Here is a 57,671-nt window from a genome sequence, read left to right as displayed (position 1 = left end):
TATTTTGACTAAAATCAAAGAACGACGTACAGAAATTATAATGGAATTAACAGGACAAAGTGTAGTTGATCGGCTAAATAGTGGAATTAATGAATTTTCATTAGAAGCTGGCATCATTGCAGAAGCTTTCCAAAATGAAACTAATCGTACTACTGAATGTGAACAAAAAATTGATGAAAAGCAAAAAAAAGTTCAACTAATTACCAAGTTTAGCTAAACTTTTAAGTCTATCTATTTAATTTTTTGGTCTTTTTGCAATATGATTATTAAATGGAGGTGCAAAAATGTTAAAAGAATTTAAAAAATTTATTGAACGAGGAAATGTAATTGATCTCGCAGTTGGTGTAATCATTGGTGGAGCATTCACTAATATTGTTAACTCCTTAGTAACCAATCTAATTAATCCATTAATTGGCCTATTTATTGGTAAAATTGACTTATCCAATTTAGTTCTTAAAGTTAGCGGAGCAACATTTAGATATGGTGAATTTATTAATACAGTAATTAATTTCCTAATCATTGCATTTATTGTTTTTTTACTTGTTAAAGCCGTTAATAAAGTTACTAAACATGATGAACAGCAGCAACAACCAGCTGGCCCATCTACAGAAGATTACCTCAAACAAATTCGTGATCTATTAAAAGAAAAAAGCAATTAAAATCCTACTTAGTAAAAGTTTTTAAAGCCAATTATAATAACCCTAAAATCATAATAATTTTAGGGTTATTTATTAGCTCTTAATCTGTATACTGATTTAAAATTTGATTGAGTTTAGCCTTAGGCGTATAACCCGTTAATCTGTCAACAATCGCACCATTTTTCTTAATAACAAGCGTCGGGATAGCCATAATACCTAATGAACTAGGCGTCGCTTTATTTTGGTCGACATCCATTTTGGTAAATTTTACATCTTGCCGCTCTTCAGCTAGTTCTTCAATTACTGGTGACTGCATCTTGCATGGTCCACACCAAGTTGCCCAAAAATCAACCAGTACAACACCATCTTTAGTTTCTGTTTCATAATTTTGATCTGTTAGTTCATCTACCATAGTCATACCTCACCAATAATACATTAAATCTTTCTTTGATAATGTAATTATAGCATTATGCTTACTTTTTACAAGTGAAATGTTTTTACTTTAAATGCACAATTGTAGCACCATTTCCCCCCTCATTTGCTGGGGCATAATTATAGCTCTTAACATGCCTACTTGATTGTAAATATTGCCAAACGCCCTTTCTAATTGCACCTGTACCAATACCATGAATAATTGTAACTACATCGAGTCCTGCTAAAAGGACAGAATCAAGATAAAGATCAAGATTATTCATAGCTTCTTCATAACGCTGGCCACGTAAATCTAATTCACTTTTAGCGTTACTGCGACGCTTCGCACTGACTGCATACACCTTTGCCTTAGCCTTAGAATTATGAGAAGATTCAGTCTTTTCGATATCTTGATCACTGACTTTAACTTTAATAATTCCGAGTCGCACCTCATACTGATGCTCACTTAATTTTTTGGCTATTGTGCCAACTTGACCATATGATAAAACCTTAACTTGATCACCTACTTTAACCTGGTGCCGTCGTTTTTCTCGCTGTAATACCCGGTTATGAATCAAATTATCATTTTGTTGTTTTAATTGGTTCAATTCACCTTTAGCAGCAATTAATTGATTTTGCTTAATATTACCCTGTTGCTGCTCTAACTGTGCAATAATATGGTCAGCTTTTTTACGGCTCTTAGCTATGACCTCATCAGCTCTTTCTTGAGCAAACTCAAGTTGCTTTTGCACGCGCTGATTATACCAATCTAAAGCATGCTCAAGTTTTATTTCTAATTTTTTAGACCGATCAAGAGAAGACTCCAGATGGTTACGCGCTACCGTAGCCGCATTAGTTTGCTTAGTCAATTGCTCGATCATCTGATTGATATCAGCATTATCTTCATCTAATAAGCTTTCAGCATTTTTGACAACATCTTCACGCATCCCTAATCTGCGTGCAATAGCAAAAGCATTACTATGACCAGGAATTCCAATTTGTAAATGATAAGTTGGCGCTAAAGTCTTTAAATCAAATTCCATTGAAGCATTGCTTGTTCTAGGTCGGTTATAGCCATAAAGTTTTAATTCAGGATAATGCGTAGTAACCATAATTTTAGCCTTTTTATGACGGAAAAAATCTAAAATACTTATAGCAAGACTAGCGCCCTCTTCTGGATCAGTTCCTGCACCAATTTCATCAATTAAGACTAAGGATTCATCGTTAACTTTTTTCATCATTTTAATGATTCCGTTAATATGAGACGAAAAAGTACTTAATGATTGTTCGATTGATTGTTCATCGCCAACATCGACACAAATATCTCTAAAAATTCCTACCTTGCTATTTTCTGCTGCCGGAATAAATAGCCCAGCCTGAGCCATCAGTTGGAGTAGCCCCACAGTTTTTAAGGTAATTGTCTTACCCCCAGTGTTGGGACCCGTAATTAGAACCGTATCAAAATCTTTTCCTAAATAAATATCGTTTGCGACTACTATTGCAGAATTAATCAGTGGATGGCGTGCTTTTAAAAGACTCAATGAATGATCAGTTGTCAATTTTGGTTCGGTTGCCTTCATCTCATAAGCTAATTTCGCTTTAGCCTGCAAAAAGTCCAGTTCTACCAGGGAGGCAGCAATCTGATCAATCAAATCAACTTCTTGGCGTGCTAAATCAGATAAATTACGTAAAATACGTCGTTCTTCCTGCTTTGCTTGCGCAAGCATATTCTGTTGATGATTATTTAAATTCAAGACCGCACTTGGTTCTATGAATAAAGTCTGCCCACTGGAACTTTGATCATGAACAACACCACCAAATTTATTTCGATATTCCTGCTTAACTGGAATAACATAGCGGTCATCACGAATAGTAACTATTTGTTCAGATAAATATTTACTCGTATTACCTTTAAGATAACCATCCAGCTTTTTTTTGATTTCTTGGTCATTACTTTTTAGTTCGTAACGTAAATGAGCTAGTTTGGTTGAAGCAGTATCAAGTATAGTTCCATCGAACTCAATTGCTTTTTTAAGTTCACTAAACAAATACTCCGGTATTTCTAAATTATCCAGAATACTTGCAATAGCTGTTAAATCTAGATCTTCTTCATCAATTTCCACTAAAAAATCATTTACATCACTGGCTAATGTTAGTACCAGCAGCAAATTGCCTAATTCTTGAGCATTTAAATTTGCTTTAATCCTTAAGCGCTTAGTACTTGGTGTTACATCAGCAAAATCGGTTAAAGGTAGTTGCCCTTTAATACGTAATAAATTTGCACCCACTAATGTTTGCTGAAGAGCGAGTTTAACTTGATTAAAATCTATACTTGGCGTTAAAGTAGCTGCTCTTTTTCTAGCTGGTTCAGTAATTGCCTGTAGTTGCAATTTTTCTGTTATTTTAGCAAATTCTAAAGTCTTTAATGTCTTATTATCCATGCCTAAAATTCTCTATCAATAAAAAAAACTGGCCAGGCCAGTTTTTAATTTATTCACCACTTAAACGGTCATCGTCCAAAAATGTGTTAAGCACTCCTTGAACCATATCCCATTCATCATCTGCCTCAATTTCATGCAAATCACTACTAGTTACATCTCCTGCTTCATCAGCATCGTAACTAAATGCTAATACTTCAACTTCATCACTTTCGCTAGAAGTAGCTGGATAAAGTAAAATATAAGACTTGTCATAGTCATCTGAATGAAAGGTAAATAAAATTTCGTATAATTCTTCATTCCCCTTATCATCAACTAAGGTAATTTGACGGTCTTCACCGTGAACTTCTTGTGTCATATTAATCCTTTCGATTTAGATCTAAATAATTTTGTAAAATCAAAACTGCCGCCATCTGATCAATTATTGCTTTTTGCTTATGACGATTATGTACCCCAGCTTCTTCAACTAAAACTCTTTGTGATTGAGCTGTGGTCAATCTCTCATCAGAAAAGTAAACTGGTAAGTTAAACTTTGCTTTTAGTCTTTCGGCATATGCCTTACTACGCGCAACTGATGCACCTGCAGAGCCATCCATATTTTTGGGTAATCCTAATACAAAACCATTTGCCTCATATTTACGGACAATTTTTTTTAATGGGCGCATACCAAAATTATAACGATTCTCATCAATCATAATAGTTTCAACCATTTGCGCAGTAATACCCAATGCGTCACTTACTGCTACCCCAACAGTCTTTGATCCCACATCTAAACCTATTAAACGCATTATTTATTTTTGCCAAGATAACTTTTTACAAGTTCTTCAATAATCTCATCACGCTCATGTTTCAAAATCAAATTACGCGCATCATTGTGCCGTGGAATATAAGCTGGATCACCAGACAATAAGTAGCCAACAATCTGATTAATTGGATTATAACCCTTTTCTTCCAAGGCATTATAAACATCTTGTAGGGTATCATAAATATTCTTGCCTTTATTCTCATTAAAGTCAAAATGCATTGTCTTATCTAGCGAACTCATAGTTATTCCTCCTAACACAATTTTACTTGAAAAAAAGTGTAAACTCAATTAATTAATTTTGAGAAATCGCCTCAATCACCGCTTGAATTGCATCTTCCAGACCGGCTGGATTTTTACCACCTGCTTGAGCCATATTAGGGCGACCACCACCGCCACCACCAAAGATAGGGGCAGCTTGCTTAATTAAATCACCCGCTTTGAGCCCTTTATCTAATGCTTTTTGGTTCAAGCTAATAATCATATTAGCCTTACCAGAATTAGCGGCAGCCAAAACCAAGATATCTGACTTAGCATTATTTTTCCAAGTATCTGCAAGCTCACGCAAATCGTTCATTCCATTGGCATCAATTTTTTGAGCAATAATAGTTAAATCCCCAATTTGTTTAATATCATTGAAAATTTCTTCCGCCTTAGTTTGATTAATTTGCATATTTAAATCTTCCACTTGCTTTTGCGTATGGTGTAAATCATGCTCAAGACTCGTAATTTTGTCAATAATATTTTCCGATTTGGTTGATTTTACAGTAGATTGAATCTGATCAAGCAATTCCGATCTTTGTGCTAAATACTCATAAGCCTTTTTAGAGACCACAGCTTCAATCCTTCTATGACCTGCACCAATGGCTGATTCAGAAGTAATCTTGAAAATTCCAATTTGATTTGTATTGGCGCAGTGAGTACCACCACAAAATTCAATTGAAAAATCACTCATTCTAACTACCCGCACCTGATCGCCATATTTGCCATCAAATAAGGCTAAGGCACCCATTTCTTTACCTTGATCTGGATCAGTTATTTTAGTTTCAACCTCAATTGCTGACCAAATTTTTTGATTGACTAAGGTCTCAACAGATTTAATTTCTTGGGCAGTCATTGGTTCAATCGCCGTAAAATCAAAGCGTAAATAATCCGGTTCTACCAAGCTACCAGCTTGATGAGTATGTTCACCTAATATACTTCTTAAAGCAGCGTGCAATAGGTGCGTAGCTGTATGTGAATGACGCAATCCTTCTCGCCGTGCACGATCAATCTTTAGAGTGTACTCTTGACCCTTTTCCAAGGGTAAAATAATATCTACGAAATGCATATTTTGATCATTAGGGGCATGCTGAACATCTGTTACTTGAGCTACCAGATTACCATCTTGATCATAAATATTTCCATGGTCAGCAACTTGTCCCCCACGTTCAGCATAAAACGGAGTTTTATCAAAAATTAAGGTTGCCTGATCACCTTCTGCTCGATCAACTAATTGATTAGCAACAATGATATCAATTAATTTGGCATGATGCTCCTCATAAACGCCATACTCAAACTCAGATTTATCCTTTAAATTCATTAGAGTTTCATTCTGCTCGCCCATTGATTGTAAATTACCACGCGCTTCACGAGCACGAGCTTTTTGCACTTTCATTTCGGCATCAAAACCTGCTTTATCTACTTCTAAGCCAGCATCTTGAGCAGTTTCAAAGGTTAGTTCATATGGAAAACCATAAGTATCAAATAGTTTAAAAGCATCTTGGCCCTTAATAACCTTACTGTTATTTTCTTTTGCTTCGGAAATCAAATTATCAAGTAAAGTCAGCCCAGATTCTAGTGTTAATTGAAAACGTTCTTCTTCATTCTTGATGACCTTAGCGATAAAGTCTTTTTGTTCAGTCACTTGTGGATAATGACTCTCCATTATCTTACCGACAACTGAAACTAACTTATAAAGAAAAGCTCCTTTAATACCTAGGCGTTGGCCATTTAAATCAGCACGGCGAATTAAGCGTCTTAATACATAACCACGTCCTGTGTTAGAGGGCAAAGCCCCATCAGCAATAGCAAAACTGACGGTTCTAACATGATCAGCAATTATTTTAAATGAAGTTGTATCAGCTGCTACTTTACCATATTCTTTACCTGGAGTCATTTTTTCAGTTGCGTGAATGATTGGTAAAAATAGGTCGGTTTCAAAATTTGTCGGTGCATCTTGCAAAATTGATAAAACCCGTTCTAGGCCCATACCCGTATCAATATTTTTATGTGGTTGATCAACATATTGACCATCGGCTAAATGATTAAATTGTGAAAAAACAATATTCCAAATTTCTAAATAACGAGCATTTTCTCCACCAGGGAAATTTTCTGGATCATCTTCTGAAACATCATTATTTTCTTGACCGCGATCATAAAAAATTTCAGAGTCAGGACCACATGGTCCTTCACCAATATCCCAAAAATTTTCTTCTAATTTTACAATATGATCTTCTGGCATACCAACTTCAAGCCAAACTTGGTATGCTTCTGTATCTTTGGGATAAACGGTACAATATAGTCTTTCTTTGTCTAAATCAAGCCAGTTTGGACTGGTTAAAAATTCCCAAGCCCAACTTATTGCCTCTTTTTTAAAGTAATCACCAACTGAAAAATTACCTAGCATTTCAAAGAAAGTTTGGTGTCGAGCAGTTTTACCAACATTTTCGATGTCATTAGTTCTAATTGATTTTTGTGAACTAGTAATTCGGTGATTTTTAGGTACAACTGAACCATCAAAGTATTTTTTCATGGTTGCCACACCTGAATTAATCCAAAGTAGCGTTGGATCATCTTGTGGAATTAGTGATTGACTGGGCAAAACCATGTGACCGTGCTCTTTGAAAAAGTCCAGGAACATTTGCCTAAATTCTGAACTTGTCAATTTCTTCATCAAATTTTCTCCCTTATAACAAAATAAAAACACTGTTGCCAAACTTAAGGACGCTCAAAACGCGGTACCACCTCAATTGCAACAGTGCTTGTTACCTCTTCATTTAATCTTAATAAAAAACATAAGGAGCATTTCTTAAGTAGCAATAAATCATTCTCAGCTTTCGATCCTCTCTGTGAATTGCTAATTTAAAAAACATATCTTAAGTTAAAAATAATTGTACTACTTGCACAATCTTTGTCAATGTTAAGTAGCTAAATTAAAACCACTTAAATTAACTTTTTACCAAATCTCTTCTGCTTTTTATTAGTAATATACCCTAATTTTTCATAAAACTGATGCGCCTTAATTCGCTGTTCACCAGAATTCAGTCTTATTTCATTAATACCATGACTAATTGCCTTTTTCTCAAGCTCACCCATCAGTTTAGTCCCGATGCCCTGCTGTTGATAGGAGTGGCTAACCGCTAGTGCTAGAATGTTATACATTGGATCAAAATAAATTTCTTCATATAGTTCAGCATGCAGGTAAGCAACAACTTTTTTAGTAGCATTGTCTTCAAAAACCAATAATAAGTGATGCTTAGAGTCCGACAGCAGTTTCTTTAGATTAGCCGCTGTTTTCTCTATAGCATAATCATACCCTAACTCGGCTTGATTTAATTTTTGAATAGCATCTGCATCAGACACTTTAGCATTTCTTATCATTATTAATAAAGCTTCCCTTCAATTCAAACTACTCTTTAAAAAAGTTATCAAATATTGTAACTGGTAAATGCCTTTTATGCTCACTTTTACGCCACAATGCTTCGATTTTTTCTGCCACTTCAGTAGAAACTTCGCGTCCTTCTAAATAATCATCTATTTCCTCATAAGTCACACCTAAAGCTATTTCATCAGGTAAACTAGGTCTATTTTCCTCTAAATCAGCAGTTGGTGCTTTTAAATATAAATGCTTCGGACATCCAAGTTCTTTTAATAATTGTTTACCTTGCCGCTTATCTAAGCGAAATAACGGTGTTATATCTGCAGCACCGTCACCATATTTAGTATAAAAACCACTAAAGTTTTCAGCAGCATGATCTGTCCCCACTACAGCACCATGATTGGCCCCGGCAATAGCATATTGAATAGCCATTCGCTGACGTGCTTTAATATTGCCTTTGTTAAAATCAGTAATTTTTTGACCAGTAGCAACTAAACTAGCGACCATTGCATCAACGGCTGGTTTAATATTAACAATTAAATCTTGATCTGGATTTTGAAAAGCAACCGCATCAGCTGCATCTTGAGCATCAGCCTGCACGCCGTAAGGCAGACGTACAGCAATAAACTGATAGGATTTATCCCCTGTTTCCTGCCGCATTTCGGTAATTGCTATTTGACATAATTTACCAGTTAAAGTTGAATCTTGGCCTCCAGAAATTCCTAATACATAAGCTTTTAAAAAAGGATTAGCTTTTAGATATTCTTTTAAAAAATCAACTGATTGCCGTATTTCCCTTTCCGGTTCAATCTTTGGTAAAACATGCTCATAGTCAACTATCTCTTTTTGTAAGGGTCTCATTTATTTGCATCTCCTTTAGCAATTTGATGGCGAATATCTTGAATTAAATTCATTTTACTATCGTAAAGTTCTTGCGACAAATCAACGGGATATTCTTGCGGATTCAAGCTACGTTTGTATTCATCCCATAAGCCATCCAAATTTGCTGCACAGAACGCCTTAATTTCATTTAATTGTGGTTGTTGATAAATTAGTTGGCCATCAATATAAATCTCTTTTAAAAGTGGCTCAGCTGTATAATCTGTTACCACTTTATTAATATAAGTATATTCTGGATGAAACATAAATAATGAATCAAATTGGCGAGGATCAACCCCGGTACGACAAACCCAGTCACCTTCATTCTTTTTCTGAGTATTAGCCGAAATACGCCATACTTGTTTTTTACCTGGAGTTGACACTTTAATTGCATTAGATGAAATTTTTATGGTATCACGCATTTGCTGATTTTCATCTTCAATTGATACTAGTTTATAAACCGCTCCTAAAGCTGGTTGATCATAAGCGGTAATATACTTCGTACCAATTCCCCAAACGTCAATCTTTGCCCCCTGCATCTTTAAACTAGTAATCGTATTTTCATCAAGGTCATTTGAAGCATATATTTTTGCATCTTTATAGCCAGCATTATCTAATTCTCGTCGCACTTGCTTAGAAATATATGCCATATCACCTGAATCAATGCGAACCCCTTGAAAATTAATTTTGCTACCCATTTCATCAGCTACACGAATCGCCGTAGGAACTCCACTTCTTACAGTATCATAGGTATCAACTAGGAATACACAATCGGTATGCGTTTCAGCGTAAGCTTTAAACGCTTCATATTCATTACCAAAAGCTTCCACCAATGAATGTGCGTGGGTACCAGAAATCGGAATACCAAATAATTTACCAGCTCGCACGTTACTGGTTGAATCGAAGCCGCCAATATATGCAGCACGTGTTCCCCAGAGAGCGGCATCTGTTTCTTGGGCCCGTCTTGTCCCAAATTCCATTACCCCATCACCTTGGACAGCTAATTTAACTCGCGCTGCTTTAGTGGCTAACAAAGTTTGATAATTTATAATATTTAATATGGCCGTTTCAACTAATTGACATTGTGCTAAAGGACCTTCAATTTGCATAAGAGGTTCATTAGCAAATACGATTTCACCTTCACGCATTGAACGTAAGGTTAATTTCATTTCGAAGCGACGTAAATAATCAATAAAATCATCATCATAGCCAACTTCTTCTTTTAAATATTGTAAATCGCTTGCTTTAAATTTTAAATTTTGCAAGTATAAAATCACGTGTTCTAAACCAGCAAAGACACAATAGCCGTTACCAAAAGGCTCTTGCCGATAATAAACCTCGAAAACGGCTTTTCGCTGTGCAATTCCTTTTTTAAAATACGTATACATCATATTTAATTCATACAAATCTGTATGCAGGGTCAAAGAATCGTCTTGCCCTAGTTCTTGATAAAACATTATTTCCTCTAATTCCAACTAATTTTTGCTTTATTATAAACATTTCTAACTTTTTAAACAATTAGTTATTCTGCCAAAAGTACTTCATAAGCCTTTAAAATACTTTCAAGTTGTTTTTTTAATGAAAATCTACTGGCTACATATTCTTTTTCGCTTAGCGCCATTTGCGATAACTGTTCTTTTGATAATTCAATTGACTTTTTTAAATTAGCAGCAATTGAATTAATATTACCCACAGTAGCAATAAAACCATGTTGCTTATCTGGAATCATCATTTTAATATCACCAACAGCCGTCGAAAGTAGTGGTAAAAGGTTATCACTAGCTTCCAGTAAAACCAAAGGGAAGCTCTCAGAATATGAAGTTAAAACAGCTAAGTCCATTTTGCGATATAAATTTTCCAACTGTTTTTGTGATATAAATCCCAAAAAAGTAACTTGCTTTGTCAACTCTAACTTTTGCGCCAATTTTTTCAAACTTGCAAGTTGGGTACCATTACCAGCAATATATAAATGAACATTGGGATTATTAATTATTTTTAGTGCTTCTAATAATAAATCTTGCCCCTTTACTTTTTCTGTGCGGGCAACATTTACAAGATTAAAGCACTGATGTTCTTCTTTAACAGGAATTGCACTATTAGCATGAAATTTTGTTCCGTTATATATAGCGTGTACTTTATTCGCGTCTAAGTTGGCTCTTGTTACTAAAAGTTGGGCAAATTTTTGGGTCACTGCAAAAACACATTCTGCTTGTCTAAGGGCGTATAAGTTGGCTGTTGTAAATACATGACCTAATATACCGTGATCTGCAAAATCGAGATATGGATCTGAATGGACTGTTACACACCACTTGGCCTTAATTTTATGCTTAATCAAGGCAACAAATAAATTAGCGCGCGCACCATGGGTATGCACAATGTCAAATTCTCCTTGATTAATAAAGGTACGCAAGCGCTTAAGTCCAGTTAAATCATAACGATTATTCACCCCTAAAACATGCACATTTAGTTGGGCATTTGCTGCAGCACTAGCTACAGGTCCTGGAGCCAAACATAATAAGGTGAAATCTTGCCCCGCCGCTTTAGCCTGCCTAAGTAGATTAACAATATGGGTTAGCCCACCGCCATTTTCAAGACCTGCATTTACATGCAAAATTTTCATAACACTTTCTGTTCCTTTTTAGATTGGTATATTTTTTGGACAAATTTAGGTAAAACTAGCATCCGTTTAAAGCGGCTAGGATTTTTTAACAAACGATATAACCATTCTAGGTGTAACTTTTGCCAGGATTGCGGTGCTCTTTTGACTTTGCCTGAAAAGACATCAAAGCTTCCTCCCACCCCCATCATCAAAGATGGTAACAAATTTTTGCGCAAAAGGGCTAAAAGCTGTTCCTGTTTAGGTGAGCCTAAAGCTGCAAAAACAAGGTCTGGCTCTGTTCGTTCAATTTGATAAGCAACTAACTCTAAGTCTTCTTTAAAATAGCCATCCCTTGCACCAACTAACTGAATATCAGAGTATTCTTGAATAATTTTTGCTTTAGTTGCTTCAATCACACTAGGCTCAGCCCCAATTAGGTAAACTCGTAAGTTGCGTTCATTGGCAAATGACATTAACCAAGTAAATAAGTCATAGCCAGTAACTCGTTCAATAATTGGGTTACCTAAATACTTTGCTGCCTTAACAATTCCAATCCCATCAGCCGTAATGTAATCTGCATCGTATTTTAAAATTTTCATAAATTCTGGATTTTCATTAGTAGCCATAACAATTTCCGGATTAGCAGTCACAACCAAAGTCGATTGATGAGCATTAATTTTGCCAATAAATTCATTTTGGAATTGTTGAAAAGATTTATTATCAAAGTCAACACCTAGAACATTCACTTTATCCATGACAAATTCCTCCATGTTCCATTTATTATATTTTAGCAAACTATCAAACTTTACGTGACATGTTTTACCTTTTCTATAAATATGATAATATTAATTCGTCAATTAATAGGAGCACTAATATGAAAAAAGTTATCACCTATGGAACATTTGATTTATTGCATTATGGTCATATTCGCCTACTTCAACGAGCCAAAGAAATGGGCGATTACCTTATCGTTGGCCTTTCAACAGATAAATTTAACGAACTACAAAAGCATAAAGAATCATACAATAATTTTGCTGAACGAAAATATATTTTAGAAGCAATTCGCTACGTTGATGAAGTCATTCCCGAACAAGATTGGAATCAAAAAATTGCTGATATTCAAAAATACGATATTAGCTTATTTGTTATGGGAAGTGACTGGCAGGGTAAATTTGATTTTTTAAAGCCATACTGTCAAGTAACTTATCTATCGCGAACACCGGGTATTTCAACGACTAAAATCAAAAATGACTTAAAATAAAAAATGACTTAAAATAAAAAGCTTTAATTACCTACGGGTTAATTAAAGCTTTTTTATTTAGAAAATGTAAATTCAAAACGATCGGCTACATAACTTGCTCTTGTATATTCAAATGGCTCTCCAGATGAAAGTTCTGTTACTTGTAAACGGGTAATTAAAGCTTCACCTTTTTTAGCATTAAGTAAGCGCGCCGCATTTTCATTCGCAATTGCGGCAGAAATATGTTCGGTTACGCGACCAATTTCATAGCCATTTTGCTCTAACGTACGATATAAATGCGTTGATATATTTTCTTTAGACATGCCTAAAATCAATTTATGGGGAATTGTAACAACTTCATAGCAAATTGGCACATTATCGGCATAACGAATTCGTTCCATGCGTAAAATTGTTTGATCTTTAGCCAAATGCAATCGTTCCATTTCCGATAAAGAAGGCTTACCAACACGATATGAAATTAACTTACTAGAAGGAATTTGACCGTTGGCATGAGTAATATCAGTAAACGACATAATACCCGACATTTTTTCTTGTACTTTTTGATTTGCGACATAGGTGCCACTACCCAGTCTTTGTTCTAAAATTCCTTCATCTTCTAAAGTTTTTATTGCTTGGCGCAAAGTCATCCGAGAAACACCAAATTTAAGAGCAAGTTGCCGTTCAGATGGTATCCTGCTGCCAACCTTATAAATATGACTTTCAATTTCACGCTTAATTTGATTATGAATTTTAATATACATTGGCTCTTCCATTTTGCACCCCCAACTATACCAGTATTATAGGCTAAATTAAAAATAATAATTATATTATTTTTAATTATTTTCTTTAGTAATCCACTTCATTCCCAAAAGCTTGAATTTAGCTTCATAGCTACGCTCTACTGTAATTTCTTCATCACTAGTTGCAATGACACTAGCACTTAATTTGGCAGAATCTTTTACCGCTAAATGAGCTCCATTAGAATTAAAAATCAAATCTCGCCCCTCAAACTCTGCATCATCGCCCAATGCTAAAAAATACTGATATTCAAGTCCACCATTAAAAGTCGTTTGGCGTGCACTACATTTTGCTTTATCTTGAAAATCAGTATGACTAAGTATAAGTGAATTAATAATCGTTAGTTGGGCCTCGTTAACACCAATTAAACGATCTATTTGACTATTTTGAATAATCACGTGTGGTTTAGAATCTAGATAAACGCAGCCCTTAAAATTGCAACCAACAATGTTAACCCAAGTTCTATCTGTAATATACAGGCAAGTATCATCTTGAAAAGAAAGTTCGCTATTTAGCATATTTAACCAAACTTCGCCTTGAACTAATAATGTATTTGCCTGTGAATTATTAAAATTAATTTCTATATTGGAATTATCATATGTTTCAATACTACCATTTATCTGTGAATTATTGATAATTGCTGTACCACGACCTTCAAGAGCCAAAGCCGCAACGTCTTTTACAACATTTTCAATTGTAGAATCATTCATTTCTAAACGAAAATCGGCATCAGCAAATAGAGAAACTGATCCATTTAAAATAATTGTTGAGTATAACTCTAACGTTACTTTGCCGTTGCAAGCTATTACCGCTGTATCATCCCCATATCCTTTGATTATGCAATTACGTAAAGTCAAATATGTATTAGCTTTAGGAGGAATATACAAACTATTTGCTTCATCATTAGTATTGAGACAAAGATTTTCTAAATTGACAAATCGACTGTCATTGGCCACATTGATGCAGCCTAAAATAGTTGTATCTTCAGGCAAGGTTCCCGTACCTTTAATTGTAATATCAGAAAAAAGTATCCCCTGTGGTAAATCATAAAATCCAGGTTCCAAAAGGAGAACATCATCTGTTCTGAGATCCTTTAAAGCCTCATGCCAATTAGTTTCTTCAATACTAGCACCAACTTTAACTAGTCTAGCCATAAAAATTCTCCTTTTAATGAAAAAATCAACGTCCACTTCCTGCTATTTGTGCTTACTTTATTAAATTATAGTAAGTACAAGTAGTCCTTAAACCATTGCCGCATATTTTTGCATAAAAGCAAGTAAAAAGGCAACTATCACAGCTGCCTTAAATCAATTATCTTATTGGGTTAGCTGGATTCGAACCAGCGCATACTAGTACCAAAAACTAGTGCCTTACCACTTGGCTATAACCCAGTGACAATGGAGGAGGGTGGATTCGAACCGCCGAACTCAGAGAGAGCGGTTTTACAGACCGCCGCGTTTAGCCACTTCGCTACTCCTCCGTTACGCACGTAAATTATATTACCGAAAAACGTGCATAATTGCAAGCAATTTTTTGCTTAATTTTTATTTTTATTTATATATTTTTCAAGACGCTTTAGTCCTTCATCAATTTGTGCCATCGAAACCGCATAAGAGAATCTAATATAACCCGCTCCTGCTTGGGCAAAACAGGAACCGCTAGTAACTGCAACATGAGCCTTATCAACTAAATCATAGATAAATTTATTGTCATCTTGCTCAAACCCAGCAGGAATTTTAGCAAAAATATAAAAGGCTCCTTGAGGTTTAACACAAGCAAAACCTAACTTAGTCAACCCGTTATATAAAACATCGCGTCGTTTTTTAAACTCTGCCTTCATTAATTGTGCATCATTCATCCCATTTTTAAAAACCTCTTCAGCTGCATCCTGCATTGGTGTAGGCTCAGTAGTGGCTATAAATTGATGAACTTTTGCAATTTGTGCCACAATATTTTTTGGTGCGCAAATAATACCAATGCGATAACCTGTCATTGCCCAAGATTTAGAAACACCATTTAGTAAAATAACTTGATCGTGTAGAGTTTTTTCCATTGATGCATGATCTTGATCATAACAAAGTTCACTATAAATTTCATCACATAATGCAAAGATTGGCTTATCACGAATCACATCGGCTAAAGAATCTAGTTCCGCTTGACTATAAGTCACACCAGTTGGATTATTTGGATAATTCATTATTAATAAGCGCACGCGATCCCCATATTGATCAAGTACCGCTTGTAATTTATTAGGCGTCAATTTAAAGTTATCCGCTGAAGTATCGATTTCAACAACTTTAATTTGCTGACTAATCATTCTGGCATCACTCATATATAATGGAAATATCGGAGTAGGCACAACCATAATATCGCCTGGATTTAGAGTTGCAATTACTGTATCAAAGATTGCCTCAGTTACCCCATTAGTAACCAAAATTTCAGTTTCAGGATCATATTTTTGCCCATACTTTTGAGCTAAAAATGTCCCCACTGCTTGTCGTAAACCTATTGTCCCGTTTGATGGCGCATAATGTGAGTGATTTTGTACAATTGCTTTTTGAGCAGCTTCTTTAATATGCTCAGGAGTGTCAAAGTCAGGTTCACCAATAGTAAACTTAACTACATCAGGAATTTTACTGGCATAATCTGAAAATTTTAAAATTAAATTTTGGGGAATATCAGTTAAACCAGACTTCATGTATTTTATCAAATCAACCATTTTTTCACCTATCCTCTTTATATTTTCATCAATTATACATTTAATTGCAATTATTTTCTACCTATTTTTTCATAATAATACCAATTATTTAAAAGCAAAAAAAATAGACAGCTAGCTGTCTATTTTCGGGTTGGGTGTTCGTATGAACAATTGGGTTAGCTGGATTCGAACCAGCGCATACTAGTACCAAAAACTAGTGCCTTACCACTTGGCTATAACCCAATTCATTTGAGCTTTTACTTGTCACTCAACGATAAATAGTATATGAAATTATTGCTTCTAAGTCAAGCAAAAAATAATTTTTTTATAGGTTAAGTTCATAAGCATAGCGCAGACCATTTTTTGTTTGGTCAATTTGAACAGTTCCACGATATTTAAAACCTGTTTTTTTAATTAACTTTTGCATTCTTAAGTTAACAGGATGGGTATCAATTCTAAAATTGTTAATCCCCTTTAATTTTCCTTGTGAAATCAAGTTCGACATAAAAAATTGGCCTAAATGCTGTCCACGAAAATCAGCTGAAATAGCTATTCGGTGAATTGTTGCATATTGCAGGTGCTCTTGATTCCATGCTCCATCAATCTTGGCATAAGTAGTTTCTGGAGTCGTTTGTAAAATTGCAATACCAGCAATTTGTTGATCGACCATTAGACAATAAGCTTGTTTTTTTACAATATCCATTGTAATTATTTCTTGATTTGGCCGTCCATTCTGCCATTGAGGGTTACCATCTTCTTTTAATAACTGCTTAGCTTGATTAATAATTTGCATAATTTTTGTGATATCTTTATTTGTTGCTTGTTGAAGATAAATTGCCATATTTTTTCCTTTACACCTTAATTCTCACTATAAAAATTTAATACAGTAAAGACTAATTTTATCTTAGGGTTTAAAAGCAAAATTATATTTTTTATTTTTAACAACATTGGTTGGTATGCTGATAAAGTGCATTGAACAAATATTATTTGTAACAGAAATACTAAAGCCAAAATAATTATAATCGCCATCATATAGAGAGCCTTGCGTGTTAAATAAATCTCCAGCATGTTCCCATTCTTTATAGTTACTGCGGTCAAAACGTCCAGCTTCACCACTACCTACATAACCAAAAATCATTTGCTTTAAGCCAAAATAGACGCATTGTTTTAATTCCGTCATGGTCATTATTTGATTATGATTATAAAAGCCCGCCATATCTTCAATATAATTATTGTCAAAGTTCAATCCATTTTTATGACAAGCTCGCACAATTCCCTCTATATAATGACTTTCTCTAATAGTTCTATTATTGACAAAGTACTCTCTGGCTATATCGTCAGCCAGTTTACTTGCACCATAACTTTCTCGCCATGGCTTTAACTTTAAATCCCTTCTAGCTTCATTAATTAACCGTAAGGAAAAAGAACTAAGTGTAGCCAATTGATCAGCGCTGAGATTAGCTACATCTACTTTTGTATTTTTATCTTTGGCATTTTCCCCAAGTTTTAACCGACTAAAATCGTTTGCTTTCATACCATACATTGATGCATTAATAAAAGCTTGACTAGCTTTTCCCTGATAGGCCTTTAACAATTCTTTTTTAGTATAACCTTGCGGTAATTTTATTGTTGCTCGCACATATTTTTTAATATTAGGCTTAACTCGTGCTTTTACTTTACTCTGTTTGACCAGCTGAGCATCCTTTGCCAGAAGCCACTGAGAATTATTTCCTATTTTATAGGCCAAAAGTTTCTTTCGTCCTAATTTCTTTTTTTCACTATACTGATATCTTATTTTAGGCATAGCATATAGATGCGATAATTTACCTGAACTGTTATAAAGTCTGGCCTTTTCGTTTGCTTTAGTTTTTACATATCTATTAACTGTAGTCGCGATTATTTCCTGTGGCTTATTTACAAATTTGACTGAAATAATTACTGAAAAAATGATATTAACTATTACAATAGTAGCTTGGCTCTTTTTCATTAAATTTTCCTCAAAAGTATCTTTTAAATAATTTGTTCATCATTATTAAATAATTTTAAAACTAATTAATAACTATTGCCAATGTATTATTAATTTTTATAACTATTATTTAAGTTATTTTATAATTTATAGCAAAAACAGGAGCTAATAAGGTTAACTAGCTCCTGTTTTGTATATTGAATTTATTTAAAACAATTAATACCAACCATTTGCTTGCCAAAATTGTTTAGCCGCTGCCCATGAGCCATAACGACTAGCAACATATTGATTGGCAACACGTTCTTGATTAGCAGCGGAATAATCGCCATTTAGATACGCAGCTGCTAATTGGTACTTGCCAATATATTGACCATTTTGTGCACTATATGAGCTACCTGATTCACGATTAGCAATCCAGGCCTTGGCACTAGATTCTGCATCATTTCCAACCATTGTCTCATTCTGTGCATTGGTAGGATTATTATTTGCAGCAACAGTAGAACTATCAGACTCTACTGTTACTTGAGATTGAGTTTCAGTTTCATTTATATTTACTGGATAATAGCCTGAATTTACGTATTCTGCTTTTACCCATTGATTTTTGCCTAAATCATACCATTTTTCTCCATTATGATCATAGGCAGTTTTTATGACTTTCCAAGATGAATTACTTGGTAAAATTTGTCCAGTAGCTTCAGGCTGCTCGTAACTATTCCAAACGTGAATACCATTTCCTTCAACATAGTTCACAGTTACAACTGCTGCATCATTTTCAACGGTAGCTGCATGAACAGTATTAGTTTTGGTACTGTTCATCAGCGCAACGCCTGAAACAGATAATGCTGCTACTGCTGCTGATTTAACTAAGATTGATTTTACCTTCAAAAAAATTCTCTCCTTATCAAATTTCATATCATTTCCTCATCAAATTGACAAACATGCATTAATCAATTCGATTGCCTACATACTACAGTGTTTAAATTGCAGAACTATAACAGGAATATCACTCAGGCTTTAAAAAAATATTACTTCTGTTAAAGATAATGTCATACTTGTAACATTTGCTTCACATTCATGCCAAACTAAAAATTAAGTCCCAGTAAAGATTGCAAATATACTTGTCATATACAAGAACAAAGGTTTTCTATCGGTATATTCTAACTAAACCTCTAATTTTGCAACATAAATGAAAAATATTATTTTTGCTTTTCTTCTTTAATCATGAAAAGTGCTATTATAAAAGTTGAGATTTCAAAGAAAGGGTGAATGAATTGAGTAAGTATATCGTTAAATTAAGCGAACAAGACTGGCAAATGATTAAAGATTGTCATTCTAAAAATGATTCAATCATGCAGGCCTTGGCTGAAGCCAAAAAAGTCGAAGATTAAAAATTAAAGTTGTTAACTTTTGCTTTCTCTTTGAGAAAGCTTTTTATTTACAAAAAAGTTAATATCGTTATCTCAAAAGGAAATATATGGTACAAATTATATTTATAAAAAATAATAGAGGAAAAACACTTTGATTTTTCCTCTATTAATCCATATTTTAAATTTTAGTATTTTTAAACAAGTTAAAAATATCTTGAGCCGTATTAGCAATCTTTAGCTTAGCAATAAAATCTTCATGAGTTAGCAACTTGGCTGTATTCGACAAATATTTTAGGTGCTCATTACTATCAACTTGTGGAATCAAAAATGAAATTACTATATCAATTTTCTGCCCATCTAGTGATTGCCAGTCTATTGGATGCTTTAATTTAAGAATTAGCATTGCTGATTTTTCAATTGCAGCTGATTGAGCATGTGGTATTGCAAAACCATCTGTCATACCTGTCGAACCTTCTTGTTCACGGTTAGCATAACTGGCATAAACCTTTTTACTATCATTAGCTAAATTATTGTTAACTGCAAAATCAGCTAAATATTTTAAAGCCTCATCACGATTTGGTATATCAACATCTGTTTTAATATTTCTTATTTCTAAGATATCACTTGGATCAAATGTTTCCTCATTTATTGCTGAGGTTCCATTTTTTATTTTAGAAGAAGTAGTTATCACACTATTTTCAGCGGATACTGTATCTTTTTTTGCGAATCGTCCAGCAATTAGTGCCAATAAAACACCAGAGATAATTGAACCTATTATAATCCATAAAACCCATAAAAGGGGCTTGTTAACTAATGGTAAAACAATAAAACCGCCGTGAGGTGCAGGAACACTAATTTTAGTAATATATGTCAATACTGCTGCTATTGCTGATCCCACCATAAAAGCTGGAATATTCCATAAAGGATGTTTTGCAGCAAATGGAATAGCACCTTCAGTAATATGAGTTGATCCTAGCAAAAAGTTAACATAACCTGCTGTTTTTTCGCTCTTAGAATATGCTTTAGGATTCATTAAAACAGCGAATCCTGTAGCTAATGGTGGAGCAATACATGCGGCAGAAACACCAGCCATAAAGAAATAATTACCTTGAGCAAGTAAAACTGTTCCTGTAACATAGGCAGCCTTATTTATTGGGCCACCAAAATCAGATGCACACATTATTCCGACAATGATTCCCAGTAAAATTGGATTAGTGTTTTCAAAACCTTTGAGCCATGTCATCATACCTACATTAATCGCTTTAATCGGTGTATTTAATAAATACATGATGGAACCAGTGATTAAAACTCCTAGAACTGGAAATAGGAAAATTGATTTTAAGCCGCGAAATTTATCATCTGGTAATGGTTTAAATAATTTTTGTAATCCCCAAACCACAATTGTTGCTAAATAACCACCAACAATAGCTCCTAAGAATCCACCACCACCATTAAATGTAATAAAACCAGCAGCTAATCCAACAACAAAACCTGTTCTTTGAGCTAATGCTTCTGCTATATATGCTCCTAAGACTGGAGCCATCAAATTCATGGTCGTACTACCGACTGTGTTTAACATAGCTGCAAATTGATTGTATTCACTACTCTTAGGATCAGCCGAATTAATTCCCCAGAAGAAGGAAATTGCAATCAAAACACCACCTGCAACAACAAATGGTAACATATGCGATACACCATTCATTAGTGATGTATACAATTTGTTTCCTACACTTTGGTTATTTTCACTAATCATATCAGAATTACCCGAATTTTGACCTTCTTTATAAATAGGTGCATTCAATGCACGATTAATCAACTCTTCAGGTTCCTTTAATCCATGAGCCACAGGAACTACAACTAACTTTTTACCTGCAAAACGATCAGTATCAACATCTATATCAGATGCAATAATTACAGCTTTAGCTTCTCTTATTTCTTCAGCTGTCAAATGGTTTTCAACCCCAGTTTGTCCGTGAGTTTCAATTTTGATCGTATAGCCCAGCTTTTTCGCGGCCTTTTCCAAGGCCTCTTCGGCCATAAAAGTATGCGCAACACCAGTAGCACAACCTGTTGCACCAACCAAATCATATTTTGCCATATTAATATACCCCTTCTTTTACTGAAATCTGTGGTAATAATTCATCTAAAGCAAACTCAGTTAAGCCAATTCTGCTTGCAGTGTCGCTACCTGCCGCCACCGCCATCTTTAAAGCTTCTTCAACTGATTTATTTTTTTCTAATAGAGCAATAAAAGTTCCCAGCATTGTATCGCCTGCACAAGCTGAATTGACTACTTTGATTTTGGGCGCATTGGCAAATAAAATGCGATTATCATTAATTAATGCTGCTCCTTGTGCCCCTAAAGAAACCAAAACATTTTTACAACCACCTGCCACTAATTTTTGTGACAATTCTACGATTTTCTTTTTAGTTAATTTTTCCTTGCAGTTAAAAAGTTTTGCCAATTCTGCATCATTCGGTTTTAGCAAAAATGGTTGAAATGGCAAAGTATCAAGAATTGCCGCATAACTACTATCGATAACTAACTTAGCTTTCTTATTATTAGCAATTTTAGCAATTTCAACCAAAATATTGGGTTTAATTCCCTTGGAAAAACTTCCAGAAATCATTACAATATCATTAGTTACCAAATTAGTGGTTAGATACTGCAAAAATTTATCCTGAACGGTTTGATTAATTATAGGTCCCGGATTTACCTCTTTATATTCAGTATTTTCGTCAATGACATTTGTAAAAACATTAACTCTAGTTGGTTCCTTAACTTTAAAAAAATTAGTTTGTATACCTTTTTCCTTTAATCCAGAAACGATATAATCCAATGTAAAACCACCACCAATACCAGTAGCAACACTATCTATACCTAATTTTTTCAAAATAAATGATACGTTAACGCCTTTACCATTTGGTTGTAACTCAAATTTTTCAGTTCTATTAACTACCTTAGGTTCCAACTTTTTTGTCACAATCACTAAATCAATTGCCGGATTTAGAGTTATTGTATAAATCAAAATTTTCACTCCTTTTTATTGACTTTTACTTTATTATATAGATAATTTGTTGTAACATTTTTCTTAATGATAGCGTTTACTTTTATAATATAGAAAAAGTTTTACAAATGAGGTAAATCAATGCCAACTAAAGAACTCAGTTCTGCTGAACTCCACTTATGGAACATTGTCGAAAATAATCCTGAACAAATTGCAAAAATGTCAATAGTTAAATTAAGTCAATTCGCAAATGTATCTACTGCGACAATCGTACGCACAATGCAAAAAATGGGCTATAGCGGTTATACTTCTTACCGTGAATCTTTAAAATTAAAGAGTAAATCAAACTCTGCCTTTAGCGTCTTAAATGACGCTGACGATAAAATCCGTCATGTCATTACTAAAAACGAGATTGAAATGAATAATACCCTCCATAATCTTAGCTACAGCACGATTGAAGATAGTATTTCATTAACTAGACAAGCAAAAATTATTTATATTTTTGCCAGAGGTTTATCAGAATCAATTGCCAATGAATTAATGGTTAAGTTGCAGTTAACTGGGAAATATTGTGAATTTCATTCTGATCCAAATATTATTAAAACTATGGCTAGTAAAATTAAACCTAATGCACTTGCAATTTTTATTACTCTAAATGGCGAAACCGAAGAACTAGTTGCAGCAGCAGCCATTTTGAATAAAAATGAAATACCAACTCTAACTTTTACTACCAATCCAGCCGGAAGTATCATGCCTTATTCCACCATGTCATTTATCGGATATATGTCAAAAACAAATTATTTTCCTGAATATGAGGTGCGTTCACGCTTACCTTTACAAATTATGACACGTATTTTTAGTGATGCTTATTCTGTTAGAACTGGTTTTTATGAAAGCAAATAAAAAGGCCATCTATATATAGATGGCTTTTCCTATACTGTTTAATTATTCTATTTTTAATTTTTCACGCCAGGATTTTGCACCGCTGAGCACTTTATTTAAATTTTCAATATTTTCCTTACCTTTAGTTGCAAGCCATTTACGGCCAGCTTCTTCACTTTCACCAGCAAACGGTTTAATCGCTGGTTTCCAGGTAGCTCGCCCGCAAAGAACGCCATTAAATTTTGCTCCCACATCCTCAGCCATTTTAATCTCAGCAATAAATTCCTCGCTTGTTACACCAGCTGATAAGAAGATATAGGGTAGATCGGTTGCTTCGGATTGCTTTTTCAATAATTTTTTAGCTTCAGCTTGAGTATAAATAACGTTGTTATCGCCATTAAAGCCTTCAACATACTTAAGATTAAAGGGAATTTCCACCTTTAAAACCGTCACATTATATTGAGGTTTTGAGAACTCTTGCATGGTTGCAATAACTTTATTAGCCTTAACTTTAGCAAAATCTTCGCCTTTAGTATCATTAATTTTAGCATCGTAAGTCAATATTTCTAAGAAAAATGGCAATTCATTAGCTTTTGACTCAGCACCTACTCTTTCAACAAAAGCTTTCTTTTTATCATTGATTTCTTCTCCCTCGTCTGGATCATAATAAACTAAAAATTTGATTGCATCACCACCCTCATTCTTAATTCGTAACCCAGATTGATTCTCAATTAAATCAGGCATTCTACCAGGTACAGTTGTATCATAACCAGTTTTTTCATAAGAAAGCAGTAAACCACAATTCTTATCTCTAACTTTAGTAGCAGGAAGACCGTATTCTGGATCAGTCAATATTGATGAAGCATACGGTGTTAGTTCACTTGAAACGGCCTTTTTAAAATCAACAATTGTTGTTTCATCTGCTGGTTTATTTGCTGCATCGGCCAGCATTGTTTTAAGCGATCCACGTTGATCGATTGCTAATGCACTAATGATACCATCTTCAGTTGATAAATTTTCCATATGTTTAGCAACGGTAGAAGTAATTGTTCTCATTATATATCTCCTTTGATAAATTTATTAATCGCACACAATTATTATATACTCAAATTAACAGCTTTAAAAGCGGTTCCAATCTTTGTGTAAAGCTTTACAGATAATTTGTTATTTTAGAAAAACTTTACTCAAAACTGTATCTAATCTATTTGAATTTCAACATTTTTATTCCTAAAATTACAAGACTTAAATATTTAGTTTGTGTTAGAATTTAACTGACAAAAAGGTAACAGAAACAATATTGAGGTGTTTCTTATGACATTCACTTATACGCTGAGATACATGTTGGATCCACGCACAAATACGTCAGAAAAAAAACAAAAACTACTAAATTTTGTTAAAAATGCAAAAATTGATGATGTTGCATTTTTTATTAATGGAGAAGAATTGAACCATAGCCACCTAACTAAAAAAGAGACTCAAATATGGCTTAATGCAATTAAGCCTGTGCAAAAAGAATTAGCTAAATTAGGCATTACAACTAGCTTAAATCCTTGGACTACAATTATGCATTCAGATAGAGGTTATCAAATTAATCCAACAATTGGTTTCAAAACCTTTGTTGATCTTAATGGCAATAAAGCAAAAGATATGGCTTGTCCTGCTGATCCTCATTGGCGCAAATATATTTGTGAAATTTACGCTCAATATGCCAGTATACATCCCCGGCGTCTTTGGCTTGAAGACGATTTTCGCCATTACAATCACTCACCACTTGGGTTAATGTGCTTTTGTCCATACCATATGAAGTTATATCAGCAAAGATTAGGTTTTGCAGAATCACGCACAGATTTTGTTAATAAACTTCTTCAAACAGGAAAAGTTTCCCAAGAGCGACAAGTTTATCTTGACCAAGCTCGCCAAGAAATGATTGAAAATGAACATTTAATTGAACAGGCAGTGCATAGAGTTAGTCCAGAAACCGATTTGGCTCAAATGACTTCCTATCCTGACTGGCATGCACTTGAAGGACGTGATTGGCAAAAACTAATTATTACACAAGCTGGCTCAGGACATACTCCAATTGCTCGTCCTCATCTGCCAGCTTATAACGAAGTAGCACCATTAAAATATGGTCGTGATTTTGAAGCATATACTAGAATTACTGCGGCTTTTTTAGGAGAAGAAACTGACCTTTATCCTGAACTAGAAAACTATATGTACTCACCACTAGTCAAATCGTTATCTTTTACAAAGTTTCAGATTATCACAGCTGTTCTTGTAGGTAGCAAAGGTATTTTGCTCAACCTATTTGACATGATGGGCAATGGTATTAACGACTCTTGGCACTATGCTGAAATGCTATCTGAAATCAAGCCGTTTCTAACTGAACTTTCAAATAATCGCTTGTTAATAAACCATTTACGTGGCATTAAGGTATTAGTCAATCAAGATTCTAGTTACAGTCTTCAAACCCCAACAGGTAAGGACATCACTGAGCTTCTGCCCCATGAAAAAAACTGGGCCAGTTTGCTTGGATCTTTTGGTTTTGCCATAACAATCACTGCTGTTAATTCAGAAGGTCAACTAAACAACGAAACTATTGCTATATCTGGACAACTGTTGCGTAACTTTTCTAATGAAAAAATTACTGATTTATTAAGCAATAACTTTGTTTTACTTGATGGGGAAAGCGTGCAAGTGCTTTTAGATCGTGGCTTAAATAGTTTATTACATATTAAAAAAGCAAAATGGCACAAATGTAGAACAGCTTATCAAACATACGAACAAGCAGATGGTTATCGAATTAATAATATTGTTAATCCACGAATCACGATGCTTCAACATACTGGTAATTACTTAAAACTTGACTATGAAAAAAATTCTCCTGTTGAAATTTACTCTAATGCATATAATTCAGTAGGAGAAAAATTGGGCAACTTTATGGCCATCGTTAACAAGCGAACAATTATTTTACCAATGGATCAAGATCCTAAATACGGTTGGGAATCTCAATATACTAGTTATAAACAAGGACTTTTACAACAAATGATTAATCAGATTCATTCCGTTGATTATTTAGTTGATATGCCCAATGTTAAATTAAATATTCAAAATGATGGTAAAATTGCGTGGTTAACTAACTTTACTTTAGACAGTTACAAGGAAATTCGATGGCACTTGTCTCAACCGTTATCTAAAGATAATGTAACTGTTATTAAGCAAAAAGGAAAATCTTTTATTCGTGAGATATTATCAATTAAAGTTAAAAATAATATTGCCACTATTTCTACCAAACTTAATCCACTCGAAACAATTCAACTATTGTTCTAATTCATGTAAAAAATAAAACCTGATTTTCTTTTCAAATCAGGTTTTATTTTATTTAACTTTTTATTTTTTCATTTTTGCTAGCATTTTTGAAACATCAACCATCCCAGCTTTTCCAGCCGTAATATAATCAGAATCTATACCGTTCATTTGACTATTCAGCCATTCAATAACTAGGGGTAAATTCATTCCTGCAATCAAATGGAGCTGTTCACCTGCCATAATCAGCTGGCTAACCACATTAGCTGGTGTACCACCCATTAAATCAGCAAAAACCGTAATATTTTCTGGATTGACACCAGCAATTTCCTTTTCAAATTTTTGCTTAAAATCAGCTGGACTTTCTGATGGAAGTAAACATACAGCATGAACATGCTCTTGTTCTCCCATAATTAATTCAGCACTAGCCTTTACTCCCTCAGCCATGCTTCCATGACTAATTAAAATCAATTCATTTTTTGCCATTTATATTCTTTTTCCTTAATAATTAAATTTTGGCAATAACACCAATACCGCCTAAAATGACACAAAGTACTAATACAATTAAAATTGCCTTAGTTGAAGTCATCCCTTTCTTTCCAAGCAGCCAATATACAAAGGCTACTACTGCCGCTGGCAAAAGTTTCGGAATAATCATGTCAAGATTATTTTGAACATTCATAGTAACCTTACCTATTTGTGGCACCCAGGCAAACTTGATATTAACCATTGTAGCCACTAGCGCACCGACCATAAATACTCCCAATACGGTAGCAGAATCGGTTAAAGCATTTAAACTATCCCGCATATCAGTAACAAGAGATACTCCCTTATCATAAGCAAAATGTAGCTGTTTCCAACGGAAAATACAAATTAACAAACTGGCAACTACCCAGATAATAATACCGATAGGGTTGCCTTGTGCAGCCATTGAAGCTGCCAAAGCACCAAAGATGGTTGGAACAAGGGAAGCAAAGATCGAGTCTCCAATCGCGGCAAATGGACCCATCAAGCCAACTTTTAAACTTGTAACTGTATCCTTACCCTCTATTCCTTCATTCTCTTCTACGGCCAAGTCAATACCAGTGACAATTGTATTAAAGAAGTTAGAAGTATTGAAAAACTGCATATGCGTTTTCAACATCTCTTTCAATTCTGGACTATCATCACCATAGATTTTTCTTAGCTGCGGTAAAATTGTGTACAAATAACCACTATTTTGCATCCTTTCATAATTCCATCCCAGCTGAAAGCCGAATAATGATCGACGATTAATTTGTTTAAAATCTTTATCTGTTAATTGATACTTTGGTTTAGAGTTCATCATCAGTGATCTCTCCTTTATTATCATTAATCTTTGAATCTACATTTCCACTTGGGGCTACGACATTTTTAGCAGCTACTTTATTAATTGGAATACTCTTGTAATGAAGAATTGCTAAAGCTAATCCTATCATAGCAATTGCTAACATTGGAAGTCCATTGAAAGTCGCTGTGAATGATTTATTTGCTGCAGCGATTCCAGCACCCAAAGCTTGGATGTTAGAAAAAATAACAGAGAATAAAGTTGTGACAGTAAAACCTAGTATTAAATACGCAATATGCTTTTTAACTGGAAGATAGCGTAATAAAATTGCAAATCCAACTGCTGGAAGTGTAGCACCTGCAACAGTTAACCCAGTACCTAACCACATTAAATCACCGTTTAATGCTTTAGCAATTGTTTGAACCAAACCACGTCCAAACGCCAAAGCAATAAATACTGGTACTGCCCGAGATAAGGCCCATGGAATTGCACCGTATAAAATATTTCTTTCAACCGCACTATAATTTATTTTATCCTGGTCAATCAAATGGTCAATTCTATGCGCAAAATATGTATTAGCAAATCTTGCTAAAACATCCAACTCAACCATAATTGCTGCAACTGGTACCGCAATTGATGAAATAGCTGTTTGTGGGCTCATACCCTTAACGCTAGTTGAAAATGCAGTTGCTAAAACTGTTCCAGTTGTTGCATCTATCTTTGAAGCACCACCAAAAGTACCTACTCCTAAAACCATTAGCTGCATTGAAGCTCCAATGATTAACCCAGTTTGTAAATCGCCCATAATTATTCCTGCAATCATACCGGCACCAACAGGAGTGTTCAATGATGAATAAATTTGTAACTCATCAAGAATCTCTAAACCTGCGTATACTGTAAGCAGTAGTATTTGCCACCAAGCCATTTTCTTCCCCTCTACTTCATTTTTTCATCAATCAGTTTCATTAAGTCACGTGCATCAACGCTTGGATTAACTTGAGCTATTAAATTCACACCTTTAGCAGCAATTTGTTTAAAAATCTCAGCATCTTCTGAACTAATATTAACCTGTTTGGTTAATTCAGTAGTATCCTCTTTTTTAGACATATTCCCAACATTAATCATTTCAAGACTAACGCCCAAGTTAAGAAGATTGAGAAATTTTTGTGGCTTTTTTGCAACAATGAAAATTCGCTGATTACCATAACGATCCTTATTTAAATGATCCGCCGCAACTTCAGTTGGTAAAACGCTTAATCTAGTTGTCATTGGCGTCGCCATTCTTAACCCACTTTTTTGAATGTCATCCTTTGCCGCCACTTCATCAAGAACAATAATTCGTTCTACCTGCAACTTAGGAGTCCAAAGATTGGCTACTTGACCATGAACCAAGCGCTCATCAACTCTTGCACCCACAATATTCATATCTGCTCCTCCATCTATCTATATTAAGTAAATTTAAATAATTAATAGAAACCGCTTTCATATTTACATAATAAGGTACCAACCAATTTTTGTCAACAAACAGCTCATAAATAATTAAAGCATTAATATTTTACTGTATTAAATTTTTTTACTGTCAAATACCTTTTAAAATTTATGAATTGTTACTCCCTTAACGACTCGATTAACCGTTCCAGTTGGCGATGGCGTATCTGGCTTATTACCCACTTTAATTGAGGTCAATAGTGCGAGCGTTTGACCAAACATTATATCTGGTAAGGCCAAATAGGCATTGGGTAACAAATTTTTTTCAGCAAAAGTGAATGATTTTCCGTCAAAGTTTTGGCCCTCCTTTTCTTGACCAACTGCCATCACAAGCGGCACAATTTGATCATCTTTGATCTCATTTAAGATATCCAAGTCGTATTGTCTGGTATAAAAATTATTTGAGATAAAATCAAAAACAATTGTCTTTTTGTCCAAAAATGACTTTGGACCATGACGAAGTCCCATTGACGTATCAAAGAGGGCAGCTACTTTACCAGCAGTCAATTCCAAAATCTTCAGCCTTGCTTCTTCGGCAAGACCGCCAAGACTGCCACTTCCTATATAAGTGATACGGTTAAAATCAGTATCAACGATCGTTTGTATTTCACCTTCCCGTTCAATGACACTTTCGCCCATTTGGACAATCTGTTCAATTATCTTACCCTTTTGCTTATCAGCCATTTGGTCAAAAACGAGTAGAGCTGCAAGACTCATACATGAAAATGAACCAGTCATCGCAAAGCCTTGGTCTAGCGATTTTTCTGGCATTAGCAATACTAGTCCGCATGGATCACCAATCAGGTCTTGAGCTAATTGACCAACAGGTGCACAGGTAATGGCAATTTGATACAAGTGCTTGACCATTTTTTTTGCTAATTCAACTGTTGCCACTGATTCAGGCGAATTACCACTGCGTGCAAACGAAACTAAAATCGTTGGTGTTTCTGGTTCAAGGTAATCTTCTGGCGTAGATACAATTTTAGTGGTATCGATAGCTTCGAAGTTATATTTATTGCGATCGCCATGCTTTTGCAAGTATGGCATCACGGTATTGCCAACATAGGCACTAGTTCCAGCCCCAGTGAAAATAACCCGTACCTTACTCCATTGTTGGCTAATTTTGGCTAAAAAAGCCGAGATTTCATCTTTTTTTTCCTGGTATATTTCCCATGTTTCCAGCCATAATTTAGGTTGTTGCTCAATTTCACGAGTCGTGATTTTAGCATTCATTTGTTCTAATTCTGCATCTATTTTAGTAAACATTTATTTTCTCCTTCTATTAAAAATCAAAATAACTTATTGTATTGGCGCGAACGATAAATAAACTTGTCACCGCGGGCTAGTGATATCGTAAACTCGATCGGAATATTTTTTTCATTGATAGTTTTACGGAAAATTTTCAAACACGGTGAACCAGCTTTTTCATCTAAATACTGGCCCTCTTGTTCACTTAAACTAACAGCCTGCACGTCCTCAAACGCCATTACACCAATTTGGTTGTACTTTTGTTTGAAAACACCGTACAGCTGCTGATTTTGCAAGTCGGTAATCTTAAAATCTGGAAAAAGCCTGGCTGGTAAGTAGCTTTTACTAAAAATCCGTGGCTGGTTATTGGCTAAACGTATGCGTACCAACTCATAAACTTGTTCATTTTCGGCTAAATTCAGTTGTTCGATGATATGCTGATTCGGAATAACTAATTCTAAACTTCGATTTTGAGTCGAGGCTTTTTGACCAGCCCGTTTCAATTCCTCAGAAAAAGAATACATTCCGCCAATATTAGGTTGATCAAGAACAACGCTCGCAACAAAAGTTCCTTTGCCATGAAGACGATAAATTAATCCGCGTTCTTCTAGATTTTGCAACGCTAATCTAATAGTATTACGACTAATACCGTATTTAATTAAAAGTTGACGCTCACTTGGTAAGCGAGCATTGGGATTCATCTTTTTAATTTGTTTTTCTAAATCAGTAATCACCCGCTGATAAAGCGGTTTTTGCATTGTCTTTCTTCCTTTCCAACTGGTTGATACCACTTATGATTTGAGTGTATCAAAGAAAGCGGTTAATTTCAATTTAATTTTAGCTTATTTTATCTTTTTTCATCAGTACTTATCTGAACTGTTACTTACTTTTAACAGCATTCGCAACATTTTAGTCATAAAAAAGACCAGTAAGATTGTTCACCTTACTGACCTTTGTCATGATTTTATTTATTTATTTTATTACCGCGCCAATCGTAATACTTTTGGCTGAGGCGATTTTTTGGGTTATCATAAACGACTACCCGATACAATGCATAAATTGTTCCTACCATTGCAACTAAACTGGTTAACCAATTTTTGAAAAGTACTTGCACAAGATTAATCACAATTACAAACACAGTCCACATAAAAAGACCGTTACGTCTAGCTACTTCTTTTGGTATAACCTTTTCTTTTTTCATTCAAATCATCCTTACTAGAATCATTGTAATTAACTATGATTTTTAGCTGCGGTGTATTCTATATTCCTCTTCTTCATTTCACGTGCATACCACCAGAATAATAGAAGATAGACTACCAAAGCGGCAATTGCATAAATAATGAACATACCGTGTTGCTTCCATGCATTACCAACTAAATAAGCCAAGAATTTTTCAACTGGGCCTTCCATCGTAGTATCAGAAACCAATGTGTGGGCCGGAATTGCTGCACCAACTGAGTGAGCCATGTTGGTAACAAATGGACCAACCATTGTGCCTGCTCAAAGGAAGATTGGTAGTTCAACCGTACCGATAATAATCATTCGAATGATTTTACCGCGAGTAACAACTAACAAAGCTGGCGTTACACCCATGGCAATAATACCACCGAGTGGCATTAATCTGTTACCTGGCAAAATCATTGCTTCAAGCATCATAATTGGTGCCAAGACATTGGCAGCTGCCCAGATTTCAGACCGACCAGCAAGAAATGGCCAGTCAAGACCAATGTTAAATGACCTGCCGGAAAATTTCTTGGTGGCGAAGTCTGCAATTCCTTGTGATAGTGGCTCAACCGAAGCAATAAACCATGAGCCAATAACGGAGAAGAGTTCAATACATGAACCACCAACAAAGGATAGCGTAAACATATCTTTCCATCCCTGTTCAGTGGCTAAGTTGTTACCTGCAAGTAAGGAAACAAAGACACCAAGGTAAACACCAATGGCAAATCTGCTGCCCCAGAAACCAATTTTTTCATTCAACTTGGTTGAATCAAAATCGAATTTATCAAGCCACGGAAGACATTCATCAAAGAACTTGTTGAAGACCATGATAATAGGATTCATCATGTAATTCATGTGCGTGGTCGTCATTGGGTTACCTTCAGGCGCATCAAGTAAGTCATTGAAAGTTGGTTTCATCAAATCAGAGTTGATGATCTTCATTGTTCCAATAAAGATAACCAGTAGAGTCGAAAGCCATAATGGTGCTCCGACATAAACACAGAACAAGCCGATGAAGGCTAAGTGCCAAACGTCAAAAATATCAACATCCAAAGTGTTGGTTTTGTTCATTACTAGTAAAAGAACGTTCAAAATGATTAATACTAAGAGGTAAAAAAGAGTATAAGGTGAACCCCAAGTAATTGTTGCTAATGGTGCCCACCCCATATCCTGCATATCCATATGAATTCCAGTGTGCTTAACAAACTGCATCATTGGCTTTTGAAATGCCATAGTTAGCATATTCATAATATTACCGATTGCCGTAATTGCAATCGCTAATTTCATACCACCTTCGAGCGCTTTAGAAAATTTAACCCGAAAGAGTAAGGCAATAAATGTTAACACAATTAGCATTATCGTGGCTGCACCCATATCAATAAGTGGTTTAAAAAGTGAATTAGCGAAATTAATTATTCCGTTCATTATTAGTTCCTTTCAAATAAAACTATTTTGCATTAATTTCCTTAACTACTTTTTCCACATTGTCATAAACTGGTTTGGCCATTGTTGGTATCCGATACAAAATAGCACCGGCATCAATCAAAGGAATCTTTGGTGCAAATGAAAGATCCGTCTTGGCGATTGTTAGGTAGCCATCATAGTGTGACAATAATTCTTCATTGACATCTTTAACCATGTAAGCATCAACCTTAACGTTATAGCCGCGCTTTCTCATTTCTTCCTCAACTGCATCTTTAATTTGGTGCGATGAGTTAACCCCTGCCCCACACGCAGCAATAAATTTAACTTCTCTACTCATAAAAATACCCCCTATTGCTCAAAATGCTCACTTAAAAACTGATAAATTTTATCAGGGTTAGTAAGACTGAATAACTCTTGTAGTTTTGAAACAGACGTAAGTCGAAGAAAGTCCATTATTTGTGCCAAGATATTTGCCTGTCCTTCTGGATCATTATTTAAAATCATAAATAAGAATTTCACTGGTAATTCTTGATCAGGCGCAATCATATTTTTAAATCCAACCGTCGACTTCAAGGCAACCGGAATTATTAAACGCGTATTAACAAATTCCCCTTCAGTGTGCGGTACTGCAATATTAGGCAGTTCTTTTGTAATCGGTGATGTGTCAATTCCAGTCGGGTAATCGGCCTCTCGTTTGGCGATTTCAGTAAAGAAATCAGCCTTAACAAGATCTTGTTGTAGCAATTGCTCTGAAACTTCCCTTAAAACCGCGGTTGAATCAATCGCATCGCTGACAAATACAGCTTTTGGTGAAAACAAGCTATCTACTTTCACAGCTCAGACTCCTTTTCCATACTAGGCAAGCTCTTTCGCTTTTGTTTGAAAATGTTTTATTTTGTTTGATTGTCTATTGATATTATATGTAACCGGATTCAAAATTGCAACAAATTTTCTTAATTTTCTACAAATTGAAATAGTGAAACTTTGTTTATCATTCTGATTTTATTAAACAAATTTCTCTCTGCCTTAACGAATACAAAAAAAGACCACGACAATCTCTGCATGATCTTTTGTATTTGTGTGCGATTAAATTTTGTTTTTTATTTACTTTTATTAGTCGTGGTATACGCCTTCGGCCCACTTCTTATTTTCTTCATCAAAGAAGTGAACATTATCCTTTTGATCAGGATTTGGCTTTGCAATACCATCAATTTTGGTAATTAATTTGCGGTTATCGTCAGTTGGGGCATACCTAGCATTCAAAAATGAATCTACAATATCAAAAATGAAATCACGTCCAAGGACAATACCGCCAAAGCCAATAACATTTGCATTTAATTCACGGCGGGCATATTCAGCTTGAGTAGCGTCGCCAACCATCGCTGCTCGAATACCCTCATTTTTATCAGCGGCCGTTGAAATACCGATGCCTGTCCCGCAAAGAACGATACCAAGATCAGCGCGGCCATCAGCAACGTCTTCTGCCACGCGTTTACCATACATTGGATAGTGAGTTCTTGTGTTGTCATGTGTACCTTCATCAATTACACGATAGCCCTCATCCTTAAGGTGATCAGAAATAGCCATTTTAATTGCAGTCACAATATGGTCATTACCCAAGGCAATCACCGTATGCTTATCAATTTTAGGATCAACAAATTCTGGTTGTGGTCGATCATTATCTAACATTTTTAGCCCTCCCTCAGATCATTTCTTCTAACATGTTTAGCCGAATCTGATGCCGTCCGCCAGCATAATCAGTATCAAGATAATGTTGCACGATCGAATAGGCTAATTTTTCACCAACAATGCCACTTCCCAAAGCGATAGCCTTGGCACCGTTGTGCATCGCTGTCATGTGGGCAGTTCTTTCCTCGTTCACATTTGCGGTAACCATCCCTTTGACCTTGTTAGAAGCCATTGCCGATCCTACACCATATTCATCAAACATGATGGCTTTTTTAATACCGTTATCCAGTACTTCACGTGTAACTAGCAAGCTAGATTCAACAAAATCTGCTGCTGCTTTTGTTGTAACGTCCAAGACCTCATAATTGTGATCCTCCAAGTACTGCTTGACTTTTTCCTTTAAGTCAAAGCCAGCCTGATCGCTACCAATAACAACTTTCATAGCTAAAACTCCTCTCAAAACAACTATTTATAAATGGTTGTAAATTGACTATAATGTTTTTCCAATTCAGGATCGATACCATGATTAGTAATCAAACCATCAACATCGCGCAAGTCATAAAATTGATGAAAATCACTGTGATCCAATTTAGAATAATCAGCCACAATCAATTTAACTTGTGAATGATCTAATCCGATTTTCTCGGTTTGACCCTCTTCTAAGTTAGCTGTTGTCATAGAAGTATCTTTAATGCCATTAACACCTACAAAGCCGACTGAAAAAGACATTGTTGCAAGTTCACTATTAGCAAGAGCCCCTAAAAAAGCACCACTGATTCTCCGATAAGAACCGCCAATCATGATCAGATCATAATTATTAGGACTGTTTTTAGCCACTTCAAAAACTGGCAGTGAATTAGTCACTATCCTGAGATGCTTAACTTTCAAGTTAGCAACCATTAATTCTAAAGTAGTGCCCGGACCAACATAAATTGAATCATTTTCATGAATTAGATTGCAGGCGCGCTTGGCAACTTCAATCTTTTCCTTACTATGAATCTCTCTTTTTTGTTTGTAACTTTTTTCAATACGGCTTTGGTCTGACAAAATCTGCGCGCCACCGTGAATACGCATAATCTTGTTGAACTTATGCAATTCATTTAGATCCCGCCTAATTGTCATATCAGACACCTTGAGGGCTTGAGCCAATTCATCAACTGTTACAAACTTTTGCGTGTTTACTATCTGTAAAATCGTCTTTAATCTTTCACTTTTTAACATGGTTACCTACTTTTTAAACTAGATTAAGCAACTAACTTAGTTCATCTTTTAGTATAATTGTTCTATTTTGTTTGTCAATGTTTGAACATGTTTGATAAACAGATTAAGAATAATTAGCTGCAAGTTATTTCTTCTTTCTAAATCTATTCTATATCATGTTGTTCAAAAATTATTAAATCAATGGCTTCTTTACAAAATTTTGTCTTCCGATAATTTTCGTAAAAAATCATTCAAAATTTCAGCGTATTTTCCAGAAGTAGAAACAGTAATCAATGGGGAAAATTATTTTAGAAAGCGATGATTTCAAATCAAACTTGAATAAGCTGATTTTTCGCAAAAGTGTCTGACAATAGATTGCAAAACATTAAGCATGATTGATAATTTCATTAACAGTCACCTGGTCTAATCGGGAGAGATTTTCCACTAACAATTGCGTGATTGCCACTATCATAATGAGAATTGATTAATTCACTTAGTGAATTTAGTAACCCGATATTATTTACATTAGTCACCTTTAAACACTTCTATTAGCTCAATTTGCAATTTTTGACATCAATTAACTTTAAGTATAGCTGGTAACTATCAGTTATGACTGCTATTTTTAGTTTAAAAGATATTTTAGTTATTTATTTAAGCACTTGATAAAATCTTCCTTTAAGTTAAGCTTTTTTATGATTTAGTAGTTTATACTAATAGTAATAAGTTGTAACAATATAAAAAGGAAAAACATGCCACGAAAATCAAGCTTTAGCTTACGGACTAAATCTGTTTTACTAGTTTTTTTAACAACAGTTATTTTTGTTATTACTGCTGGCAGTATCGCTTCATACCATGTCAAACAGAGTCAAAAGCAAATAATCAAAGAAGAAATCGCTGGAGTTGCTAGAATTGCTGCTCAGGATGCAACCGTTAAGGAAACCCTAAAAAAGCATCCTCAGCCTACCCAAAATAATTCATTGCAAAAGTATGCCAATCAAATCACACAGGCATCTCATGTTGATTTCGTTGTCATTTTAGACCGGAAATTAATGCACTACTCCCACCCTGATGCTAGTCGGATTGGCAAAAGATTTAGTTCTCCGCAAGATGCTAAAAAATCAAGCACTGGTAAAAGCCATTATTCACATCGCAAAGGTATTTTAGGAACGGGTTACCGCATCTTTGTTCCTGTTTTCAAGAACAAACAGCAAGTTGGCATTGTCTGCGTTGGCCTAACCGATAGCTCAATTAACCGAGCAATTTTATCTGCTCAAAAAGCGGTTATTCTTGGTTCATTATTTGCTTTATGTGCTGGCATAATTTTGGCACTTTTTTTAGCACAAAGGATTAAAAAATCTCTTTTTAATATGGAACCAGATGAAATTGCTACTAAGCTGACGGAATTACACGCTATTATTGATAGTATTGATGAAATCTTAATTGCCGTTAATGAACAAAACATCGTAATTACAACCAATTATTTAGCTAAAAAAACATTTCCAGCAGTTAAAGTGGGTACTGCACTAGATTCCAATTTAGCTAAACTAATTTTTAATCATAATCATTCACAAAATAAGACCAATGTTCCGCTCTTAATTAACGCTAAAGAGTACATTGTATCCACTAGTAGGCTAGTTTATCATGACAAAACTTATGGCCAAATTGCTCTACTGCAAGATCAATCCAAATACCAACAACTGTCTGAACAATTAGCTGGAAGTGAGCAATACATTCAAGCCCTTAGAGCGCAATCGCATGAATTTCGCAATAAATTACAGGCAATTTACGGTATGATTGAATTAAAGCAATATGATAATGTTACTAATTTTATTGGTAAAGTTAATGCTAATTACCAGCAAGAGTTTGGCCAGCTAAACCAGCAGATTGAATCACCAGCTTTAGTCGGTTTTTTAACCGGTAAAATTAATCAGGCTAAAGAGCAAAAAGTGACTTTGACACTTACTCCTGATTCCTATCTGCCACAAGCAATTGTTTCAGACCAATTAAATCTTGATCTGATCAAGATATTGGGTAACTTAATCGACAATGCCTTAGCTGCCATTGATACCAGTGGTGCCATTAAACTCGAACTTAATTATGATACCGAAAGTACGACCCTGATTATAGAAGTGACCGATAACGGTAGTGGTATTTTGCCTGCTGTCCGAGAACAACTTTTTAAGCAAAAATATTCTACTAAAGGTAAAGGTCATGGTTACGGCTTAATGCTAGTTAAGCAAATTGTCGATAATCATCACGGCTATATTGACATTACACCTTGTAATCCACATGGTAGCAATTTCTATCTTGAATTACCGATTAACAGCGAGGAGTAAAAATGTTACAGATTCTCATTGTGGAAGATGACCCCATGGTCAATTCAGTTGATAAACAGTACCTAATGAAAATAATTCCGCCCGCAAAAATGCAGCTTTATCAAGTAGATAGGGCAGATAAAGCTTTAGCCCTTGCGCAAAAAATGCAGCTTGATTTGGTCTTACTCGATATTTATTTACCTAAAATTTCAGGTACTGAGCTTCTTCACTTATTTATTGAGCACAATCTCCATCCGAATGTAATCATGTTATCAGCTGCTAAAGATAGCCAAAGCGTTAACCAAGCGTTAAACTATGGCGTACTCGATTACCTGGTAAAACCATTTTCTTTTGAGCGATTCCATAAGGCAATTGAGCATTTTCTAAAATATAATGAGGTATTAAACCAAGATCGACAATTATCGCAAACTGAACTCGATCAGATTTTCATTACACAAGAGTTTGCTGGAGAAAAAGAAATGACTTCCTTGCCTAAAGGACTATCAAATTTTTCTCTTAACAAAATAAAGGCAATCATCGCAGAAACACCCGATTATTTTTCTAATCAGGAGATTGCCCGTAAGTCTAAACTCTCACGGATTACCACGAAAAAGTATTTAGATTATTTAGTAAAAACTAATGAATTAACAATCAAAACCCATTACCTAAAAGTAGGTCGACCAATTAAACTTTACAAAGCTAATAAATAAAAAGCGAACTATCAGTTGATAGCTCGCTTTTTTGTGTATTAACTTAGTCTAACTTAACGTCGTTATCAGTCTTACCTGTCTCTAAAACTTGGTGGAAGTTTTCATAGCTGACTGCAATCATATCCGTTAAAGCTGGACTCGTGTAAGAACCAATGTGCGGAGTTAGTAGAACCTTAGGATATAAATCAACTAACTGCTTAGTCAGTTCATTAGTGATATTGCCTTTAAAATCATGTCCCAGCACTTCAACTTCGTCCGGTAAAACATCACTAGCAAAACCAGCAATTTTATTTTGAGTGATTGCCTTAATAATAGCAGGATAATCAGCAAGTTGTGTTCTCGCCGTATTAACCAAAACAGCAGTTGGTTTCATTTTCTTTAAAAAGTCCGCATCGATTAAACGATCATTTTGACCTGGGAAATACGGCACGTGGATTGAAACAATATCTGATTTTGCTAGCAATTCATCCTGCTCAACAAATTCAACATATTGTTTAGCGAAGTCGCTTGGATAAGGATCATAGCCCAAGACTTTGGTTCCCATTCCACTATATAGCTGCGCTTCAGTCGCCCCAATTCGACCAGTTCCGATAATTCCCACAGTACTTGAATGAACTTCACCAGAAAAAGTGGCGGTCGAAACACTAAAGTTTCCCTGCCTGGTCATATCGACTGCCAAAGCAGTATGTCTAAAGAGCATCATTCCTAAGGTCATTGCCAATTCGGCTACGGCGTATGGTGAATATGCCGGAACACGAGCAACTTTCATTTCATATTTGGCGGCAGTCTTAAGATCAATATGGTTAAAACCTACTGTTCTAGTAAAGACGTATTTAATGCCCCACTCATTTAATTTCGCCAAGTTTTGTGCGTCTGCCTTACAATTGGCACGTAACAAAACAGCATCTGCGCCTTTAGCAGTTTCAATATTATCGTGAGTTAACAATTCAGATTCCAATTGCACATCATAATGATATTTATTTAATTTCTTGAAGTAATCTACTTCATTTTCACGTACGCCATAAGCAACAATTTTAAACATAAAAACCTCCTAATTAATGAAATAATCCGCTTTGACTAAGAACACCGAGAAAGGCAATCCAAAATGGCATTGCCACTACCGCTAAAATTGTCGATACAAAGGATGCATTGGACGATAATACCGCCTCACGATCAAAGCTAATCGCATAAGACGAAGCAACGGCAGCGGTTGGCGTAGCCATCATAATAATGATTGTACCTAAGGCAACATAGCTAATCGGTAAGATGTTAGTCACATTTAAGATGACCAGTATTACCAAGTTAAGCAGTGGTACTAAGACAACCTTATTAAAACTGTAATACCAAGAAGTCTTGTTTCCCGCAGCTTTTTTAAATGAAGTCGAACCTAAAGTAGCACCGATTGATAGCCAAGCAAGTGGTGATGCCAGGTTAGCCAGATATTGCAGTGGTTTGTACAACCAAATTGCAGTCTGATCAATTCGGTAAAAGGCAACCTTAATTATTGGTGCACCAGGATTAATTATGCCATTAACAGCTTGTCTTACAGCAACCTGTGGCATATAATTTTGCACTAGCCACATAATCAGTCCCAAAAAAGTAGCAATTACCACCGGATTGACAAACATTTTTTTGATATTGCTTGCATTCATTTTCAAGCCAGACATCTTAATATAAGCATAAGAATATAAAAAAATCCGGTAGCCAATATTAAAAATCGAGCTATACATTATGCCCTTGGTACCAAAGACCGCACCAACAATTGGAATTCCAAAAAAGGTAGTTGAACCAAAAGTGGTTAAAATTGCTAGAACATCCCGCTTATCTTTAGGATATTTGGCATAAGAAATTGGGGTTACCAAAATCAAAATAATATAAATTACAATTCCCCAAATTAACACATTCATCCCTTGCGAAAAAGTTTCGCCATTAATTGGCTGCATAAATGAGTTGAATGCCAAAGCCGGAAGCGCAACTGTTAAAACAATCTTAGATAAAAGCTTACCATACTTTTCTGTAAAGATATTACGCTTACGTAAATAAAAACCCAATAAAATAATAAAAATTGTTGATGTTACTGAGCTAACTATCGCAGCATTGGAAAATGTCACTTGAATCGCTTTCGCAATATTCATCTTTCTCCTCCTAATTAATTACATATTTCACAATATATTTTAGTTTTAACCTAAATTTTTGATAATAATAGTAAATTAATGTAACCTTTTGTAACTTATGTAAGCGAAATCAAGTAAATATAAACGAACAATTTTACCAGTAAAGTAACTTGCATTTGTCGGAAAATTCAAGCTAGTAGAATATGTGAATAAAAAACAAAACAAAAGCATCCTATTTGATCTTCACAAAATAGAATGCTTCTTAACATTATTTTTGTATGAGCTATTTAAAATTCATCAAAGCCGTCTTCTTCTTGCTCTGCTACATGGCTTACCTTCTTATGAACTGGCGATTGCTCAAAAAAGGCATACATAATTGCTGCCATTACCACAGCAAAAATCGCTGCTCCAGGTGCTGCATAAGTTTGAATTGCCAAAGATATGCCAATGATTGAACCAGAAACTAAATTTACGTAAAAATCATCTGGTTGAAGCCCTGTTATTCGACAAAATTTTTAGCTAAACGCCGGAAGCCCTAAAAGTGACCATACCCGTTAATTAGTTTAATCATTAACCTTAATTCAGTAACCCAATTTATTAAGTTCAGGATAGTCTTTAAGATTAAGTTTTCGCCCACTCTTTAATGAAAACACATATGCAGTATTCCAAAAAAGGAAATTTCCTTTAAAAAATAGTGGAACAATACTTTCTTTTTTCATGATAATTCTTACGCAATTTATTAATTTTAAGTTCTCCTATTATTTTTAAATTTAATAGATTGATGATCTTTTATCTTGGCCAATTTACTCATCAATGTAATTTGAAACTAAATAAGCACATCACATGTGATGTGCCCTATTAGTTTAGTTATTATACTTTTTATCACTGATAATCTTTCCATTACCGATTGCTTTAATTTTTTGTGAAGCATCATCGTCATCACCATTTTGGTGGAAGACGCAACCAGAATATAGCATTACTTGTTTATGCTCATAATCATCATGCTCAAAAGTGTAAGTTATCTTATAGACAACATTACTACTATTATCTGGCGCAGGCGAAATGGAAACAATGCTACAATCCATATCATAAGAAATTATCTCATCATTATCATTAAAATTACCTATCTGCTCATGCAGTTCTTGGTAACCCTTATTTTCCGCGCCACCAACAAATGCATCTTCAGCTGGATCCTCAAAGTTGTCTTCCAAGATATTTTTGGCATCATCCTCGCTGATTAAGCCCGGCCATTCAGGCTTAACGACATTACTACTACTATCATCGTCATCATCAAAGCCTAGATCATCATAATCAACTACCTTTGATCTGATTGCGTTGCCGTCAACCTTCATCATGACATAAATCTTCATGTCATCCGTAGCAGGATATTCGTTAAATACTTTTTCGCCGTTCTTATCTAACATACCAACTTTTTTCTCGTTAATATAGACATCCGCACCAGGAGAGCTTTTAACCGTAAAATTGACGGTCTTGATATTCATATTAATTGCACTATTTGAAAAAATATTGGCGCTTTTATCAGCAGTTAACTTATGACCAGCAGCAGTCGATTTAACTACAATATGATATTTTCCAGGAAAAAGTGGCTGTACCTGCTTATAATAACTTTCACCACTACCATTAACCCCACCGATTTTTTCATCATTAACATAAATCGTCGAATTGGCATGATTAGTCTTAATATGTGGTGTAAAAGTCTTAAATTTTAACGTATATTTAGGGAAAAACAGTAAATAGCGTCCTGACTGTACTAACGAAACGTCTTCATAAGTATCACCATACTTAAAAGCTTCTGCCATCTTATCGGCATCACTATTGTGATTAAAATAATAATTTTGCGTTGGCTTCAAAGCCGCATTAGTGACATGCACACTAGGATTATCCGAGGTAACATAGTCCGCTAAATTTGCCCGCGGATTTTTTAAATACGCAGTAATCTGATCAACTTGATTTTTCCGTTGATAATGATTTGAGCCCCAAGCATAAAAAGTAATGAAAGCAACAACCAAAACGCCCACAATGTTCAAAATTATCTTAGTTTTCTTTTTCATCGGCTGGCGCAGATTATTGTCAGCAGCTTGCCGGGGCGTCTGATCCGTTCGGTATTCCTGCCGGCTTTGCTTATTATTAGACAGCTTTGCGCCACATTTGGAACAAAACTCCTCGTTTTCGTTAACTGGTTGTCCACAATTTGGACAAAATTCATTTTTATTCATCTTTACACCATCTACATTGAACCATTAAAACCCGAAATAATTTGATTAAAAATTGACCGTAAAACGGAATTATAAATAAGTGAGTTCATTATCAAACTACAAACAAAAATAATACCAAAAGCAAGCAAAGCGCCATATGCTTTATCCCGTCGAGCACCGTTATTTGCTAGCAAGGCCACTTCTTGACCAATAAAGAACAAACCAAATAATAGTAAAACTAAAAATAAAGTAAATCTGATACTATTAAGTCCTAAAACCATTAATAAAAAGAAAATGACTGTCAAAATCAAATTTAGGTTACTAGCATGGATACCGCGGTTAACAAAATCTAATAGATTAATTTGCTCATCATAAATAAATTTATATGCCACAAAGTGACTACCAATCACAATCACTTGGAAAATCAGGACAATTAAAAATACCCGAAAGACAATGCCAAAAGAAATATCAAAATTGCCCCAACCTCTAGTATCGCCCCCGAAATGATTGACTAAGCCAATTGCACTGGTAATAACTGACTTAGCAAAGAAATATAATCCAGTAACAAATAAAACATCTTCAATTAAAATTGTTACCCAGCCGTACCAGCTTTGAGCAGCTAAATTGCTAGTTGCGGGACATTTCCATGATTCAACCAGCCATTCCCAATAATTTTGCAAATAGCTACCAGAATTAACATGTTGCTGATTAACTTCAGCCACAACTGGTGCAGTTTTTTTAGTTACAGTAGTAGCCTGCTCCGGCTCTTTTTCTAACGTAATTGAACGTAAATCGCTACCGCATTTAGTACAAAAATTAACCCCATTTTCCATCAGGGCACCACAATTAGGGCACTTTTTCATTACTTGCTCCTTACATTTATAACAACATTATATGTGTATTAACTACTTTCATCAGCTCCCAAAATCTGGAATAGCAATATTGGATAGTAAAACATCTTCTTCCCACTTTGTCTTTTACCCAAATAACTAAACTATATATAAAAAAAGCTAAAAAGGCAGAACACTAATTCATTGTAAAATTATCTATTTTTACTGTCAAATTGTAGTATTAGGCTGGATTGAACTGCTTCATAGTTGGTACTTTTGCAAACTGTAGTAAACTAGAAGTTAAAAATGAACAAATGAGGTTAAAAAATGAAAATTGTAAATTTAGATAGTTATGCCTTAAACCCCGGTGACCTTGATTGGACACCCCTTAAGCAGTTGGGCGAATGTACCATTTATGATCGAACACCAGTTGATGATGACGGCGAGATTTTGCGCAGAATCGGTGATGCCGAAATAGTATTAACTAATAAAACACCATTAAATCGAAGTGTTATCACCAAAGCACCTAATCTTAAATACATTGGAGTCACCGCGACCGGGTACAATGTGATTGATACTGCGGCTGCACGGGCAGCTAACATCCCGGTTACTAATATTCCAACTTACGGCACCGATGCAGTAGCACAATTTACTTTTGCTCTACTCCTTGAAATCACTAGCCAAGTTGGTTTGCACAATAAACTGGTTCACGAGGGACGCTGGAGCAACAATCCTGATTTTACTTTTTGGGCAAAACCATTAATCGAACTGCAAGGTAAAACAATGGGATTAATTGGCTTTGGCAGCATCGCTCAAAAAGTCGCTGAAATCGCCCATGCCTTTGCAATGAACGTTATTTTTTATAATCATCGACCAAAAACAAATCTTCCAGACTACGTAAAACAAGTTAGTCTGGATGAATTATATCAACAAGCCGACATTATTAGTCTTCACGTGCCACAAGCACCTGAAACAACTGAAATGATTGACCGAGAAGCAATTACCAAGATGAAGGATGGCGTTCTATTACTTAATACAGCACGCGGGGGGTTGATTAACGAGCAAGATGTTGCTCACGCTTTGAATAATGGTAAAATTGGAGCAGCTGGTGTTGATGTTGCCGAGCAAGAACCAATTCCGGTAAACAGTCCGCTCTTATCTGCCAAAAATTGTTACATTACACCACATATTGCGTGGGCACCAAAAGAAACACGTAAGCGCCTGTTAGATATTACAATCAACAACTTATCAGCTTTCTTAAACGGAAAAGCCGTTAATGTCGTTAATTAAAAAAATAAGCTGCAAAATTAATCTTTGCAGCTTATTTTTATTCACCTTTTTTAAAAATTAAATGTAATCCGCCGTCTGGCAGTTTTTTGATAAAATCTATTTTAAATTGATCATCAATTCTACTAGTTGTTTCAAAAGTAGTCTTAATCTCGCGGTCACCATTGACATATGGCGAAATGACGAGAGAAATTTCATCGACTAAGTGCTGTTCTAAAAAGACACCATTAATTCTAGCACCACCACAAAGAGCTAATTTTTCAATGCCAAAATGCGCTCTTAGCTTAACTAAAACTTCCTTTAAGTTAAAATTCTCCTCTCCAGAAACAATATAGGGGATTTCCATTGTACGCAGAAAGGACAAATATTCTTTTCGTGCCTTTTTCGTAACAACTTCAATTGCTCGCATTTGTTGATTATGATATAGAAAATAATTTTTATTCCAACCACATTTTCCTTTACGATCAAAGGCAACAGCCCAAGTCGCTGATTCAATATCAGGTAGCCAATCTTCATACTTAATTCCAGCAGTACTGTATTGACTCAAATCAAGTGTTTCAGGGGCGGCATACATTTGAATCGTCCGGCGACCATTGCCATCAGCATTACTTAAAACAAATAGTTCATCATTATAATATTTGCTTGACGCAGGGCTATCACATTTACCATCAATTTTACCGTCAATCGTGACATACATATGAACTACTACTTTTGCTCTATCCATTTTTGCCTCCTTTTAATTTAAACCAAATATAATCCTTCAAATATACTTGAAGTCAAGAAGAGAACAGAATATTTTACCTGAGTTAAAAATATTTAAATTTATTGCTATATTTCCCTTGACCTTGACGTAGCGTCAACAATTATACTTCAAAATGTAAGTGAGGAGATTTAATTATGTCGTATTCAATCACCGAATTAGCTAAATTAACAGGAATTTCAACGAGAACTTTGCGTTTTTACGATAAGACGGGACTACTAATTGCCCGTCGTAATACTAAAAATAATTATCGTTATTATGACAAGGCCGAAGTTGATCAACTACAAAAGATAATGTTTTTAAGATTATTTGACTTGCCTTTAGCGCAAATCAAAAAAATCATGCAAAGTTCTACTGCAATCCAATACCAAGCTTTAAAACAACAACGTCAAAAAATAATAGCTGAGAAAAACCGATTAACGGCATTGATTGATAACCTAGATCAAACACTTACATCGATGAAAGGAAAAACACCCATGAACATGAGCGATCAAGAAAAATTTATTGCCTTTAAAATGAAAAAAATTAATGATAATGAAAAAATGTATGGCAAAGAAATTCGTACTAAATATGGTAATGATCTTATTGATACGAGTAAGCAAAAAGTCTATGCTCTGTCCAAAAAAGAATTTGATCATTTAGAACAAATCACTAAACAAATTTTGATTCAGTTAAAGCCACTAGTTGGTACTACTGATTTCCAACAAACTGCTGCTAAACAACTTTTTACTTTACATAAAGAATATTTACAGATGATGTGGCCTAGCCAGTTATATTCATCCACGAATCACAAAAATTTGGCTACAATGTATGTTTGTGATGAACGATTTAAGAAATACTATGAAGAGGGTACTGGTATGGAAGGTGCCGCCCAAACTTTAAAAGATATTATTAATTATTATGCTTAAAGAGCTTAATAAATAAAAGGACATTTTGTTATTTTTACAAATTGTCCTTTTTGTATAATTAAATCTTATCTGGTTAGCAGAAGTAGCCTAAAAGACAGTTATAAGTAGAACTTAAAGACAAATTGATCATCTAATAATCCAATATTGAATCAAGCATTCTTTTAACCAATATGCTTGTCAAAAGAATACTACTTTCTCCTAGCTTAAGCTATTAGAAATTGATAAGTACCTGATTTCACTGTGATTCTTGTATTTTCAACACTTGCTTGTGGATACTTTTTTAAAAACTTATCCGTATCCGGCGGATAAATAGTGGCTTTACATCCTGCAGGAATGCTAAATTTATATATCCCATTCCTAAGTTGGATAGTAAATAAACCATTTACACTTAAATACTTCATTTGAAAATCATTAACTATGCCTTTGAACTTCGGGTTAATTGCAACTTCTTTATATCCTGGCTTGATTACATTTAAACCAACAACATTTCTTATAAACCAATCAAGGACACACCCCATAGCGTAATGATTAAAGGAAAATGTCCCTACTTTACCATCAGGTTGAATCCCCGCCCAAGATTCCCAAATAGTAGTAGCTCCATGGTCAACTTCATATAACCAAGACGGGCACTTATCCTGTAAAAATAATTGCTTAGCTAATTCTATTTCATCATTATCAACTAGTACGTCTAATAAATATGGAACAGACAAAAAGCCAGTATCTAGGCAGTCATTGTTATCATGTATTAGTTCTACTAGCCTAGCTAACAATTGCTGTTTAAGATTATGGTCTTCAACCATATCAAACGCCAGTGCCAAAACATAGCATCCCTGATAATCGCTAGTTAACTTGCCAGCTTTTACAAATTTATTAGTAAAGGATATTTTTACCTTATTAGCATATTCAATATACTGATTACTATCTTTACCTAAAAGCTTGCTTATTTTAGCAAGAAGTATTGCAGAGTGTGCTAAAAATACGGTCGCAACTAAATCTTTAGTTGCTTTAGCTGACTTCATCGGATCTGGATTGCCAATCATCATACTTGGAAACATCCAATCACCATAGTGAAAAGTAGTATCCAAAATGTAACAGTCATTGCCCTTTTTATCTGCAGCAGCACTTTTTACACTGTAATTATGCCACTTCATCATTGCATCATAGTTTTCTAGCAATATTTCCTTGTGTCCATATCTTTGATACAGAGTCCAAGGTACCATGATGAGTGGCATCGCCCCAGCCAGCTGGACTCAAAATACCTTTAAAATCAAGCGTACTTTGGTAAAAATCTTCAGTATCATAATAAAAAGTTGCAGCTGGTGCGAAAACTTGCATATCACAGGTCCAACCTACACGTTCACATTGCAGACAATCAGTTGGAATAGACAACATATTGCCACGCTGACTCCATTTAATGTTTTGTAGTAGACGATTTATTCGCTGTGCTCTACCTCGCATCCATATGCAATAGAGCATACAGTTCTTGGCCCCGCTGTTTAACAATATCTGTAATTGATAAAACATACTCTTCAAAAGTTGATTTACCTGATAATTTTTGTAGTGAAATATTATCCTTAGTAACCTTTTCTGTAAAACTCCATAAGTAGTTCTTATCAATAAAATCAGTATAGGTAGTAAAATTTTTAAAATAAAAATCGTTCAATACAATTAAAAATTTATCAAAGAAATCATTGTATGGCACTCGAGCCCTCTTAGGATTAATTCCACCATGAACTGGCAAAATAAAAAAATTACCTAATTGATAATTATTACATAGTTGATAATATGAATGACCGTTCTTATCAGTAGCCTCAAACTCAAAAATCTGGTCACTATTATGTGGTGTATATTTTTTAATAATACCAATAATTTCTAACTGTTTTTTTCGATCTAAAAAACGATAGTAACTACCATAGTACTTTTTTACCGCTATTCTATAAGTATTCAACGTATCACCCGCATGATTTTTTTCGTCAAACCAAGGAAAAAGCTTATGATAAATACTATTTGTTAATTCGGTGCAATCCGCTTCTTTCCCTTGCGTTAAAAAATCAAACCTTATAGTCTGTTCCTCATCTAAAGACAAGAAATCATCTAAAGTTATTTTATTAATTCCAGAATATTCTGTAAGTTTCATTTAACACCTCTAAAAAATCAGTTACTTCTTTAAAAAATCCAAGTATCCCTCATATTGCTATAAAGCTATCCTTCTTTCCTTTCTAATATCAACAGCTATTGGAATCTGCCCCATTCTAAATTATTAAAAAAATATTCCGCGAATAAAATTATACTCCCATGCTACCACACTATAAGAATATATACCGAGTGTTTGCTAAATAATTTCAAGCTAATTAGTCTACTACCAGATTTAAGAATTCTGAAGATTAATAAATTTTTAGGTACAAAAAATAGCGGGCACAAAGCCCGTTATATCGTCTTCTAGTCTGCCTCTAATGACTTTTTCGTACACACAACTTTTTTCTTTGTACATTTTTTGTGCATGAGAACCTTTATTAACGAAAATCAACCTTAACTTATCTTCGAAAAAGGTTGATAAATCAAGGTTGATTACTTTGAATTACTATTAAAAATGCTGATTGCCAGAATCGAACTGGCGACCTTTTCTTTACGAGGGAAACGCTCTACCAACTGAGCTAAATCAGCGCTTTTTGTAACATTCAAATTATACCAAAACAAAAAAAGTCATGCAATCAAATGAATGACTTTTATTTATTATTTCCAGTCAAGACACAGCCCCTGTTGATGCAGCAATTGAGGTAACTGGTCGCGATCAATTTTTTTATTATCCAACTTGGCCCCGGTTATTTGTTTGGTAAAAGAATCAATGCGGTGATTAGTTGCTCGTAAATCATAATATTTTTCCACAGTTTGGTCATAGTCTTTTAACTCAGCAACATTGAAATTTTGTGGATAATTATTTTCAAACGTAGTGAATTTTAGGGGTAAACGTGGCTTTAATTGTGGGTTTTGATCGGGGACCCCTACCTGCATCCCCAGTGCAGGAAAAGTTAGTTTCGGTAAATCCAGCACCTCAAGTAGTGCTAGTGGATGGTCATTAATTGTCCCCAGTGGCACATAACCTAGTCCCATACTTTCCACCGCATTAGCCACATTTTGCCATGCAAGTAAGGTATCGTCCATTCCTTGCATAAAAAGATCAGTTGTATGTACTCGACCATCATCTTGACCTAGTTGCTGGCGAATCTGCTGATTACGATACAGATCAACTACAAAAATAAATAAGTCGCCTTCTGCCCCTACATACTTTTGGTTACACAATTGCCGTATTTTTGCTCGTTTTTCCTCATCAGTAATATGCAAGAGAGTCGTATTTTGCATAAATAGACTTGTAGCCGTATGCTGAAAAACTGTGAATAAGGTTGTTAATTGTTCGGTTGTTAACGATTGAGCTTTAAACTTTCTAATCGATCTGTGATTAATTTGCTGATCAATGGTTGAATTGTGAATCATTGGCTTACTTCCCCTCTGAATTGACTTACTTAAAATTAATGTAGTGCAAAAACCACCTGGTGTCAATTAGTAGTAATTTATATAAATAATTTACCAATTTATGCTAAAATCTATTTAAACGGTTACAAAAATGGAGGCAAAAATGCGTATATTAGTTATTGGTGGAGCCGGCTACATAGGTTCAAATGCAGTTAAACAATTACTGGATAACGGGTACGAAGTAGTTGTGCTTGATGCTTTATACACAGGTCATCGTCTGGCTGTAGACAATCGCGCCAAGTTTTATCAAGGCGACCTTAAAAATAAATTTTTAGTAAGTCAAATTCTGCGTAATGAAAAAATTGATGCTGTTATGCACTTTGCAGCCTATTCACTAGTACCAGAGTCAATGAAAAACCCCCTCAAGTATTACGATAATAATGTTTGGGGAATGATTGCCCTTCTTGAGGCAATGCGGGATGCAAGGGTGAATTACCTGGTCTTTTCTTCTAGTGCTGCGACTTATGGCATCCCTAAAAAGTTACCAATTACTGAAGATTCACCATTAAATCCAATTAATCCATATGGTGATACCAAATTAATGATGGAAAAAATCATGCACTGGGCCGACAAAGCTGATGGTATTAAATCAGTTGCACTAAGATATTTTAACGTTGCCGGGGCATCAAAGGATGGACAAACAGGTGAAGACCATGCACCTGAAACACATCTTATTCCCAATATTTTAAATAGTGCTGTTAAGGGTGATAATAAGTTCACCATTTTTGGGGATGACTATGATACACACGATGGTACTAATGTACGTGACTACATTCAAGTAACCGATCTAATCGATGCTCATATTTTAGCACTACAATATTTAATCAAAACTAACCTATCAGATGTCTTTAATTTAGGTACTGAACACGGCTACTCCAATTTAGAAATTTTGCAAGCTGCGCGCAAGGTTACCGGAATTCAGATTCCATACACAATCGGACCAAGACGTAGCGGTGATCCGGATAGTCTTGTTGCTGATTCTACTAAAGCTAGAACCATCTTACATTGGCAGCCCCAATTTGAAAGTGCTGAAGATCTCATTGCAAGTGCATGGCAATGGCACCAAGCTCATCCTCATGGTTATGAAGATTAAACTAAAATTGTACTGGTAAATATTACCAGTACATTTTTTAGTTGGTAGAATTAATCACGGTATATAAATCTATATCACAAAACTGGTCGTGATTTTTTACTTCATCTTTCAATAATGCAACGTGGTCAAATTTTAGTCTCTGGGCTATTGCTCTACTAGCTTTATTTCGATGATCGACCAAGAGGTTTAACCGGTGTAATTTTAACTCAGAAAAAGAGATATCTATCAAATGTCTCACTACCTCGGTCATAATGCCCTTACCCTGATATTTCTGGCCAAGCCAATAACCAATTTCCGCACTTTGATGATTTAGCTTTATATCATGCAGATCAACCATACCCGCTGGTTGGTTATTCACAAGAATCACTAATGCCAATTTTTTATATTCCGCGGTCTCACTTCGCATAAGCTTAATAAAAGCAAGTTCATCCTGAAGCGCATTTATTTCATTCGCCCAAGGCAAGAAGCGTGATAATTCTGATCGATCCTGCTCAATAAGATTATATAAACTTTGCGCATGACTTGTTTCCGGGAAAACTAACTTAATGGATAAATTGTTCAACGAAAAAGTAGCTAAAACAAACATTGATTATCTCCTTTAATAAATCCTTAATTAAACTCATCATACAATTATCAAAATAATTGTCAACTCAAAAAAATCTCATCTTTATATAAGCATGTCAATTTAATAAATGCTATAATCGACTATTGTAATATCAATGTAATATTTTATAGTTTCGGAGAAATCTAATGAATGAAAAAGATGAAGAAAACAATAATAGTGGTTATGAACGAACCCTAACTAACGCCCATATTCAATTAATTGCCTTAGGCGGAACAATCGGCACCGGCTTATTTTTAGGTGTCGGCAATAGTATCCGCCGAGCTGGTCCAAGTGTCCTCTTAATTTACGTTATTGTGGGAATTTTTTTATTTTTATTAATGCGTGCTCTAGGTGAACTAATTGTTTCAGATTTGTCAAAGCATACCTACATCGACTTTATCAAAAAATACTTAGGTAAAGATATAGGTCTGATTTCAGGTTATCTTTATTGGATTAGCTGGGTCACATTGGGGATGGCTGAAATGACTGCTCTAGGAATTTATTTCCAATATTGGTTTCCTCGACTGCCAACTTGGCTACCTGGATTAATAACGGTGGCAGTATTATTAATTATTAACTTACTGTCCGCTCGTTTTTTTGGTAATTTGGAATTTAGTTTTGCAATTATTAAAATTGTAACAATTATTGCCTTCGTCATTTTAGTCTTTTACCTCTTATTAACAGGTAGCAAAACTAGTCTGGGGCCAGTTACTTTTGCCAATCTAAACAGTCACGGTGGCCTATTTGCCAAAGGTAGCATTGGCTTCTTCGCTGGCTTTCAGATGGTTATCTTTAGTTTTGTCGGCGTAGAACTAGTTGGTTTAACTGCAGCCGAAGCCCAAAATCCAGCCAAAACCATAAAAAAAGCAATTAACGAAGTCCCTATGAGAATCATCTTATTTTATGTTTTAGCAATTGTGGCGATTTTAGTCGTAATTCCCTGGAATAAGGTTGCGACTAACTCCAGTCCTTTTGTCCAAACCTTGGCTGCAACTGGTATCCAAAATGCTGGCTCACTAATTAACTTTGTAGTAATTTCCGCAGCTGTTTCAGCTACTAATAGTTTTTTGTACAGTGCAGGTAGACTACTTTTCTCGGTTACCTATCAAGGCAAAGGTAAGTGGAACCATACTTTTGGCCAGTTACACCGAAAACTTCCACAAAACGCACTTATCCTATCTGCTGTTTTAATGGAATTAGCTCCCTTAGTTATCATTTTAATTGGAAATAATGCATTTAATTTTATTTCTTCGACTTCAACTAGTATGTTCTTGATTATTTGGTGTCTAATGTTGCTTACCCATATTGCATATCGTAAACAAACAAAGGAACAAGACTTGACTGATTTTAAGATGCCATGGTTTCCTTATTTAGATTTTGCTACTCTGGCCTTCTTTATCATAATGATTATTTTATTACTCTTTTTACCAGAAAATCGGATTGCAATGATTGCCGCATTATTAATTTTTATTATTTTATTCAGTTTAGTTAAAATTCGCCATCAAGAATAAAATAGATAACAAAAAAATCTTAGATCAAAAGATCTAAGATTTTTTAATTATGTATCAACCTTTGCTTTATTTTTTGCCATAACCCCAATGCTTGCCGCATTCGGTCAGCTGGAACATAATTTCTAATTGCACGTAAAGTTTTTTTATTATTTCGTGTAGAAAAAATAAATTTACCATTTACTTTCGTTCGAATTTCAAACCTTGGAATATATCGACCACCGAAATGGACGTCCGCTACAATATAAGTTACTTCTGCCCATGGAATTTGGACATAATCAGAAATATTACGATCATTATAAAATTCAAATGCTTTATTTCCAATCATGGCTTTGCCATAAGTTGAAATTCCCCGAAACCATGTTGCACTAGTAGTAAAATCAACCTTGTTGTTACTTGATTCAACCATTTTATTAGAGTACATGCAAAACGTGTAAGCCAACACCAATAATGAAAATAGCAATAATAATCACTATTGGGGATACTTTCTTCTTCAAAAGCCACATACACAAGAAGGTTAATAATAAACCAGCTAAACCAGGAATCAAGGTATCCAAATTATTTTGCAAGGTAGTTACCTTAAATTTAGTCAAGGATAAACCATTACTTTGAGCAATTAAAGCTTGTTGGATTCCTTTAGCACCTGCTGGCAGAGTATTCCAATCAATGTAACCGCCCTTTTGAATTGGCGTTTGGGAAACAATTGGCGTAAATTTAATATTGACCCAGCGTTCAATTAAAGAACCTAGGACAAACATTCCCATCATGGACGCTCCACGCGTTACCTTTTGCAGTAATCCGCCTGACATATCATTAGTAATCGCTGAACCTGCCCGATAGCCAAATTCCTGTGTATACCACATAAAGGCAATTCTAATTACATTCCATATAACAAAGAATAAAACTGGTCCTAAAATGTTACCCTGAATTGCCATTGAAGCACCTAATGCTCCAACGATTGGACGCACAGTATACCAAAAGACTGGATCACCAACACCGGCTAGGGGCCCCATCATTCCAACCTTAACTCCTTGGACTGCTTCGTCACCAACTGGAGCACCGTTAGCTTTATCCTCTTCTAAAGCTAAGGTAACACCTAAAATTGGTGAAACCAAATAAGGGTGCACGTTAAAAAATACTAAATGGCGCTCTAGCGCTGCCGCCATATCCTCTTGATTAGGATATAACTTTCGTAATGCTGGAATTAGTGAATAGGCAAAACCACCATTTTGCATTCTTTCATAGTTCCATGAAGCCTGCAAAAATTGTGAATGCCACATGACTTTGAAGCGATCGGCTTTAGTTAATTTTATTTTTTGATCAGCCATAATAAACTCCTCCTCTTAAATATCACTTTAATAATCATCAATAATATCGCCGAGTGGATCGCCGGTACCTTCATTATTTGTACTTGAATTATTGTTATTGCCTTGAGATTCAAGTGCTAAGTACATTAAGGCCATTGCTAAACCAATTGCACCTAAAGCGATTAAAGTTAAGTCCTTAATTGCAGCTAAAGCAAACCCAATCGCAAAGAATGGCCAAACCTCACGGCTTGCCATCATGTTAATTACCATTGCATAACCCACTGCTACAACCATGGCACCACCAATTGACATACCTTCGTTAAGCCAAGTTGGCATTAAGCCTAGCCAATATTTAACCGTTGAAGCTGGAATTGCCAAGAGCAATGCAGCGGGCACAGCAATTCTTAATCCTTGTAAGCAGACTGCTATCCATTGCCACATATTAATTTTGCGCCAATTACCTTTTTTAGCATCAGCATCCATGATATGTGCAATAGCAGTTGAAATTGTTCTGACAATCATTGTTAAAAACAAACCAGCAACTGCTAAAGGCATTGCGATACCAGTTGCCATTCCAATTCCTTTAGTACCTTGTCCGCTTTGAACTAAAATAATGGCAGATGCAACCGATGCTAGAGCTGCATCTGGAGCAACAGCAGCCCCAATATTAGCCCAACCAAGGGCAATCATTTGTAATTGCCCACCTAAAATAATACCTAAATCTAAATGTCCTGTTACTAAACCAATTAGTGTACAAGCAACCAAAGGTTGATGAAATTCCCACTGGTCCAAAATACCTTCCATACCTGCAAGAAAGGCAACAAGAACCACTAAAACCATTTGAATAGTGTTCATATTATACTCCCCTATTTATTCTGCTCATTAAGCAAACTTTGCGCTTTACTTAAAATTGCATCCATGTTGCCAGGTTTATCATTTGGCACTTTACGCACATCAAACTTAATACCCATTTTTTCAAGTTCACGAAAAGTGTCTACATCTTCTTGATTCATCGATAAAACGTTATTAGCATTTACATCACCAACACTATATGACATTGAACCCACATTGATTGTTTTTATGTCTATTCCCGCCTTAACTACTTTTAATACATCTTCTGGATTTTCAAAAAGAAGTAAAGCATGAGTATTACCAAAGCGCGAATCATTAGCAATTTCCACCATTTTTGCTAATGGTACGGTATGCGCTTTAACACCAGCAGGGGCAGCTTCACGAATCATGCTTTTGCGCATATCATCTTTAGCAACACGATCTGATACAACAATTACACGATCTGGATGCATTGCTGGAATCCAACCTGTGGCAACTTGTCCGTGTAATAAACGTGAATCAATTCTAGCCAATACATATTTTATATGACCATCACCAACTACTGTTCCTTCTGGAATAGATTTATTCTTAATTTCTTCAGATTTATCTGATGAAGCAACTGTCTGCGTTTGCATCTCAGACATCAAATTAGTCGGCTTGGTCTTAATGCCATCCTTTGCTGGAGCAATGATTGCTGTTGCAATTTCATGAGCACTAGCCTCTGGATTAGTCATTCTTTGTGTTAAAGCCTCAACGACCATTGGTAAATTCATTCCAGAAACCACTGCCCAGGATGGATGACTTTCAAGTAATCCGCTAGCCTGGTTAAACGGAGTACCACCCCATAAATCAACTAATAGCAGTACTTCATCTTGGCTATCGAATGAAGAAATCGACTCTTCCATTTTTCCTCTAATATCATCTGGTCCCTCATCAGGTCTCAAAATGACATGAGCAAAATTGGATTGCTCGCCAAAGAGCATTTCTGCAGATTGAGCAATTCCATCCGCAAAGCCACCATGGCTTGCCAATACAATTCCTACCATGAAAATTCCTCCTTTAAATAAAATATATATATACTTATATTGTACCTTTTAAAAGCGGTTAAGTCACGCACTCACTAAACTTTTAGTGCCACTAATTTAATTTTCATAAACAAAAAAAGAAGGTTATTAAACCTTCTCTTTTAACCTTGCTCCGGCTGTCAGACTCGAACTGACGACATCTTGATTAACAGTCAAGCGCTCTACCAACTGAGCTAAGCCGGAATATTAAAAAAAGCACGGCAACGTCCTACCCTCGCAGGCAGTCTCCCACCAACTACTCTCGGCGTTAAGAAGCTTAACTTCTGTGTTCGGCATGGTTACAGGTGTTTCCTTCTTGCTCTTGCCACCGTACTTCTTTT

At 35.1% G+C, this 57,671-nt stretch carries 58 protein-coding genes, 5 tRNA genes, 1 rRNA gene and 1 pseudogene (1 of these 65 running past the window's edge); 11 read left to right on the top strand and 54 right to left on the bottom strand.

Going from position 1 to position 57,671, the window contains the following annotated elements; translation table 11 throughout:
• Together F5ESL0225_RS01480 and mscL are read left to right on the top strand one after the other, a co-directional pair.
• Positions 1-217, top strand: the 3' portion of a protein-coding gene (locus tag F5ESL0225_RS01480) for a YslB family protein (protein ID WP_118906964.1). 191 nt of this gene lie to the left of the window's left edge; 217 of the gene's 408 nt are visible here — the last part of the coding sequence; its start codon lies beyond the left edge, outside the window; its stop codon occupies positions 215-217.
• Between the two features lie 67 nt (positions 218-284).
• Entirely contained in the window at positions 285-659 is a 375-nt protein-coding gene (gene mscL, locus F5ESL0225_RS01475) for a large-conductance mechanosensitive channel protein MscL (RefSeq protein WP_118896636.1), read from the top strand.
• A 79-nt stretch (positions 660-738) separates the two neighbouring features.
• Here the strand turns inward: mscL and trxA are convergent, their stop codons facing one another.
• The 11 genes from trxA to F5ESL0225_RS01420 form a co-directional block, all read right to left on the bottom strand.
• A complete protein-coding gene (gene trxA / locus F5ESL0225_RS01470) occupies positions 739-1,050 on the bottom strand; it encodes a thioredoxin (RefSeq protein WP_122047727.1) in 312 nt (103 codons plus the stop codon).
• A gap of 85 nt (positions 1,051-1,135) precedes the next feature.
• Positions 1,136-3,490: an endonuclease MutS2 gene (locus F5ESL0225_RS01465; RefSeq protein ID WP_122047726.1), complete on the bottom strand. Its 2,355-nt coding sequence runs from the start codon at positions 3,488-3,490 to the stop codon at positions 1,136-1,138.
• A gap of 49 nt (positions 3,491-3,539) precedes the next feature.
• Positions 3,540-3,845: a DUF1292 domain-containing protein gene (locus F5ESL0225_RS01460; RefSeq protein ID WP_090093612.1), complete on the bottom strand. Its 306-nt coding sequence runs from the start codon at positions 3,843-3,845 to the stop codon at positions 3,540-3,542.
• A 1-nt stretch (position 3,846) separates the two neighbouring features.
• Entirely contained in the window at positions 3,847-4,275 is a 429-nt protein-coding gene (gene ruvX, locus F5ESL0225_RS01455; protein WP_090093610.1) for a Holliday junction resolvase RuvX, read from the bottom strand.
• Positions 4,275-4,532: an IreB family regulatory phosphoprotein gene (locus F5ESL0225_RS01450; RefSeq protein WP_090093608.1), complete on the bottom strand. Its 258-nt coding sequence runs from the start codon at positions 4,530-4,532 to the stop codon at positions 4,275-4,277. The genes ruvX and F5ESL0225_RS01450 overlap by 1 nt, the downstream gene beginning before the upstream one ends.
• A 52-nt stretch (positions 4,533-4,584) precedes the next feature.
• Complete coding sequence (alaS, locus tag F5ESL0225_RS01445) at positions 4,585-7,224, bottom strand: alanine--tRNA ligase (RefSeq protein ID WP_122047725.1); 2,640 nt, start codon at positions 7,222-7,224, stop codon at positions 4,585-4,587.
• Between the two features lie 269 nt (positions 7,225-7,493).
• Complete coding sequence (locus F5ESL0225_RS01440; RefSeq protein ID WP_122047724.1) at positions 7,494-7,931, bottom strand: GNAT family N-acetyltransferase; 438 nt, start codon at positions 7,929-7,931, stop codon at positions 7,494-7,496.
• A 28-nt stretch (positions 7,932-7,959) separates the two neighbouring features.
• Positions 7,960-8,790, bottom strand: a complete 831-nt coding sequence (nadE, locus tag F5ESL0225_RS01435) for an ammonia-dependent NAD(+) synthetase (protein ID WP_122021318.1) — start codon at positions 8,788-8,790, stop codon at positions 7,960-7,962.
• Positions 8,787-10,265: a nicotinate phosphoribosyltransferase gene (locus F5ESL0225_RS01430; RefSeq protein ID WP_122047723.1), complete on the bottom strand. Its 1,479-nt coding sequence runs from the start codon at positions 10,263-10,265 to the stop codon at positions 8,787-8,789. Before F5ESL0225_RS01430 ends, nadE begins: the two co-directional genes overlap by 4 nt.
• 65 nt (positions 10,266-10,330) lie before the next feature.
• Entirely contained in the window at positions 10,331-11,428 is a 1,098-nt protein-coding gene (locus F5ESL0225_RS01425) for a glycosyltransferase (RefSeq protein WP_122047722.1), read from the bottom strand.
• Positions 11,425-12,162, bottom strand: a complete 738-nt coding sequence (locus F5ESL0225_RS01420; RefSeq protein ID WP_122021315.1) for a WecB/TagA/CpsF family glycosyltransferase — start codon at positions 12,160-12,162, stop codon at positions 11,425-11,427. Before F5ESL0225_RS01420 ends, F5ESL0225_RS01425 begins: the two co-directional genes overlap by 4 nt.
• Before the next feature lie 119 nt (positions 12,163-12,281).
• Between F5ESL0225_RS01420 and tagD the strand changes: the two genes are divergently transcribed.
• Positions 12,282-12,668, top strand: coding sequence for a glycerol-3-phosphate cytidylyltransferase (gene tagD, locus F5ESL0225_RS01415; protein WP_090093597.1), 387 nt, complete (start codon positions 12,282-12,284; stop codon positions 12,666-12,668).
• A 53-nt stretch (positions 12,669-12,721) separates the two neighbouring features.
• Here the strand turns inward: tagD and F5ESL0225_RS01410 are convergent, their stop codons facing one another.
• From F5ESL0225_RS01410 to pfkB, 11 genes are all read right to left on the bottom strand, one after another.
• Positions 12,722-13,420 (bottom strand): GntR family transcriptional regulator, encoded by a 699-nt coding sequence (locus F5ESL0225_RS01410; protein WP_090093596.1) that lies wholly within the window; start codon positions 13,418-13,420, stop codon positions 12,722-12,724.
• 60 nt (positions 13,421-13,480) lie between these two features.
• A complete protein-coding gene (locus tag F5ESL0225_RS01405) occupies positions 13,481-14,599 on the bottom strand; it encodes a hypothetical protein (RefSeq protein WP_122021314.1) in 1,119 nt (372 codons plus the stop codon).
• A 165-nt stretch (positions 14,600-14,764) separates the two neighbouring features.
• Positions 14,765-14,836, bottom strand: a tRNA-Gln gene (locus tag F5ESL0225_RS01400).
• 7 nt (positions 14,837-14,843) lie between these two features.
• A tRNA-Tyr gene (locus F5ESL0225_RS01395) sits at positions 14,844-14,925 on the bottom strand.
• Positions 14,926-14,982: 57 nt separating this feature from the next.
• Positions 14,983-16,164: an aminotransferase class I/II-fold pyridoxal phosphate-dependent enzyme gene (locus F5ESL0225_RS01390; protein ID WP_122047721.1), complete on the bottom strand. Its 1,182-nt coding sequence runs from the start codon at positions 16,162-16,164 to the stop codon at positions 14,983-14,985.
• Positions 16,165-16,314: 150 nt separating this feature from the next.
• Positions 16,315-16,386 (bottom strand) — tRNA-Gln (locus F5ESL0225_RS01385).
• Positions 16,387-16,468: 82 nt separating this feature from the next.
• Positions 16,469-16,984: an N-acetyltransferase gene (locus tag F5ESL0225_RS01380; protein WP_122021312.1), complete on the bottom strand. Its 516-nt coding sequence runs from the start codon at positions 16,982-16,984 to the stop codon at positions 16,469-16,471.
• A gap of 63 nt (positions 16,985-17,047) precedes the next feature.
• On the bottom strand, positions 17,048-18,130 hold the full coding sequence (locus tag F5ESL0225_RS01375; RefSeq protein WP_122021311.1) for an SEC10/PgrA surface exclusion domain-containing protein: 1,083 nt from the start codon (positions 18,128-18,130) through the stop codon (positions 17,048-17,050).
• 195 nt (positions 18,131-18,325) lie between these two features.
• A complete protein-coding gene (locus F5ESL0225_RS01370; protein ID WP_122021335.1) occupies positions 18,326-18,994 on the bottom strand; it encodes an SLAP domain-containing protein in 669 nt (222 codons plus the stop codon).
• 660 nt (positions 18,995-19,654) lie between these two features.
• Positions 19,655-21,574 carry a fructose-specific PTS transporter subunit EIIC gene (locus tag F5ESL0225_RS01360; RefSeq protein WP_122024434.1) on the bottom strand — a complete coding sequence of 640 codons (1,920 nt, stop codon included), beginning with the start codon at positions 21,572-21,574 and terminating at the stop codon, positions 19,655-19,657.
• Position 21,575: 1 nt separating this feature from the next.
• A complete protein-coding gene (gene pfkB / locus F5ESL0225_RS01355) occupies positions 21,576-22,505 on the bottom strand; it encodes a 1-phosphofructokinase (RefSeq protein WP_122021309.1) in 930 nt (309 codons plus the stop codon).
• Between the two features lie 120 nt (positions 22,506-22,625).
• On the opposite strand from pfkB, the gene F5ESL0225_RS01350 reads away from it, so the two are divergent.
• Complete coding sequence (locus tag F5ESL0225_RS01350) at positions 22,626-23,387, top strand: MurR/RpiR family transcriptional regulator (protein ID WP_090093575.1); 762 nt, start codon at positions 22,626-22,628, stop codon at positions 23,385-23,387.
• Positions 23,388-23,429: 42 nt separating this feature from the next.
• Here the strand turns inward: F5ESL0225_RS01350 and F5ESL0225_RS01345 are convergent, their stop codons facing one another.
• Positions 23,430-24,422 carry a tagatose 1,6-diphosphate aldolase gene (locus tag F5ESL0225_RS01345; RefSeq protein WP_122021308.1) on the bottom strand — a complete coding sequence of 331 codons (993 nt, stop codon included), beginning with the start codon at positions 24,420-24,422 and terminating at the stop codon, positions 23,430-23,432.
• A gap of 255 nt (positions 24,423-24,677) precedes the next feature.
• Between F5ESL0225_RS01345 and F5ESL0225_RS01340 the strand changes: the two genes are divergently transcribed.
• Positions 24,678-26,696: a hypothetical protein gene (locus F5ESL0225_RS01340; protein WP_122047720.1), complete on the top strand. Its 2,019-nt coding sequence runs from the start codon at positions 24,678-24,680 to the stop codon at positions 26,694-26,696.
• Positions 26,697-26,756: 60 nt separating this feature from the next.
• On the opposite strand, the gene F5ESL0225_RS01335 is transcribed toward F5ESL0225_RS01340, so the two are convergent.
• The 13 genes and pseudogenes from F5ESL0225_RS01335 to F5ESL0225_RS01275 form a co-directional block, all read right to left on the bottom strand.
• On the bottom strand, positions 26,757-27,158 hold the full coding sequence (locus F5ESL0225_RS01335) for a PTS sugar transporter subunit IIA (RefSeq protein ID WP_122047719.1): 402 nt from the start codon (positions 27,156-27,158) through the stop codon (positions 26,757-26,759).
• Positions 27,159-27,180: 22 nt separating this feature from the next.
• Positions 27,181-27,999 (bottom strand): PTS system mannose/fructose/sorbose family transporter subunit IID, encoded by an 819-nt coding sequence (locus F5ESL0225_RS01330; RefSeq protein WP_122047718.1) that lies wholly within the window; start codon positions 27,997-27,999, stop codon positions 27,181-27,183.
• Positions 27,986-28,903: a PTS sugar transporter subunit IIC gene (locus F5ESL0225_RS01325; protein WP_122047717.1), complete on the bottom strand. Its 918-nt coding sequence runs from the start codon at positions 28,901-28,903 to the stop codon at positions 27,986-27,988. Before F5ESL0225_RS01325 ends, F5ESL0225_RS01330 begins: the two co-directional genes overlap by 14 nt.
• Before the next feature lie 11 nt (positions 28,904-28,914).
• Positions 28,915-29,403, bottom strand: a complete 489-nt coding sequence (locus tag F5ESL0225_RS01320) for a PTS sugar transporter subunit IIB (protein WP_122047716.1) — start codon at positions 29,401-29,403, stop codon at positions 28,915-28,917.
• Between the two features lie 165 nt (positions 29,404-29,568).
• A complete protein-coding gene (locus tag F5ESL0225_RS01315) occupies positions 29,569-30,732 on the bottom strand; it encodes an SIS domain-containing protein (protein ID WP_122047715.1) in 1,164 nt (387 codons plus the stop codon).
• Positions 30,733-30,755: 23 nt separating this feature from the next.
• A complete protein-coding gene (locus F5ESL0225_RS01310; protein WP_122047714.1) occupies positions 30,756-31,472 on the bottom strand; it encodes a GntR family transcriptional regulator in 717 nt (238 codons plus the stop codon).
• Between the two features lie 206 nt (positions 31,473-31,678).
• Positions 31,679-31,915 (bottom strand): hypothetical protein, encoded by a 237-nt coding sequence (locus tag F5ESL0225_RS01305; protein ID WP_122047713.1) that lies wholly within the window; start codon positions 31,913-31,915, stop codon positions 31,679-31,681.
• Positions 31,916-31,944: 29 nt separating this feature from the next.
• Positions 31,945-33,363: pseudogene (locus tag F5ESL0225_RS01300) on the bottom strand (PTS transporter subunit IIC).
• 22 nt (positions 33,364-33,385) lie between these two features.
• On the bottom strand, positions 33,386-33,700 hold the full coding sequence (locus tag F5ESL0225_RS01295) for a PTS fructose transporter subunit IIB (RefSeq protein ID WP_122021301.1): 315 nt from the start codon (positions 33,698-33,700) through the stop codon (positions 33,386-33,388).
• An 11-nt stretch (positions 33,701-33,711) separates the two neighbouring features.
• Positions 33,712-34,197: a PTS sugar transporter subunit IIA gene (locus tag F5ESL0225_RS01290; protein WP_122021300.1), complete on the bottom strand. Its 486-nt coding sequence runs from the start codon at positions 34,195-34,197 to the stop codon at positions 33,712-33,714.
• A gap of 279 nt (positions 34,198-34,476) precedes the next feature.
• On the bottom strand, positions 34,477-35,052 hold the full coding sequence (gene lacB, locus F5ESL0225_RS01285) for a galactose-6-phosphate isomerase subunit LacB (RefSeq protein ID WP_090093551.1): 576 nt from the start codon (positions 35,050-35,052) through the stop codon (positions 34,477-34,479).
• 13 nt (positions 35,053-35,065) lie between these two features.
• The gene (gene lacA / locus F5ESL0225_RS01280; protein ID WP_122021299.1) at positions 35,066-35,494 is read right to left on the bottom strand and encodes a galactose-6-phosphate isomerase subunit LacA; all 429 of its coding nucleotides are present in this window, start codon (positions 35,492-35,494) and stop codon (positions 35,066-35,068) included.
• Between the two features lie 23 nt (positions 35,495-35,517).
• Complete coding sequence (locus F5ESL0225_RS01275; protein ID WP_122024427.1) at positions 35,518-36,273, bottom strand: DeoR/GlpR family DNA-binding transcription regulator; 756 nt, start codon at positions 36,271-36,273, stop codon at positions 35,518-35,520.
• Between the two features lie 728 nt (positions 36,274-37,001).
• Between F5ESL0225_RS01275 and F5ESL0225_RS01270 the strand changes: the two genes are divergently transcribed.
• Positions 37,002-38,588, top strand: a complete 1,587-nt coding sequence (locus F5ESL0225_RS01270) for a sensor histidine kinase (RefSeq protein ID WP_122047712.1) — start codon at positions 37,002-37,004, stop codon at positions 38,586-38,588.
• A gap of 2 nt (positions 38,589-38,590) precedes the next feature.
• The gene (locus tag F5ESL0225_RS01265) at positions 38,591-39,277 is read left to right on the top strand and encodes a response regulator (RefSeq protein WP_122047711.1); all 687 of its coding nucleotides are present in this window, start codon (positions 38,591-38,593) and stop codon (positions 39,275-39,277) included.
• 43 nt (positions 39,278-39,320) lie between these two features.
• On the opposite strand, the gene F5ESL0225_RS01260 is transcribed toward F5ESL0225_RS01265, so the two are convergent.
• The 5 genes from F5ESL0225_RS01260 to F5ESL0225_RS01245 form a co-directional block, all read right to left on the bottom strand.
• On the bottom strand, positions 39,321-40,319 hold the full coding sequence (locus tag F5ESL0225_RS01260) for an NAD(P)-dependent oxidoreductase (RefSeq protein WP_122047710.1): 999 nt from the start codon (positions 40,317-40,319) through the stop codon (positions 39,321-39,323).
• A gap of 13 nt (positions 40,320-40,332) precedes the next feature.
• Positions 40,333-41,412, bottom strand: coding sequence for an AEC family transporter (locus F5ESL0225_RS01255; protein ID WP_122047709.1), 1,080 nt, complete (start codon positions 41,410-41,412; stop codon positions 40,333-40,335).
• A gap of 266 nt (positions 41,413-41,678) precedes the next feature.
• On the bottom strand, positions 41,679-41,828 hold the full coding sequence (locus F5ESL0225_RS08290) for a hypothetical protein (protein ID WP_158592373.1): 150 nt from the start codon (positions 41,826-41,828) through the stop codon (positions 41,679-41,681).
• A 426-nt stretch (positions 41,829-42,254) separates the two neighbouring features.
• Entirely contained in the window at positions 42,255-43,628 is a 1,374-nt protein-coding gene (locus F5ESL0225_RS01250) for a zinc ribbon domain-containing protein (protein WP_122047708.1), read from the bottom strand.
• A gap of 11 nt (positions 43,629-43,639) precedes the next feature.
• Complete coding sequence (locus F5ESL0225_RS01245) at positions 43,640-44,470, bottom strand: zinc ribbon domain-containing protein (RefSeq protein WP_122047707.1); 831 nt, start codon at positions 44,468-44,470, stop codon at positions 43,640-43,642.
• A gap of 294 nt (positions 44,471-44,764) precedes the next feature.
• Between F5ESL0225_RS01245 and F5ESL0225_RS01240 the strand changes: the two genes are divergently transcribed.
• Complete coding sequence (locus F5ESL0225_RS01240) at positions 44,765-45,727, top strand: D-2-hydroxyacid dehydrogenase (RefSeq protein WP_122047706.1); 963 nt, start codon at positions 44,765-44,767, stop codon at positions 45,725-45,727.
• A 37-nt stretch (positions 45,728-45,764) separates the two neighbouring features.
• Here the strand turns inward: F5ESL0225_RS01240 and F5ESL0225_RS01235 are convergent, their stop codons facing one another.
• Entirely contained in the window at positions 45,765-46,448 is a 684-nt protein-coding gene (locus F5ESL0225_RS01235; RefSeq protein WP_122021289.1) for a dihydrofolate reductase family protein, read from the bottom strand.
• 173 nt (positions 46,449-46,621) lie between these two features.
• Between F5ESL0225_RS01235 and F5ESL0225_RS01230 the strand changes: the two genes are divergently transcribed.
• Positions 46,622-47,392 (top strand): MerR family transcriptional regulator, encoded by a 771-nt coding sequence (locus tag F5ESL0225_RS01230; RefSeq protein ID WP_122047705.1) that lies wholly within the window; start codon positions 46,622-46,624, stop codon positions 47,390-47,392.
• Positions 47,393-47,595: 203 nt separating this feature from the next.
• Here the strand turns inward: F5ESL0225_RS01230 and F5ESL0225_RS08485 are convergent, their stop codons facing one another.
• The 5 genes from F5ESL0225_RS08485 to F5ESL0225_RS01210 all read right to left on the bottom strand — a co-directional run bounded on the left by F5ESL0225_RS08485 (position 47,596) and on the right by F5ESL0225_RS01210 (position 50,884).
• Positions 47,596-48,567, bottom strand: coding sequence for an alpha-L-rhamnosidase C-terminal domain-containing protein (locus F5ESL0225_RS08485; protein ID WP_255409647.1), 972 nt, complete (start codon positions 48,565-48,567; stop codon positions 47,596-47,598).
• The gene (locus F5ESL0225_RS08480; protein ID WP_255409646.1) at positions 48,551-48,850 is read right to left on the bottom strand and encodes a hypothetical protein; all 300 of its coding nucleotides are present in this window, start codon (positions 48,848-48,850) and stop codon (positions 48,551-48,553) included. Before F5ESL0225_RS08480 ends, F5ESL0225_RS08485 begins: the two co-directional genes overlap by 17 nt.
• Entirely contained in the window at positions 48,840-49,529 is a 690-nt protein-coding gene (locus tag F5ESL0225_RS01220) for a hypothetical protein (protein WP_122047704.1), read from the bottom strand. The genes F5ESL0225_RS08480 and F5ESL0225_RS01220 overlap by 11 nt, the downstream gene beginning before the upstream one ends.
• Positions 49,530-49,983: 454 nt before the next feature.
• A tRNA-Thr gene (locus tag F5ESL0225_RS01215) sits at positions 49,984-50,056 on the bottom strand.
• Positions 50,057-50,125: 69 nt separating this feature from the next.
• A complete protein-coding gene (locus F5ESL0225_RS01210; protein WP_122047703.1) occupies positions 50,126-50,884 on the bottom strand; it encodes an NADPH-dependent oxidoreductase in 759 nt (252 codons plus the stop codon).
• Positions 50,885-51,026: 142 nt separating this feature from the next.
• On the opposite strand from F5ESL0225_RS01210, the gene galE reads away from it, so the two are divergent.
• Positions 51,027-52,016 (top strand): UDP-glucose 4-epimerase GalE, encoded by a 990-nt coding sequence (gene galE, locus F5ESL0225_RS01205; RefSeq protein WP_122047702.1) that lies wholly within the window; start codon positions 51,027-51,029, stop codon positions 52,014-52,016.
• A 37-nt stretch (positions 52,017-52,053) separates the two neighbouring features.
• On the opposite strand, the gene F5ESL0225_RS01200 is transcribed toward galE, so the two are convergent.
• Positions 52,054-52,602: a GNAT family N-acetyltransferase gene (locus tag F5ESL0225_RS01200; RefSeq protein ID WP_122021283.1), complete on the bottom strand. Its 549-nt coding sequence runs from the start codon at positions 52,600-52,602 to the stop codon at positions 52,054-52,056.
• Positions 52,603-52,766: 164 nt separating this feature from the next.
• On the opposite strand from F5ESL0225_RS01200, the gene F5ESL0225_RS01195 reads away from it, so the two are divergent.
• Positions 52,767-54,131, top strand: coding sequence for an amino acid permease (locus F5ESL0225_RS01195; RefSeq protein WP_122024413.1), 1,365 nt, complete (start codon positions 52,767-52,769; stop codon positions 54,129-54,131).
• Positions 54,132-54,174: 43 nt separating this feature from the next.
• Here the strand turns inward: F5ESL0225_RS01195 and F5ESL0225_RS01190 are convergent, their stop codons facing one another.
• From F5ESL0225_RS01190 to rrf, 6 genes are all read right to left on the bottom strand, one after another.
• Positions 54,175-54,537 carry a DUF956 family protein gene (locus F5ESL0225_RS01190; RefSeq protein WP_122021334.1) on the bottom strand — a complete coding sequence of 121 codons (363 nt, stop codon included), beginning with the start codon at positions 54,535-54,537 and terminating at the stop codon, positions 54,175-54,177.
• 4 nt (positions 54,538-54,541) lie between these two features.
• Entirely contained in the window at positions 54,542-55,456 is a 915-nt protein-coding gene (locus F5ESL0225_RS01185) for a PTS system mannose/fructose/sorbose family transporter subunit IID (RefSeq protein WP_090093517.1), read from the bottom strand.
• 27 nt (positions 55,457-55,483) lie between these two features.
• Positions 55,484-56,290, bottom strand: a complete 807-nt coding sequence (locus F5ESL0225_RS01180) for a PTS mannose/fructose/sorbose transporter subunit IIC (protein ID WP_122021280.1) — start codon at positions 56,288-56,290, stop codon at positions 55,484-55,486.
• Positions 56,291-56,301: 11 nt separating this feature from the next.
• Positions 56,302-57,312: a mannose/fructose/sorbose PTS transporter subunit IIA gene (locus F5ESL0225_RS01175; RefSeq protein WP_122047701.1), complete on the bottom strand. Its 1,011-nt coding sequence runs from the start codon at positions 57,310-57,312 to the stop codon at positions 56,302-56,304.
• 149 nt (positions 57,313-57,461) lie between these two features.
• A tRNA-Asn gene (locus F5ESL0225_RS01170) sits at positions 57,462-57,534 on the bottom strand.
• Positions 57,535-57,546: 12 nt separating this feature from the next.
• Positions 57,547-57,663 (bottom strand): 5S ribosomal RNA (gene rrf, locus F5ESL0225_RS01165).
• Positions 57,664-57,671: the final 8 nt, after the last annotated feature.

It is taken from the genome of Lactobacillus sp. ESL0225 (genome assembly GCF_003692905.1).
Lineage (GTDB): Bacteria > Bacillota > Bacilli > Lactobacillales > Lactobacillaceae > Lactobacillus > Lactobacillus bombicola.
Note: the sequence above shows the minus strand (reverse complement) of the source record. Positions and strands in the feature narration are given on the sequence as shown.

Coding starts and splice junctions, on each gene's coding strand:
- mscL (WP_118896636.1), top strand. CDS start 285: ATGTTAAAAGAATTTAAAAAATTTATTGAACGAGGAAATGTAATTGAT.
- trxA (WP_122047727.1), bottom strand. CDS start 1,050: ATGGTAGATGAACTAACAGATCAAAATTATGAAACAGAAACTAAAGAT.
- F5ESL0225_RS01465 (WP_122047726.1), bottom strand. CDS start 3,490: ATGGATAATAAGACATTAAAGACTTTAGAATTTGCTAAAATAACAGAA.
- F5ESL0225_RS01460 (WP_090093612.1), bottom strand. CDS start 3,845: ATGACACAAGAAGTTCACGGTGAAGACCGTCAAATTACCTTAGTTGAT.
- ruvX (WP_090093610.1), bottom strand. CDS start 4,275: ATGCGTTTAATAGGTTTAGATGTGGGATCAAAGACTGTTGGGGTAGCA.
- F5ESL0225_RS01450 (WP_090093608.1), bottom strand. CDS start 4,532: ATGAGTTCGCTAGATAAGACAATGCATTTTGACTTTAATGAGAATAAA.
- alaS (WP_122047725.1), bottom strand. CDS start 7,224: ATGAAGAAATTGACAAGTTCAGAATTTAGGCAAATGTTCCTGGACTTT.
- F5ESL0225_RS01440 (WP_122047724.1), bottom strand. CDS start 7,931: ATGATAAGAAATGCTAAAGTGTCTGATGCAGATGCTATTCAAAAATTA.
- nadE (WP_122021318.1), bottom strand. CDS start 8,790: ATGAGACCCTTACAAAAAGAGATAGTTGACTATGAGCATGTTTTACCA.
- F5ESL0225_RS01430 (WP_122047723.1), bottom strand. CDS start 10,265: ATGTTTTATCAAGAACTAGGGCAAGACGATTCTTTGACCCTGCATACA.
- F5ESL0225_RS01425 (WP_122047722.1), bottom strand. CDS start 11,428: ATGAAAATTTTGCATGTAAATGCAGGTCTTGAAAATGGCGGTGGGCTA.
- F5ESL0225_RS01420 (WP_122021315.1), bottom strand. CDS start 12,162: ATGGATAAAGTGAATGTTCTAGGTGTTGACTTTGATAATAAATCTTTT.
- tagD (WP_090093597.1), top strand. CDS start 12,282: ATGAAAAAAGTTATCACCTATGGAACATTTGATTTATTGCATTATGGT.
- F5ESL0225_RS01410 (WP_090093596.1), bottom strand. CDS start 13,420: ATGGAAGAGCCAATGTATATTAAAATTCATAATCAAATTAAGCGTGAA.
- F5ESL0225_RS01405 (WP_122021314.1), bottom strand. CDS start 14,599: ATGGCTAGACTAGTTAAAGTTGGTGCTAGTATTGAAGAAACTAATTGG.
- F5ESL0225_RS01390 (WP_122047721.1), bottom strand. CDS start 16,164: ATGGTTGATTTGATAAAATACATGAAGTCTGGTTTAACTGATATTCCC.
- F5ESL0225_RS01380 (WP_122021312.1), bottom strand. CDS start 16,984: ATGGCAATTTATCTTCAACAAGCAACAAATAAAGATATCACAAAAATT.
- F5ESL0225_RS01375 (WP_122021311.1), bottom strand. CDS start 18,130: ATGAAAAAGAGCCAAGCTACTATTGTAATAGTTAATATCATTTTTTCA.
- F5ESL0225_RS01360 (WP_122024434.1), bottom strand. CDS start 21,574: ATGGCAAAATATGATTTGGTTGGTGCAACAGGTTGTGCTACTGGTGTT.
- F5ESL0225_RS01350 (WP_090093575.1), top strand. CDS start 22,626: ATGCCAACTAAAGAACTCAGTTCTGCTGAACTCCACTTATGGAACATT.
- F5ESL0225_RS01345 (WP_122021308.1), bottom strand. CDS start 24,422: ATGAGAACAATTACTTCTACCGTTGCTAAACATATGGAAAATTTATCA.
- F5ESL0225_RS01340 (WP_122047720.1), top strand. CDS start 24,678: ATGACATTCACTTATACGCTGAGATACATGTTGGATCCACGCACAAAT.
- F5ESL0225_RS01335 (WP_122047719.1), bottom strand. CDS start 27,158: ATGGCAAAAAATGAATTGATTTTAATTAGTCATGGAAGCATGGCTGAG.
- F5ESL0225_RS01330 (WP_122047718.1), bottom strand. CDS start 27,999: ATGATGAACTCTAAACCAAAGTATCAATTAACAGATAAAGATTTTAAA.
- F5ESL0225_RS01325 (WP_122047717.1), bottom strand. CDS start 28,903: ATGGCTTGGTGGCAAATACTACTGCTTACAGTATACGCAGGTTTAGAG.
- F5ESL0225_RS01320 (WP_122047716.1), bottom strand. CDS start 29,403: ATGAATATTGTGGGTGCAAGAGTTGATGAGCGCTTGGTTCATGGTCAA.
- F5ESL0225_RS01315 (WP_122047715.1), bottom strand. CDS start 30,732: ATGTTTACTAAAATAGATGCAGAATTAGAACAAATGAATGCTAAAATC.
- F5ESL0225_RS01310 (WP_122047714.1), bottom strand. CDS start 31,472: ATGCAAAAACCGCTTTATCAGCGGGTGATTACTGATTTAGAAAAACAA.
- F5ESL0225_RS01305 (WP_122047713.1), bottom strand. CDS start 31,915: ATGAAAAAAGAAAAGGTTATACCAAAAGAAGTAGCTAGACGTAACGGT.
- F5ESL0225_RS01295 (WP_122021301.1), bottom strand. CDS start 33,700: ATGAGTAGAGAAGTTAAATTTATTGCTGCGTGTGGGGCAGGGGTTAAC.
- lacB (WP_090093551.1), bottom strand. CDS start 35,052: ATGTTAGATAATGATCGACCACAACCAGAATTTGTTGATCCTAAAATT.
- lacA (WP_122021299.1), bottom strand. CDS start 35,494: ATGAAAGTTGTTATTGGTAGCGATCAGGCTGGCTTTGACTTAAAGGAA.
- F5ESL0225_RS01275 (WP_122024427.1), bottom strand. CDS start 36,273: ATGTTAAAAAGTGAAAGATTAAAGACGATTTTACAGATAGTAAACACG.
- F5ESL0225_RS01270 (WP_122047712.1), top strand. CDS start 37,002: ATGCCACGAAAATCAAGCTTTAGCTTACGGACTAAATCTGTTTTACTA.
- F5ESL0225_RS01265 (WP_122047711.1), top strand. CDS start 38,591: ATGTTACAGATTCTCATTGTGGAAGATGACCCCATGGTCAATTCAGTT.
- F5ESL0225_RS01260 (WP_122047710.1), bottom strand. CDS start 40,319: ATGTTTAAAATTGTTGCTTATGGCGTACGTGAAAATGAAGTAGATTAC.
- F5ESL0225_RS01255 (WP_122047709.1), bottom strand. CDS start 41,412: ATGAATATTGCGAAAGCGATTCAAGTGACATTTTCCAATGCTGCGATA.
- F5ESL0225_RS01250 (WP_122047708.1), bottom strand. CDS start 43,628: ATGAATAAAAATGAATTTTGTCCAAATTGTGGACAACCAGTTAACGAA.
- F5ESL0225_RS01245 (WP_122047707.1), bottom strand. CDS start 44,470: ATGAAAAAGTGCCCTAATTGTGGTGCCCTGATGGAAAATGGGGTTAAT.
- F5ESL0225_RS01240 (WP_122047706.1), top strand. CDS start 44,765: ATGAAAATTGTAAATTTAGATAGTTATGCCTTAAACCCCGGTGACCTT.
- F5ESL0225_RS01235 (WP_122021289.1), bottom strand. CDS start 46,448: ATGGATAGAGCAAAAGTAGTAGTTCATATGTATGTCACGATTGACGGT.
- F5ESL0225_RS01230 (WP_122047705.1), top strand. CDS start 46,622: ATGTCGTATTCAATCACCGAATTAGCTAAATTAACAGGAATTTCAACG.
- F5ESL0225_RS08480 (WP_255409646.1), bottom strand. CDS start 48,850: ATGCGAGGTAGAGCACAGCGAATAAATCGTCTACTACAAAACATTAAA.
- F5ESL0225_RS01220 (WP_122047704.1), bottom strand. CDS start 49,529: ATGAAACTTACAGAATATTCTGGAATTAATAAAATAACTTTAGATGAT.
- F5ESL0225_RS01210 (WP_122047703.1), bottom strand. CDS start 50,884: ATGATTCACAATTCAACCATTGATCAGCAAATTAATCACAGATCGATT.
- galE (WP_122047702.1), top strand. CDS start 51,027: ATGCGTATATTAGTTATTGGTGGAGCCGGCTACATAGGTTCAAATGCA.
- F5ESL0225_RS01200 (WP_122021283.1), bottom strand. CDS start 52,602: ATGTTTGTTTTAGCTACTTTTTCGTTGAACAATTTATCCATTAAGTTA.
- F5ESL0225_RS01195 (WP_122024413.1), top strand. CDS start 52,767: ATGAATGAAAAAGATGAAGAAAACAATAATAGTGGTTATGAACGAACC.
- F5ESL0225_RS01190 (WP_122021334.1), bottom strand. CDS start 54,537: ATGGTTGAATCAAGTAACAACAAGGTTGATTTTACTACTAGTGCAACA.
- F5ESL0225_RS01185 (WP_090093517.1), bottom strand. CDS start 55,456: ATGGCTGATCAAAAAATAAAATTAACTAAAGCCGATCGCTTCAAAGTC.
- F5ESL0225_RS01180 (WP_122021280.1), bottom strand. CDS start 56,290: ATGAACACTATTCAAATGGTTTTAGTGGTTCTTGTTGCCTTTCTTGCA.
- F5ESL0225_RS01175 (WP_122047701.1), bottom strand. CDS start 57,312: ATGGTAGGAATTGTATTGGCAAGCCATGGTGGCTTTGCGGATGGAATT.